Genomic DNA, 56926 nt, shown 5'->3' with positions numbered 1-56926 from the left:
GCATAGGTTTTTTCCACGATGCCGGCGCAGGCACGCTCCGCTTCGTCCGGGGGCAGCTCAATCGACCACGCCGCAATATGGGCCAGCCGTGCGCGGCTGATACCGGGGCGCGAATTCGTGTCGTGTTCAGCCACGTTGAATGCCCACCGGCAACGTGCTCACGCGTTGCACTTCGGGCGTGGAGAGCCAGTCGGCGCGCAGGCTTTGCAGAAACATCTCGGTGGCGTCTTCGCCCCAGAACAGCTCGCCGTTGTGCACGAGCGTCGGCACCCCGAACACGCCCAGCTCGATAGCCGCATCGGTGTGCGCACGCAGCGCGTCTTTTACGGCGGATTGTTCGACAGCGGTTGCGCCCTGCGCAAAGCCCACCGCTTCGCACAGCGCGGCGAAACCCTCCGGCGATGCGACATCGTTGCCGTCGCGCCAGATATGGCGGAACACTGCACGCACGGCATCGAGCGAGCCGCCCATCGCAATCGTCAGCCGCAGCGCCTTGATCGGGTTGAACGGGTGTGCGGGCGGCATGCGAAACGGAATGCCGAGCTGCTGCGCGCGAAACAGCGCATGCCGGTACGTGAACACGCGTTTGCTGCTGATCTCGGCCGGGCCTTTCTGCCCCCAGTGGTGCAGGATCGCGCCGAGCACCAGCGGACGTGGGCGGATGACGATGTCGTTGGCTTCCTGCAGCGCAACGAACTGCTCAAGCTGCAGGTAGGCAAACGGCGAGATGACATCGAAGAACCAATCGACGGTGGCGGGCATGCAGTCTCCTCAGGCAGCGCGCATCTGCAGCAGCGGCGCCAGCGTAAAGGGCGCTGCCGTCATGGCGCGAATGTCGTCGAGTGTCGCATGCGAGAGGATTTCACGCAGCACAAGCCCCGCATCGGTCACATCAAACACGGCGTGTTCGGTGACGATGACTCTCACGCAGCCTTGGCCCGTGAGCGGCAGCGTGCAGCGCGGCAGGATCTTGGAGTTGCCTTGCTTGTCGGTGTGCGCCAGCGCGGCAATCACCTTGCGCGTGCCGTAGCAGAGGTCCATCGCCCCGCCAATGCCAGGCCACCATTTGCCGTTGCGATCGCACGCCCAGTTGGCGAGGTTGCCCTGCGCGTCCACCTGCAACGCGCCGAGGATGGTCACGTCGATGTAGCCGTTGCGCATTGCGCCCAGCGACGTGGCGAGGTCCATTAGCGCCGCGCCGGGCAGCAGGGTGATGGGCTCGCACCCGGCGTTGGTGAAGTCGCTGTCGATGGCGTCCAGCGCGGGGCGTCCGCCAAAGCCGAAGGCCCCGTTTTCGGTATGGAAGATGACGCCCGCATCGGCGTCCAGGTAGTTGGCCGTGAGCGTGGGGATACCCAGGCCAAGGTTGACGACTTCGCCCGCGCGTAGTTCTTGCGCGCAGCGGGCGGCGATGCGTTGCTTGGGCGTTTCGGGCAGAGCTTGCATGGCGGTCTCCTGGTTGTGTCGATCGACGATCAGGCTTCGGCGGCAGCGGGCAGGCGGCCGAGCTTGGTCCAGTGGCGCTTGTAAAGCGCGTGCTGCTCGTCCAATGACAGCCCTTGCACCACCGCGTTGACGAACACGCCGGGGCAGCCCACGCGCTCGGGCGGAATCGTGCCGACTTCCACGATCTCGTTCACCTCGACGATGGTGTAGTCGCCCGCCATGGCGATATCGCGCTGGTTCTGCAGCGCCGTGCCGCGAAACTCCACGTTGCCGAACGTATCGGCGCGCCAGCCTTTGATGATCGACACGTCGGCGCGCAGGGGCGGCTCCACGAAGCAGGTCATGCCGTCGACGGTGATCGTCGGCTTGGGCGCCCCCCGCTTGGGAAACATCCCGGGCTGGTCCAGGATGCCCACGCCCACCGGCACGAGCGCGCCGCCCAGGCCCAGCGCACCCGCACGCACTTTCTCGGCCCAGGTGCCCATCGGAAAGAACTCGGCCACGTGCACGGAGTCGGTCAGGTAAGCCTGCGTCGATTCATCCGTCGTACCGACGTGCGTGCCGATGAACTCGGCGAGCTGCCCCGAGCTGAACAGCCGGGCTTTGAGAAAACCGCCGCGCAGCCCCGGCGTGTTGGTGATGAGCGTGAGTTGCCCGATGCCGCTGGCGAGCAGCGCCTCGATGCAGCAGGCCGGCTCACCGGCGCCCACGAATTCGCCCAGCATCAGGCGGCTGCCGCTGCGGACGTGGGCGATGGCCTCGTCCACGGAAAGGACTTTGTTGGCGTAGCGCATGTGTCGTCTCCTTGGGGCCGCCCTGAGCGAGCGGTCTGCGGCGCAGTGTAGGAGCGGTGTTTTCGGCACGATGTCTTCTGCATGACATTTGCTTCGTAAGGTTTCGCAAAGGGCAATCCTTATAGTTGTGACGCAACCTGAACAAATCCGCGCCACGGTTGTCGCACAAGGGCCCCCCGGCCCCGCCTAGCTTTTCCGCCCCTCTCGTCTTTGAACCCGCCCCATTCCAATTCCAGGACCGCATGCACGTAGACACCCCGCTTATCTCCACCATCATCGGCGGCATCGTGCTGGCCTTCATCTTCGGCACCATCGCGCAGCGCCTGCGGCTGCCGCCGCTGGTCGGTTATCTGGTGGCGGGCGTGGTGGCCGGGCCGTTTACGCCCGGTTTCGTGGCGGATCAAAGCCTCGCACCGCAACTGGCCGAGCTGGGCGTGATCCTTCTGATGTTTGGCGTGGGGCTGCACTTCTCGATGAAGGAGTTGTTGGCGGTCAAGGCCATCGCCATTCCGGGTGCCATCGGGCAGATTGCGCTGGCCACGCTGATGGGCATGGGCTTGGCCTGGCTGCTCGGGTGGGATTGGGGCCCCGGGCTGGTGTTCGGGCTGGCGCTGTCGGTGGCGAGCACGGTGGTGCTGCTCAAGGCGCTGGAAGATCGCGGCATCGACAACTCGCACGAAGGCCATATCGCCGTCGGCTGGCTGATCGTGGAAGACCTTGTGATGGTGGTGACGCTCGTGCTGCTGCCGGCCTTGGCCGGGGCGCTGGGCGGCGCGGGCAGCACGGCGGTCAGCACGTGGGACATCGTCAAGGTGCTGGCCGTCACGCTCTCGAAGGTGGTGGCGTTTGCCGCGCTGATGCTGGTGGTGGGCCGCCGCGTGATCCCGTGGATGCTCGAACGCATTGTCATGACGGGCAGCCGCGAGCTGTTTCGCCTGGGCGTGCTGGCCACGGCGCTGGGCGTTGCTTATGGCGCGACGGTGCTGTTTGGCGTGTCGTTCGCGCTCGGCGCGTTCTTTGCGGGCATGGTGCTGGCCGAGTCCGAATTCAGCCAGCGCGCGGCGGAAGAATCGCTGCCGCTGCGCGATGCATTTGCGGTGCTGTTTTTTGTGTCGGTGGGCATGTTGTTCAACCCAAGCGTGCTGATTGAAGACCCCTGGGCGGTGCTCGGCACGGTGCTGATCGTGGTGGTGGGCAAGTCGTTGGCAGCGTTTGCGGTGGTGCGCGCGTTTGGTCACGGCAACCGCACGGCGCTCACGATTTCTGCCAGCCTCGCACAGATCGGCGAGTTTTCGTTCATCCTGATCGGGTTGGGGATCAGCCTGGAAATCCTGCCCGACCGCGCGCGTGGGCTGCTGTTGTCGGCAGCGATTCTGTCGATTCTGCTGAACCCGCTGATGTTTGCCCTGATCAACCGCCTCAAGCGCGAGGTGGCCCCAGAGCCGGCCACGGCTGATTGAGTATCAGGGCCGGTCTGAAGTGTTTTGCACGCAAGGAGCGTTTATGAGCAATCTGACTATCGGAGTGATCGTCGGCAGCCTGCGCAAGGCGTCGTTCAATCGCCAGCTGGCGCAGGCGCTGGTGGGCTTAATGCCGTCTGGCGCGACGGCGCAGTTCATCGAGATTGGCGAGCTTCCGCTCTACAACCAGGATCTGGATGCCGACTTGCCCGAGCCCGTGCAGCGCTTCAAGGCCGCGGTGGCGGGCGTGGATGCCATTCTGTTCGTCACGCCGGAATACAACCGCGGCATACCGGGCGTGCTGAAGAATGCGATTGACTGGGGTTCGCGGCCGTACGGCCAGAGCGTTTGGGGCGGAAAGCCCGCGGGCATTGCGGGTGCATCGCCGGGCGCCATCGGGACGGCGCTGTCGCAGGCGCAATTGCGCAATGTGCTCGCGGCGGTCGGGGTGAAGGCCTTACCCTTGCCGGAGGTCTTCTTCCACTTTGCGGGGGAGCCCTTTGATGCCCAGGGCGGGGTGACGGATGCGCGTACGCGCCAGTTCTTGCAGGGGTTTGTCGACCGATTCGTTCAGTGGGCAGGCCAAAAGCCAGCCTGACGAATCGATCAACCGGGGTGTTCAGGGCCGGGCGGGGAAGGGGTTCCCGCTCGGCCGTTTTGCCTTTTAGGGCGTTTGGGGCGTTAAGCCAGGAAGGCGGCGGCGCTGATGAGCCAGCCTGCTGCAACGCAGCTCGCAATCCAGGCGGCCATGACGGCGCCAATATCCAACCATTTCATCATTGTTCTCCTTACAACACTTGCATTGCTTGTTCAGGCAATCGATGTCTGAACAACTGTCACGAAGTGTAGGTGTTGCAATGCGGAAGAACAATACAGCGGCGGGTGAACAGACTGTTCCAAGAGTAACAACAGATTTCAGCGCTTGCGTGGCCGGGCCAGCGCTTGAGGGGCGGGGCCACCACGCGGGCTACGTTTGTTGTTGCGCCGCAACAATGAGACAGTCGGACGGCTACTTCGTGCGGAAGGTCGCAGCCACCAAATCGGCAAAACGTGCCTCTTCGGCAAACTCGGCGGGGTTGTCGTGCCCGGCGGTGCCGAAAATGCGAAGCAGGTAGACCGCGCCGTTGCCGAAGAACGCGTACCCGCGCACCACGACCGTCCGCGACGTGGAGGTGCTCCATTCGCCCTCCCAGTAGATCAACCGGTGCCCGGCAAGCACCTGCAGCGTCGGGGCCTTGCCGCGCACGAGGCGGGCGGCCCAGGCCGGGCGATCGCCATGCACGCGCGATTCCATATGATTGAGCAGGATTGCCAGATCGCGTGGGCGCAGGGTTTCCAGATAGTCCGGCGTGCCTTTGTCGAAATCGGATTTACGTACCGTCACCAGCGCGAAGCTCTCTGGCGCTACGGTCTGCTGCGCAAACACCAGCCGCGATGGGCCGAATGGCGAGTTGATCGTCGCCGCAACGGAAGGAATGGGCGTATCGGTGTTCAGCCGCAATGGGCCCCACGTGCGCGGCAGGGCGACGCTCGCGCCCGCGTCAACGCGTTGCGTGACTGGGTAGGCAAACCTAGGCGCCGCACGGGCCGGGCTCCATGGCGCCATGCCGACAAAGGCGATCCACGCGGCCGCGCATGCGTATCGGACGCCGCGGCTCCAGCGGCGGTACCACTCTGTAATGAACGGCGCCACTCGCGGGCTCCTGGCAGAAAAGATGGCGGACGATTCCGTGGGCGCGTGCATACCCCTGCACAGCAATGGCTATGCCCGCGCCTATGTGTGGCGCCGTCTTCCCCCGCTGCCAACATATCGATTTGCGCGCACCCGCGCTATCGGCGTGTGGCGGGGCATCGAACGGTTTAATCCGCGCGTGGGGGTGTTGGTGTGGCTCCATCGCGATGCGTTTCCATGGCTCTTTTCATGGGGCCACGAAGTTCTGTAGGGTGAAGGCTCCTTGTTGTTCTCGACTCAGGTTTCACGCATGCCCACGCTCAACGCTTATCAGCAACCCATAGGTGCATCGCTGCCCGGCTGGACGGCCCGGCCGCTGCCGCCGCACACGGTGCTCGCCGGTCGGTACTGCCGGCTGGAGCCGCTTGACGCTGCGCGCCACGCCGACGAGCTATTCGATGCGTTCAGCCAGGCGCAGGACGACCGCGTCTGGACATACATGGTGGAAGGCCCGTTCGCCGATATGGCGGCACACCGCGCCTATATCGAGCGCATTGCGGCGAAGCGCGATCCGCTGCAATACGCGGTGATCGACGCGCGCACGGATCGCCCGGTCGGCACGCTGGCGTTGATGCGCATCACGCCCGATCACGGCGTGGTGGAAGTTGGGGCGGTGACGTTCTCGCCGTTGCTGCAACGCACGCCGGCATCGACCGAAGCGCAGTTCCTGCTGATGAAGCACGTCTTTGAAGATCTCGGCTATCGGCGCTACGAGTGGAAGTGCGACAGCCTGAACGCGCCATCGCGGCAGACTGCGCAGCGGCTGGGCTTCCAGTTCGAAGGCATCTTCCGCCAGGCGGTGGTCTACAAGGGCCGCAGCCGCGATACCGCGTGGTTCTCCATCATTGATGCGGATTGGCCGCACGTGCGAGCCGCATTCGAGCAATGGCTGTCACCCGACAACTTTGATGAAGAGGGGCGCCAGCGGGCGTCGCTGGCTGCGTTGCGTTCGGTCTGAAGCGTCTTGCTACGAATCGGGCGCGGATGTATCGGCATACATGCCGCGCAGCGCCAGCGCGCGTTCGGCTTCCGGCAGGGCCAGGATCGAGCGGGAGAAACCGATCAGCGCCTGGCAGCGTTCGGCTGGCGGCGCGGAGTGGCGTAGCGCGGGCACGGTCAGCACGCGCTGTTCATTGAGCGGAAGCGCCGCCACGGCCAGTTGCAGCACCGGCAGGGTTTGTGCGCGTGTGACAACCGGGGCGTGGTCTGGGTCGGCGGCCTGCATCAGGTCGGAGAACAAGGCCTGCTCGCGGGTGACCAGCGCGCGCGGCAATCGTGCGGCAGCGGCGCTTGCCCCGGACGTGCCGTCCAGATAAGCCACGCAGGCTTCCGGGCTCACGCGCTGCAGGGCCTGGGCCTGCTCAAGCGTCAGTTGCGCGTTGGCAAAGAGCAGCGCGTTGGGTGCAGTCGGGATCAGCGCGCGGTACAGCTTGCCCGTCTGCTCGCGCAGCAGTGTTACCGCTCGCGCATCGGTAACGTTGCGCTGCAGTTCTGGCCACAGCTTGTCGATCAAGCGGCTGAAGTGCGCGGGGTACTTGCGCTCCAGCGTTGCATACAGCGGGGCGCTGCGCAGTTCTGCCGCCAGGGCTTCGCGGGTATTCAACTGCGTGGCCATGGTTGCGTATTCGCCACCGGGCGATGCGCGCGTGACGACGTGGTCGGCCAGCAGTTCCTGCGCGGTGGGAAACCACATCTGGTCGAATGGTGTGTCCTGCACGCGGCGCACGAAAGCATCGGGCAGGCCCGCGTCTGCATATGCACGCCAGAGTTCGCTGTCGGTGGCGCCGGGGGTCTGGTCATGATCGGCGCCAACCGCGCGCGGGCGGTGGAAGCCGATGCGTGCGCCCGGTGCGGCGGCACGGTCAGCGCCTGCCAGGAAGGCGATCGTGCACGCCGAGGCGCAGGTGCGTTCAACATACGTGCGCAGATGGTGGCGGCGGATGACATCTGCCACCAGCGTCCCTTCGCGCAGCCAACCGCCTTCGGAGCGCAGCACGACGGCCACGGCGTTTGGCGTCTTGCGCAGCGCGGCCTCCAGCGCATCGGCGGCGCCGTCGTTGATGCCGCCATTGAAGAGGATGGCGCGCCCATCACGTTGCGGCATCACCGTAAACGGCGACGCCGCTTGCTCACCCAGCGCGGTACGCAGATGCGCGCCCAGACGCGGCCCATCGTTGATGAGGCGCGAGCTGGTGCCCACGGCGCCCAACACGATCATCACCTTGGCGATCAGCGGCCACAGGTTTGACATGCCGGCAAGCCGGTTGCGCGCTTGCTCGCGATCGGCGGAGCGCCAGGTGCCCACCACCGCCCAGATCCACAGGGCCAATCCCATCACGTAAATCACAAGCAGCGCCGATGATGCCGCGCGCGCTGGCGCATTGTGCGCCAGCGCATGCGTGACACCGGCACTGAGCGCCACCACGCCAAATTGCATCAGCGCGGTGTGCAACCAATACGAGCGGGCCAGGGTGTAATCACCGCGCCAGTGGCGTGCAAAGAAATTGCGCGAGGGCGTGCGCGCCGGATGCGGATCGGCGGGGGCGGTCGGGGGCAGGGCGTCGCTGGCGGCGGAGGTCATGCGTGTTCTCGATGCCGCACACAGGATGGCGGCGCGGCGATTGTCGCTGTCGGCACCGCAGGCTGGCGTCCCCCCGATGGGAGGGGGTGAGGAAGGAGGTGCTCAGGCATCGGCGGGGGCGCCATCAAGGTAAGGCGGCCGCCGCGTTGCCGCCCCGTCAGGCCCTGACCGAAACCAGCGGTGGCTTGGCCGGCGTGATGGCCTCTGCGCTGGCGGGGTGGGCTGACTGCGCGGACTGTGCCTGCGTTGCCTCGCGGGTGTGCAGGCGGGCATCGCTCGCCGTGGACGAGCCGGTCACCTTGTCCGTCGTGCGGGCCTTGGCCGCTGCGTCGGTATTGCCTGTGCCCGAAGCGTTTTTGGATGCGTTGTGCCGGTTTTCCAACCGGGTTTGCGCTTGCTCCAGACCGTTCTGCGCCTGAAGGCGGGCGATCTGCGCCTGCACGATCTGAATCTGCTGGCTGAGCAACTGTGCCTGCTCGCGGGCCTGATCCGGCGGCAGATTCTGCGCGGGCAGATCCTGCATCGACTTCTGCAGGTTCTTGAGCTGGCGCTGCAGACGCTCGATGTCGCCGGCCGAATTGCTCCCGCTGCCCGATGCGCCGGCGGTCGCAGTAGATACGGAAGGGGAAGAAAGTTGCATGGCCATCTCGCTGATCAGTACGCCCTTCATCGGAAGGCCAGCGGAAAACTTTAGCGTTCGTGCGAACAATTCTCGCAAATCTGCAATGCTAGTTGTTCTGTCTGTAAGAACTTAATTTCTTCAGAAAGAACAAATTCAGGCGTTATCTTGGCGTGCAGCTGAGCGATTTCGGGCGGTTGGCTACTGTTTACGGGTTTACGCCCGTTAACTCCAATGTTGGTGGTATATAAAATAGAACTAAATTCCATAGAACAGAACGCATCGAATAAGGCGCGTTCAAGGAGACGCCCATGCTTTCTTCCCTTCCGGCCGCCAGTGGCCGAGTCCACGCCGGGTTGCCGGCGGTTCAGCTCAATCAGGTTTCGGTGCGATTCGGCAGCTTCACGGCGGTGCAAGGCGTCGACCTGTCGATTGGGGAAGGCGAATTCGTGGCGGTGGTGGGGCCGACTGGCTGCGGCAAGAGCACGTTGCTCAATGCCGTGACCGGGTTGCTCAAGCCGGCCGGCGGCACCGTCACCGTGTTTGGTGAGCCGCTGACCGGGCTCAATGGCAATGCCGGTTTCATGATGCAGCAGGACTCGCTGCTGCCCTGGAAGACGGCGCTGGACAACGTCGCTCTCGGCCTGGTGTTCCAGGGCGTGCCGGTGGATGAGGCCCGCGAGCGCGCCCGTCCGTGGATGAAGAAGGTCGGCCTGGCCGGCTTCGAAGCGCGCTATCCGCATCAGCTCTCGGGTGGGCAGAAGAAGCGCATCAGCATGGCGCAGACGCTGATCCTCTCGCCCAAGATTGTGCTGATGGACGAGCCGTTCTCGGCGCTGGACGTGCACACGCGCCACCTCATGCAGAGCGAGCTGCTGCGCCTCTGGCAGGAAGACCGCAAATCGTTGCTGTTCATCACGCACGACCTGGAAGAGGCCATTGCCCTGGCCGACCGCGTGGTCGTCATGTCCGCCGGGCCTGCCAGCCGCCCGGTTGGCGATGTGGAAATCACGCTGCCGCGCCCGCGCAACGTGTCTGAAATCAACATGTCCGACGCGTTCATCCGCCTGTATCGCGAGATCTGGTCGATCCTCGGCGCCGAAGTGGAGAAGAGCCATGCCGTCCAGCACTAATACGATGCCTGCCGTGGGCGCGCCGCGCGCCGGTCTCGCGCACAAGACCAAGATCCGCCTGTTTCAGTTGGCCGTGGTGGTGTTGATGTTCGGCTCGTGGGAGGGCCTCGGACGCGCGGGCGTGGTGGACCCGTTCTATTTTTCGATGCCGTCGTCCATCGTCGCGCGCATCTGGGAATGGTTCACCGGCGGCGATATCTACACGCACCTCGCCATCACGCTGGCCGAGACGATTCTCTCCTTCGGCATCGGCACGCTGCTCGGCATCAGCCTGGGGTTGTGGCTCGGCTTGTCCAGGCTCGCAGCCGAGGTGCTCGACCCGTTCATCAAGGTCTTCAACGCGATCCCGCGCATCCTGCTCGCGCCCATCTTCGTGATGTGGTTCGGGCTGGGGCTGACCTCCAAGGTGGCACTGGGCGCCACGATGGTGCTGTTCATCACCTTCTTCAATACGTATCAGGGCGTGCGCGAGGTCAACCCCGTCATCCTGGCCAACGCGCGCCTGCTCAAGGCCCGCCGCATCAGCCTGCTGCGCCACGTGTATGTGCCGTCCGCCACGAGCTGGATCCTCTCGAGCCTGCGTGCCTCCGTCGGCATGGCGGTCATGGGCGCGATCGTGGCCGAGTACCTCGGTTCGTCCGCCGGCCTGGGCCACCTGATTGCACAGGCCGAAGGCGTGTTCGATGCCACCGGCGTGTTCTCGGGGATCGTCGTGCTGTCGGCGTTTGTGATTGCGCTGGACCGCAGCGTCGACGCGCTCGAAGGCAAGTTGCTGGTGTGGCGCCCGAAGGCTGATCCCGAAACCAATGCCTGACCCAATAACAATGATGGAGACAACCATGAAGCGATGGATTTCGGCCCTGCTGTGTGCGGCCGTCTGGACAGCAGCCAACGCCGCCGAGCCGGAAAAGAAGGACGTGAGCCTGTCGGTCGGCTCGATGATCCTGAACTACATGCCGGTGCCGCTCACGCAGTCGCTGGGCAACTTCCAGAAGGAAGGGCTCAACGTGAAGGTGGAGAACTTCCAGGCCGGCGGAAGCAAGGCGCTGCAGGCCCTGATTGCCGGCTCGACCGATGCGGTGGTGGGCTTCTATGACCACACCATCCACATCCAGGCGCAGGGCAAGGACATCGTGTCGGTGGCGCTGCTCAACACCACGCCCGGCATTGTGCTGGCGGTGCGGCCCGACCTGGATATCAAGAGCGGCAAGGATCTGAAGGGCAAGAAGATTGGCATTACCGCACCCGGTTCGTCCACCGACCTGTTTGCGCGTTACTACGCCATCAAGAACGGTCTGCAGGTCAACGACGTGTCGTACATCGCCGTGGGATCGGGCGCGCCGGGCATGGTGGCGCTTGATCGCAAGGAGATCGACGCGCTCGTCAATTTCGACCCCGTGGCGAGCCTGCTGGAGAAGCGCCGCGCCGCCAAGTTCCTGGTGGATACGCGCACCGATGCTGGCTCCAAAACCGTGTTCGGCGGCCGCTACCCGACGGCAACGCTGTACGTCACGCGCGACTTCATGACGAAGAATCCCGAGACCGTCCAGCGCCTGGTGAACGCCTTTATCCGCACGCTCAAATGGATCGATGCCAGCACGCCCGAGGCCATTGCCGACAAGATGCCCAAGGAACAGCAGGTGGGCGGGCGCGACGTGTTTGTCGATGCGCTGCGCCACTCCAAGCCGATCTTTTCCAAGGACGGCCTGATGACGGATGCCGATGCCAAGGTGGCGCTGACGGTGCTCTCCAGCTACGACGAAAAGATCCGCAACGCCAAGATCGATCTGAGTAAAACGTACACTAACCGCTTCGTCGACCAAGCATTGAAGACGGTCAAGTGAACCGTCTCGCCCAACACGCCATGACCGCAGAGCGCCAAACCACACAGAACGAGACCGCCGCCGCCAACGAAGGCGATGCCGCCACGCCGGGGCAGTCGGGTGTGGCCGCGCTGGACCGCGCGTTCTCGATCCTGTTTGCGTTCCGCCCCGGCGATTACGCGCTGACGCTGGCCGAGCTGGCCGCGCGCACCGGGCTCTACAAGAGCACGATCCTGCGGCTTGCCGGCTCGCTCATCCAGCACCGCATGCTGTTTCGCCTGGAAGACGGCCGTTACCAGATCGGCGCCGCGCCGTTGATGCTCGGTGCGCTCTACCAGCGCAGCATGCGTCTGGGCGACGTGGTACTGCCGCACATGCGCGCGCTGGCCGAGGCCACGGGCGAGGCGGTGTCGCTCTACATCCGCGAGCGCGATGTGCGTGTGTGCCTGCACCGCGTGGATTCGAACCATTCGATCCGCGATCACGTGCGCGAGGGCGATGTGCTGCCGCTGGAGCGCGGTTCGGGCGGGCGCGTGCTGTGCGCGTTCTCCGGCATGCAAGGCGCCACGTACGACGCAATCCGGCGCGATCACTATTACGTGTCGATTGGCGAACGCGATCGGGAAACGGTCGGCCTGTCGGTGCCGGTGTTTGGCGCGCAGCAGGCACTGCGAGGTGCGCTGTGCCTTGCCGGCCCGGCTTCGCGCATCGACGGAGCGCTGCTGCAATCGTGGCGCGTGCCGGTGCTGGAGCACGCAGCGCAAATCACTTCCACGCTGGGTGGCGACCCCGCGCCGCTGCGTCTCGCCGCCCAGCTCATCCAGAAAACCTAGGCGCCGCCAAGACACCCAACTTCCTGAACGGGGCGAGGGGCGGAGCCGATTGTGTAGCAGGAGTTGTTTTCATGGCTTTGCCTCTCGCGGGTTTGCGCGTGCTCGACTTGTCGAACGTGCTGGCCGGGCCGTTCTGCGGCTATCAGCTGGGTTTGCTCGGCGCTGAAGTCATCAAGGTGGAGGTGCCCGGCAATGGCGATCTCGCCCGCCGTCTAGGCGCTGATCCGGAGCAGGCGCGCCGCAAGATGGGCGCCTCGTTCGTCGCCGTCAATGCGGGCAAGCAGTCCGTCACCGTCAACCTGAAGCATCCGGAAGGGCGAGCGATCCTGCTCAAGCTGGTAGCGCAGGCCGATGCCCTGATCGAAAACTACCGCCCCGGCGTCATGGACCGCCTCGAACTCGGCTACGACGTGCTGCGCGAGGTCAACCCACGCCTCGTTTACTGCGCCATTTCGGGCTTCGGCAAGGATGGTCCGCTCAGCGGCAGACCCGCATACGACCAGATCATCCAGGGCATTTCCGGCGTGATGAGCGTCACGGGCGATGACGCATCCGCGCCGCTGCGCGTGGGGTACCCGATCAGCGATACGGTCGGCGGCATTACGGCGGCGCTGGCCGTCACCGCATGCCTGCTCGGCGCGCAACGCACGGGGCAGGGCTGCATGGTGGATGTGTCGATGCTGGAATCGACGCTCGCCACCATGGGCTGGGTCGTCTCCAATTACCTGAATGCCGGTGTGACGCCGCACCCGATGGGCAACCAGAACTTCACGGCGGCGCCGTCGGGCACGTTCCGCACGGGCGACGGGCTGATCAATATCGCGGCCAACGAAGACAAGCAGTTTGCCGCGCTGTGTCGCGTGGTTGGTCATCCGGATCTTGCAACCGATGCGCGCTTTGCCGAGCGTCATGCACGCAAGGAACACCGCCAGCAACTCAACGATGCACTGGAAGCTGCGCTGGCCGCGCGCTCGGCTGCCGAATGGGAGCCGCTGCTGATCGATGCCGGCGTGCCAGCTGGGCTGGTGCTCGACGTGCCTGGCGTGCTGGCGCACGAGCAGGTGACAGGCCGCAGCTTCGTCACCTCGTTCCCGGAAGCGGGGCAGCACGTGACGCGCGCGGGCTTCCGCCTCTCGGGCGAAGACCCGTGCCCGAAGACCCCCGCACCGCCGCTCTCCGCCCATACCGACGACTGGCTTGCCAGGCTCGGCTACCGCCACGACCAAATCGAAGCCTTGCGCGCTGAAGGCGCCATCTGATCATGACGACCGCACCTGCCCCCAACGCAATCGATTCTGCCGCCGGCCTCGCTGCCGATTACTGGCGCACCGACATCATCGACATCGAACCCGGCCGCATCCACGTACGCGGCTACCCGATCCAGGAGCTGATCGGCCAGATTGGTTTTGCAGAAATGATCTGGCTGATGCTGCGCGGCGAGTTGCCTGCCAAGCGTCAGGCTGCGCTGCTGGAAGCGGCGCTGGTGGCGTCCGTCGATCATGGCCCGCATGCGCCATCCATTGCGATTGCCAAGATGGCGACGAGCTGCGGCCTGCCGCTCAACGGTGCGATGGCGTCTGCGTTGAATGCGCTGGACGACGTGCACGGCGGGGCGGGGCAGCAGGCCGTCGAGCTGTTCCACGATATCGAGGCGCGCATGTTTGACGGGGCCTCGCTGGAGGCGGCTACGGCGACGGGTGTCGACGCGTTCATCGCGGCGCATGGCAAGTACCTGCCGGGCTTCGGGCATCGCTTCCACCCCGTCGACCCACGCGCGGTGCGCCTGCTTGCGTTGGTGGACGAGGCTGCGCAGGACGGCGTGGTCGGCGGGCGCTATGCCGCCATCGGCCGCGCCATCGAAGCATTGCTTTCCGGCCGCAAGGGCAAGCCGATCCCGATGAACATCGATGGCGCCACGGCTGTCATCTATGCAGAACTGGGTTTTGCGGCGCCGCTGGCGCGCGGCGTGTTCTGTCTCTCGCGGGCTGTTGGCATCCTGGCGCACGCCTGGGAGCAAAGCAGCCGCGGCGAGCGCAACAAGGGCCCGATGCCGCGCCAACTGCCGTATCGCTATACCGGTGAGGCGACGCGCCATCTGGCTGATTCCTACGCGACGGTTGTGCCATGACGTATTTCAACTGGCCCATTGTCGAGACGACCGTCTTTGCGGAGATGCCCGCCGCGCTGCGCCGCCCGGTGCCGACCGAATGGTCCCGCGCCAACAAGGGCGGGGCGCCGGTCGATTGCTTTCTGGAAGGGCCGTGCTGGGATGCGCACGGCAATCTGTGGCTGGTGGATATTCCGCATGGCCGCGTCCTGCGTGTTTCTGCGCAGGGCGATTGGGATGTGGTCGCGCAATACGACGGCGAACCGAACGGCCTGGCGCTCCGCCACGACGGCACGCTGCTGATTGCGGACTACAAGAATGGGTTGCTGTCGCTGGATCCCGCGACGGGCGCGGTCACGCCGTTCCTGACTCGCCGCAACAGCGAGCGCTTCAAAGGCCCTAATGATCTGATCGTCGCCCGCAACGGCGATGTGTATTTCACCGACCAAGGCCAGACGGGCCTGCATGACCCGACCGGCCGTGTGTATCGGCTGCGCACGGATGGGCGACTCGATTGCCTGCTGGCCAATGGCCCGAGCCCGAACGGTCTGGTGCTGACGCCAGACGAATCCGCGCTCTTCGTTGCCATGACGCGCGACAACGCCGTCTGGCGTTTGCCGCTGCTTGCTGACGGCAGCACGAGCAAGGTCGGCCGCTTCGCGCAGTTCTACGGCACCAGCGGCCCAGACGGCATGGCGATGGACGCCGCCGGCCACCTGTTCGTCGCGCATGCCTCGCTGGGCGCGGTGTTTGTCGTCTCGCCGCATGGTGAACCGCTGGCGCGCATCACGTCGTGCCGGGGGCGTACCACCACCAACGTTGCACTCGCGCCAGACGGGCAGTCGCTCGTCATCACCGAATCTGCCACGGGCACCGTATTGCGCGCCCGCTGGACCCCGCCGCACCACGACTGAGCCCAGATGCGGGCAGTCCCAGATGCCCGCGTTGTCCTACAGCTGTCCTACAAGCGAGGCCGGCCTCAGATCATCAAAATTCCCGCGTTTTTACCTTCCGCAGACGACCCTGCGCCACTTTTTGTCGCGCTGCAAAAAAGGAAGTGCGTGGCCCGTCCTTTCCCACCCAGGCAAGTATGTTTCCAGGTCGATTTTTGTATCGATTAGATTGACGTGTCTGTTTTAGAGATACAAACAAGTAGGAGTCGTCCTACAAAATCGCCATTTGACTGTAGGAGCGGTCCTACAAAACCAGCCGAAAGCGGGTCGGAACTGTCCTACAGGGCGTGTAGGAGTGGGTCAGAAGTGTCCTACAAGCGGTTAACCCGGCATCCGATGCTCACAGTCGCAGAAGTGCGACGTCTTCTTTGTCGATTTAAGACAACTTTAGGCAATTTAATTGCTATTTTTCGCCGTTCATTGGGGTAAATACGTGTCAAACGCCCGCTTTAGCGCATCGTCTACCCAGGGCTGTTGCGTCGGCAAAGGCTTCATTTGCAACGTTTATTAACAGATTTGTAGGAAAATCGCCTACAAGAGAACGGACTACCTCACCCCTCCGACGTAGGGGTCCCCCCTTCTTTACTTACCCCGGACGTAAACCCACAATGTGTTCAACAGAAAACAACTTCGCCATGTCTTTAGCGACGTGAGTAAGAAGGAGCAGGAAGTGCCGGCAACGGCGCCGACTGCAGGAACATCCGATCCGTGGGGATTGGTGAACAGCCCGGCGAGGGTAGGCGCAAAAAAATAGCGCCAACCGGACATCACCATGCGAGATCGGATGCAGGTTGTACTTTTACTGCACACGACGGGACGTACATGGACACGCAAGACATTGTTTCCGAGATCAGCGAACTGAATCTCACCTACTTGATGCTTGCCCAGCAGATGCTGGCCAAGGATCGCGATGCCGCACTGTTTCGCCTCGGCATCTCTGAAGAACTGGCTGACATCCTGCTGACGATGTCGCCCGCGCAGATCGTCAAGCTGGCCAGCACGAACATGATGCTGTGCCGCTTCCGCTTCGACGATCACGCCATCCTGGGTCTGGTGACCCAGCCGCACCGTGACAAGGGTCTGCAGCAATCGCAAATGTCGATCCTGCTGGCACGTCAGGCGGTTGAGCAGATCAGCTGAGCCATTTGCGGCGGCCTTTTCGCCGGGTTCAGAGATTGCACTTTGGATGAGTAGCAAGCGTAGCGGGAGCAGTGCCATGCGTCACACCAGCGTCATGAACGAAGTTCAGCAGATCCACCTCGCAGCGGAATTGATTTCGCTTGGTGCGCGCCTGCAACTGCTGGAACAGGAAACTACGCTCAGCCGTGAGCGTCTGGTCAAGCTGTACAAGGAAATCCGTGGGGAATCGCCGCCCAAGGGCATGCTGCCCTTCTCGGCAGACTGGTTCCTGACGTGGTCGCCGAACATCCATTCGTCGATCTTCCTGAACATCTACCGCTTTCTGGGCGAGAACAGCCGCAGCACTGGTGTGCGTCGCCTGATCTCCGCCTACAAGCTGTACCAGGAACATATTCACGTCCACGAACAGGAAGAGGTGCTCTCGATCACCCGTGCGTGGATGATGCTGAAGTTCTTCGAGGGAAAGATGCTGCACACCGTGAAGTGCAAGCGCTGCACCGGCCATTTTGTGGCCCACGCAGACGACCTGCACCATGATTTTGTGTGTGGTGTATGCCAGCCGCCGTCACGCGCAGGAAAGAAAAAGCGCGTCGCTGCTCCGGTTGATGCGATCGCAGAAAAGACGATCGACGCCTGATAACGGCATTGCAGGAACACGGGACTTGCAGAACCGCCGGGGGATGTACAAAAAGGGCGGACGGGAAATGCGGGTAGCAGTACGGGAAATACGGGAATAGCCGGCCAGATCGGCAGATAACAATACAAAGAACAAAAGAGCAAGGAACACAGAGCAGGAAAAGCACAGGGGCTCAGGCAGGACAAAAGGGGAAGGGGGTAGGCCGGTCGCAGGCAACTGCGGACCGGCATTTTTTTTGCCGCCGCGCGTAGAAAGACGGCCGAAAAGCCGGGACGGAGAGCGATTTCCGTCCCTTTTTCTTTGAATCGGCCTAGGGGGAAGCCCTCTTTGGGCCAGGTGGTGCTCAAGCCGCCCGTTTTGTTGCCGTTCTTGGTGAAGAAGGGCGCGGCGGCAGGGTTTTCCAAGCACCGCGCAGCAGCAAAACCCGGCGCTCAAGCCTTCAGTTAACCGGGGGGATGCCGTTATTCCCTCTTGTATTGATCGAAGGATCGCCCATTCAGGAGTTCGCCCCGTGTTAGTTGCCATCGGTTACATCGTGATTCTCGCCTCGGTGTTCGGCGGCTACATGCTGGCCGGAGGACACCTCGGGCCCTTGTTCCAGCCGACCGAACTGCTGATCATCTTCGGCGCCGGCATTGGCTCCTTCGTGGTCGGCAACGACAAAAAGGCCATCAACGCCACCGTCAAGGCGTTGCCGGGCCTGTTCAAGGGCTCGAAGTACACCAAGGCCCTCTATATGGAAGTGATGGCGCTGCTGTATGTGGTGCTGTCCAAGATCCGCCGCGAAGGGATGATGTCGATCGAAGCGGACATCGAGAACCCGCACGAAAGCACGCTGTTCGCCAATTACCCCGCTATCCAGGCAGATCACCACGCGCTGGATTTCATCTGCGATTACCTGCGCCTGATGGTGGGCGGCAACCTGAATCCGTTCCAGATCGAAGCGCTGATGGATCAGGAAATCGACACCCACCACCACGAAGCCGAACAACCCGCTCGCATCATCACCAAAGTTGGCGACGCCATGCCGGCCTTCGGCATCGTGGCCGCCGTGATGGGCGTGGTGCACACCATGGGCTCGGTCGGCCTGCCGCCGGCAGAGCTGGGCAAGCTGATCGCCTCGGCGTTGGTCGGTACGTTCCTCGGCATCTTGCTGGCGTACGGCTTCATCGGCCCCCTGGGTTCGCTGCTGGAGCAGCGCGCCGAAGAATCGACCAAGTTGTTCCAGTGCATCAAGGTGACGCTGCTGGCCAGCATGAACGGCTACGCCCCGGCCATCGCCGTGGAATTCGGCCGCAAGGTGCTGTTCTCGACCGAGCGCCCATCCTTTGCAGAACTGGAAGACCACGTGCGCGGCGCCAAAACGGCCTAGCGCTTGAACCTATGAGACAGAGCGCGGCCAACGAGCCGCGCCGCTAACGACGCAGCACAAACAGACGGGAACGGACCATGAGCAAGTCCAGCACGCCGACCTTCATTGTCATTCGGCGCAACAAGAAAAGCGGACACGGCCACCACGGTGGCGCGTGGAAGATCGCCTACGCCGATTTCGTGACCGCCATGATGGCGTTCTTCCTGCTGATGTGGCTGCTCAGCTCGGTGACCAAGGCCGAGCTGTCGTCGGTTGAAACGTATTTCCGCACGCCGCTAAAGGTGGCGCTGTTTGGCGGTGCCGGTTCGGGCGACCAGTCGAGCATCCTGCAGGGCAGCCCGTCCCTCAAGCAGAACGTGCCGCAGCCGAACCCGAGCCCGAGCCCGACGGTGCAGCGCCAGCGCAACATCCGCGATGAGTCGGACGATGCGGCGCTGAACAAGCTCAAGCAGAAGATTGCCGAGATGGTCGAGACGAACCCGGTGATGAGTCAGTTCAAGCACCAGTTGCTGATCGACATGACCACCGAAGGCCTGCGCATCCAGATCGTCGACCAGCAGAATCGCCCGATGTTTGCCAACGCCAGCGCCGAGGTGCAGCCCTACATGCGCACCATCCTGCGCGAGCTGGGCTCGGCGCTGAACGACGTGCCCAACCCGATCAGCCTGTCAGGCCACACCGACGCCACGCAATACGCCACGCAACAGGGCTACAGCAACTGGGAACTGTCGGCCGACCGCGCCAACGCATCGCGACGCGAGCTGGTGGCGGGCGGCATGAAGCCCGAGAAGGTCAGTCGTGTCGTGGGTCTGGAGGCATCGGTGCCGCTGGACAAGACGAATATCTATAACCCGATCAACCGCCGCATCAGCATCGTTGTGCTCAACGCACGCGCCGCTGAAGCCGTGCGCTCGGGTGGGGTCGAGCCGGTGGCCGACCTGCGCAATGACGGCAAAGACACGCTGACCGACGCCGCTGCACGTGCCACGGGTGTGGCCGATGCGGTAAGTGCGGGCAAGCCATAAAGAGCGCCGAGGGGAGAAACAGTCGATGAGCGAGAAACACATCCTGGTGGTGGACGATTCCACGTCGATCCGCCGCATGATTGCCACGTGCCTGCGCGAGTGCGGCTTTGTCGTGACGGAAGCCGGCGACGGCACCGCTGCGCTGGAAGCCGCACGCACGCTCGCGCAGGGCAGCCACCACCTTGTGATTACCGATCAGGTGATGCCGTCGATGGACGGCCTGACCCTTATCCGCGCGCTGCGCACACTGCCGGCCTACGCCGACACCCCGATCCTCATGCTGACCACCGAGGCTGACAGCACCATTCGCGATCAGGCACGCGCTGCCGGCGCAACGGGCTTTCTGCCCAAGCCGTTCGACCCGGATGGGCTGACAGATTCGGTGATGCAGTTGCTCGAATGGCACGCGCAGACCCACGGGTCTGCTTCGACGCATTAAACGACCGAGACGACAGATATGAACCTCGACCTTAGCCAGTTTTTCGGCGCCTTCTTCGAAGAGGCGGAAGAGCTGCTCGTCGACATGGAGCGGCTGCTGCTCAACCTCGATGTCGCCAACCCTTCTTCTGATGATCTGAACGCCATCTTCCGCTGCGCGCACTCCATCAAGGGTGGTGCTGCGACTTTCGGTTTCACGCATATGACGGAACTCACGCATGTGGCGGAATCGATTCTGGACCGCGCTCGCACCGGTACCCTGCAGCTGCGCGAAAACATGGTGGATGCCTTCCTGGAAACGAAAGACGTGTTGAAAAGCCAACTTGATGCCTATCGGCAAGAGCACCCAATCGATACGGCCACGCTCGAATACATGGTGGCCAAGCTCAACAGCCTGACCGCCGAGGAAGGCGCTCCTGTAGCCGCCGCGCCGGTGGCTGCGGCGCCCGTGGTGGCGACGCCCGAACCGGTGGCTGTACCGGAACCCGAGCCCGTGGTGGTTGAAGCGCCTGCGGCCGAAGCCGTGGGCGACATTGACGGCGGCCTGGACATCAAGCTCATCAATGTCTCGAACGAAGACTGTGAGCTGATCGTCACCGAACTCAAGCATCTGGGCACCGTGCTGCGCCACGCGCGCACCGGCCGCAACAGCGACATCGTGCTGCAGACCACCTGCACCGCCGACGACATCATCGCGGTGAGCTGCTTCATCATCGATGCGGACCAGATCGTCATCACGCCGCACGTGGGTGGCGCGGCGCCGGCCGCGGCTGAAGCCGCTGCGCCGGCTCAGGCCCTTTCCGCCGCACCGACGCCCGCAGCCGCGCAGACGGAAGTGCACGCCCCCGCTGCCAACGAAGCTGCGCCGGCTCAGGCGGTTGCCGCTGCGGCCGCCCCGGCGCTGGCACGCCCGGCCGCTGCTGACCACAAGCCGGCCGTGGCCGCCGAAACGTCGATCCGCGTGGGCGTGGAAAAGGTCGACCAGCTTATTAACCTGGTAGGCGAACTTGTCATCACGCAGGCCATGCTGGCGCAGACCGCGCAGGCCTTCGACCCGGTGCTTAACGAACGCCTGTTTGCCGGCCTGTCGCAGCTCACGCGCAATGCGCGCGACCTGCAAGAGGCCGCCATGTCCATCCGCATGATGCCGATGGATTACGTGTTCAACCGCTTCCCGCGCCTGGTGCGCGACCTGGCGCACAAGCTGGGCAAGCAGGTCGAGCTGTCGACGTTCGGCAAGTCGACCGAACTGGACAAGGGCCTGATCGAACGGATCATCGATCCGCTCACGCACTTGGTGCGCAACAGCCTGGACCACGGTATCGAACTGCCCGAAGCTCGCGTGGCCGCCGGCAAGGATGCCACCGGCCAGCTGCTGCTGTCTGCTGCCCATCAGGGCGGCAACATCGTTATCGAAGTGAGCGACGACGGCCAGGGCCTGAACCGCGACAAGATCCTCAAGAAGGCGCGCGAGCGCGGCCTGCCCGTGTCGGACAACATGACCGACGACGAGATCAACCAGCTCATCTTCGCGCCGGGCTTCTCTACGGCTGACCAGGTGACGGACGTGTCGGGCCGCGGCGTTGGCATGGATGTGGTCAAGCAGAACATCCAGTCGATGGGCGGCTACGTCGAGATCCAGTCGCAGAAGGGCAAGGGCACGACCATCCGTATCGTGCTGCCGCTCACGCTGGCGATCCTGGACGGCATGTCGGTCAAGACCGGTGAAGAAGTGTTCATCCTCCCGCTGTCGTGCGTGGCCGAATCGCTGCAACCGCGTCCGGAAGATATCAAGGCTGTGCCGGGCGGCGGTCGCCTGCTCAAGGTGCGCAACGAATACCTGACGCTGGTGCCGATGTACGAACGCTTCCGCATCACGCCAACGCTGCCCGATCCTTCGGAAGGCATCGTCGTGATCCTGGATTCGGAGGGCAAGAAGATCGCGCTGCAGGTCGACGAGCTGGTTGGCCAGCAACAGGTGGTGGTCAAGAACCTCGAGACGAACTACCGCCGCGTGCCGGGCATCTCGGGCGCGACCATCCTGGGCGATGGCAGCGTTGCGCTGATCGTCGACGTGTCGGCCCTGATGCGCGAGACGCGCTCGGGCCATTCAGAAAACGCGGTGCGTGCCGTTACTGCCGAAAAGCACGAGACGGGCGAAACACAGGGCGGTCGTTTCTCGACCGAGGCGATGGCCGCGGCATAAGCGTTCACGCCTGGCAGGGTGGGATCCACCACCACAACGAATTCAATCTAGTGGCCCGACGGGGCCGAGGGGAGCCGCAATGGAAGTCAAGAAACACGTGATCGGCGAAGACACCGGCGGGGAGGAGTACCTGGCCTTCACGCTGGGCCGCGAGGAATACGGCATCGACATCCTGAAGGTGCAGGAGATCCGCGGCTACGAGACCGTCACGCGCATTGCCAATGCGCCCGATTTCATCAAGGGTGTGATCAACCTGCGCGGCATCATCGTGCCGATCGTTGATCTGCGCATCAAATTCCAGCTCGAGCGCGTCGAATACAACCAGTACACCGTCGTCATCATCCTGAACCTGATGGACCGCGTGGTCGGCATCGTCGTGGATGGTGTGTCGGACGTGCTGACGCTGCAAAGCCAGCAGATCAAGCCGGCGCCGGAATTCTCGGGCGCGCTGGACACGGAATACATCCGTGGCCTGGGTTCGATCGACGAGCGCATGCTGATCCTGGTGGACATCGAGCGCCTGCTGATGTCGGCCGACATGGCACTGTGCGACGAAGCGGAAGCCGCCTGATCGCGACATGAATCCGGCCGGGGCACGGCGTAAGTGCTCATGGCAAATGAAGGCCGGGCCGAAGGGGCCCGGTGGGCGACAAGACACCGTAACAATTGGTGCGGCGCCGTTAGGGGAGGGAAGCATGTTCAGCAAGATGACCATCCGGCTCCGTTTGGGGCTGATGATGGCGGGCATTGGTGTGCTCGCCGTTATCGTGGGCGTGACGGGCCTGATCGGCATGCGACACGCCAACACCCGCGTGCAGGACGGCTATGCCGTGCAATTGGCGGGCACCGTGGCATTGGCTGAATCCGATTCCAACCTCCTGAGCTTCCGCATCGTGCTCGATCGCGCAGCCATGGCGCCCAACGCGCCCGGCACGGAAAAGACGATCGAGCGCGCAAAGATGTTCCTCGACAAGTCCGACGCCGCCTGGAAGCGCTACCGCGCGCTGCCCACCACGGCAGATGAACGCAAGCTGGCCGACGAGGCCCAGGGCCTGCGCGACGTCTTCCTGCGTGATGGCGCACAGGTGCTGATGCAAGCGCTGCAGGCGCACGATGAAGCGCGCATCAACAAGACGGTCATGGACGTCATGCCCGCGTTGTACCGCCCCCTTGGCGACAAGGTGACGGCGCTCAACCGCCTGCAGATGGACGCGGCCAAAGCCAGCTACGAAGCCAGCCAGGCCGAGCACCACGCGCTGAGCACCCTCACGACGGGTCTGCTGTTGGGCGGAATTCTGGTGGGCGGGCTGCTGACGTGGGCGCTGCGCCGTTCGATCACGCTGCCGCTGATGCGCGCCATTGAACAGGCCGAGCACATCACGCAGGGCGACCTCACGCACACCATTCAGGTGGACCGCGCCGATGAAACCGGCCGCCTGCTGCAGGCACTGCAACGCATGCAGGAAAGCCTGCAGAAGATGGTGGGGCAGGTGCGCTCGGGTTCCGACTCGATTGCCAGTGCCACGCAACAGATTGCCGCTGGCAATGCCGATCTGTCGCAGCGCACCGAGCAGCAGGCTTCGGCGCTGGAAGAAACCGCGTCGAGCATGGAAGAGCTGACGAGCATCGTGCGCCAGAACGCCGACAACGCGCGCCAGGCCAGCACGCTGGCGGGCAACGCCTCGGACATTGCCGTCAAGGGCGGCGAAGTGGTGGGCCGTGTGGTGGATACCATGGCCGGCATCAACGACAGCAGCAAGAAGATTGCCGACATCATCGGCGTGATTGAAGGCATTGCCTTCCAGACCAACATCCTGGCGCTGAATGCGGCGGTGGAAGCTGCACGCGCCGGTGAGCAGGGCCGCGGCTTTGTGGTGGTGGCGGGCGAGGTGCGCAGCCTGGCGCAGCGCTCGGCCACGGCAGCCAAGGAAATCAAGGAGCTGATCAGCGATTCGGTTGGCCGCGTTGAAAACGGCACCACGCTGGTGGCCGAAGCGGGCAGCGTGATCGACGAGGTGGTCGTTGCCGTGAAGCGCGTGACCGACATCATGGGCGAGATCAGCTCCGCATCGGACGAACAGAGCGCCGGCATCGAGCAGATCAACCAGGCCGTTACGCAGATGGACGAAGGCACGCAGCAGAACGCTGCGCTGGTGGAGCAAGCCGCTGCAGCCGCCATGTCGCTGCAGGAACAGGCCAGCGGGCTGCGCCAAGCTGTGGCGGCGTTCCGGACGCCGGCCGGTGCACAGGCAAACGCAGTGTCCACCGTGCCGATGGCCGCGCGTGCGGCTGCCAAGCCGGCGCCCCAAGCCAAGGCCGCGCCGCGCCGCGCCGCCAAGCCGAAGGCTGCGGCACGCAATACCGCTGAACCCATCGCGCAGGCCGCGGCTGCAACTGCAGCGCCGGCCAGCGCCAAAGAACAACAACGCGAGCGCACCGCCGCCGCTGCCGTGAGCAAAGCGGCTGCGTCAGCGCCCAAGTTGCCCGTACCCAAGCTCGTTGCCGCAGGCGGCGACGATAGCGACTGGGAGACCTTTTGACCATGTATGCACGGGATCTTCGCTGCTCGCGAAAGCTCTCTCGTGTGTGTTTGTGGTGTGCAGCCTGCCCTCCGGGGCAGGTTTTTTTTTGCCTGGGCTAGTGCCTGCTGAAGCCGGGGTGACCCCCCACTGAAGTGGCATGACCCCACGGCGGTTCTAAAGAGCCGTCCCCCGCAGGCCGATAGCGGTTAGGGGGCATATAAAAAACAGGAAGAGGTAGACAACATGGGTTGGATCAAGCGGTTGCCGGTGTCCACGGTACTTACCGGTGGTTTCCTGATCGTGGCGGCCATGGGTGCGGCCATTGGCGGGTTGGGCATCTACACGATCACGCAGTTGACCAAAGCGAGCGAAGAACTGGCGCAAAAGCAGATGCGCGCCATCACGCAGATGGGCAGCGCGGCCAACAGCCTGGCGCATGCCAGCCGTGCGCAGACGGCGCTGCTGATCGCCACCACGCTCACCGAGCGCAAGACGCTCAGCACGCAGATTGCCGACAGCATGCAGCACCTGAAAGACGGTGTGGAGAACGTGCGCCCGCTGTTCACGTCGGACGAAGGCAAGAAGATGATCCGCGAAGTCGATGCGATCTACCCCGTCTGGGGCAAGCGCATGACCGATTTCGTGGCGCTGATGGACAAGCAGGGCCTGGACCCGACCCAGTTCGACAGCCGCGTCACGGCCGAAAACGTCGGCCTGCTGGACGACACCGCTGCGTTTGAAAAGACGCTCGACAAGATGGTCAAGCGTGTGGAGGAGGTCTCTGCCGCGTCCACCGTCAAGGCCCGCGACGACGCTCAGCGCTCGCGCCTGGTGATGATCGTGATGGCCTGCGCGGGTGCGCTGCTCGGCATCGTGCTGGGTCTGGTCATTGCGCGTCGGCTGTCGCGCCAATTGGGCGGCGAGCCCTCGTACGCGGCCGAGATTGCCCGCCGCATTGCCGCCGGCGACTTGGCCGTGCACGTGCAGACTCGCCCCGGCGACCATGACAGCATGCTCTTCGCCATGGCGCAGATGCAGCAACAATTGACCGGCACGATCACCAACATCAAGAGTTCGGCCGACTCCATCGCTAGCGCCACCAAGCAGATCGCAGCCGGCAATGCCGACCTGTCGCAGCGCACGGAAGAGCAGGCCTCGTCGCTGGAGGAAACTGCCTCCAGCATGGAAGAACTCACCAGCATCGTGAAGCAGAACGCCGACAACGCGCGCCAGGCCAGCCAACTGGCGGGCAGCGCCTCGAACATCGCCGTCAAGGGCGGTGAAGTGGTGGGCCGCGTGGTCGAAACCATGGCCGGCATCAACGCCAGCAGCAAGAAAATCGCCGACATCATCGGCGTGATCGAGGGCATTGCCTTCCAGACCAACATCCTCGCCCTGAATGCCGCGGTGGAAGCCGCGCGCGCGGGCGAGCAGGGCCGCGGCTTTGCGGTGGTGGCGGGCGAGGTGCGCAGCCTGGCGCAACGCTCGGCCACGGCGGCCAAGGAAATCAAGGAGCTGATTGGCGATTCGGTGGGCCGTGTGCGCAACGGGTCGGCCCTGGTGGCCGAAGCCGGCACGGTGATCGAAGAAGTGGTGGTTGCCGTGCGCCGGGTGACCGACATCATGGGCGAGATTTCCGCCGCGTCGGATGAGCAAAGCTCCGGTATCGAACAGGTCAACCAGGCCGTGAACCAGATGGACGAGGTCACGCAGCAGAACGCCGCGCTGGTGGAGCAAGCCGCCGCTGCCGCTTTGTCGCTGGAAGAACAGGCGCAACTGCTGCGCAATGCCGTGGCGACGTTCCGCACCGATGCCTCGGCCGAGCTGGCCGTGGCGGCGCCGACTGCCGTTTCGGCGCCGGCCGTCCGCAGCGCGGCCCGCCCGGAAAAGACCGAAGTGGTGCCCTCGGTGGCGCGCGCTCTGGCTTCGCGCAAGGTGGCCAAGCCGCCAGTGACGCCGGAGGCAGCACCGGAACAGGCTCCCGCCGCACAAACGGAAAAAGCGCCCCAGGAAGCACATGCCCCGGTTGCACCGGTGGCTGCGGTTGTGGTTTCGGCCGCCGTTTCCGAGGCTGTCGTCGCCCCGACCCTCAAGCTGGCCTCGGGTTCTGCCGATGAAGATGATTGGAGCACCTTCTGACGCCAGCCTCGCCAACAGCAAACTTGGCGCGGCCTGCGGTAACGGTGCCAGCCAACGACTGAAAGCGGGCATCAAGACTCGCCAAACACGGGGTTAGTTATCCATGGCAGCACAAAACTTGGCGCCAGTTTCGCCGACGCTCGCGTCGCGCGAGTTTTCATTCACGGCCGAAGATTTCGGCCGCATCCGCGACCTGATCTACCGCCGCGTTGGTATTTCGCTGTCGGACCGCAAGAGTGAAATGGTCTACAGCCGCTTGGCCCGCCGCCTGCGCGTGGTCAACCTCGGCTCGTTCCGCGATTATCTGGATGCCCTGGAAAAGGGCCAACTGCCCGACGAGTGGGAAGCCTTTACCAACGCACTGACCACCAACCTAACCGCGTTCTTCCGCGAGCAGCATCACTTCCCGATCCTGCACGAGCACGCCAAGGCCAAGCGCACGCCGTTCACCGTGTGGTGCTCGGCATCGTCGACCGGCGAAGAGCCGTACTCGATCGCCATCACGCTGGCCGAAGCCTTTGGTTCGATGTCGCCCAGCCAGGTGAGCGTGGTTGCCTCGGATGTGGATACCAACGCGCTGGCCCGTGCACGTGCCGGCATCTATCCGATGGAGCGAGTCGCGGCCCTGTCGCCCGAGCGCCTGAAAAAGTATTTCCTGCGCGGCACCGGCAAGCAGGAGGGCTACGCACGCGTGCGGCCCGAGCTGCAGGCCATGATCGACTTCCGCCAGATCAACCTGCTCGACCGCGATTGGCCGCTGCAGCAGAAGTTCGACGTGATCTTCTGCCGCAACGTGATGATCTATTTCGACAAGCCCACGCAGGCCAAGATTCTTGAGCATTTCATCGACGTGATGAAACCCGATGGCCTGCTGTTTGCCGGCCATTCGGAGAGCTTCCTGCAGGTCACCAAGGCGTGGTCGCTGCGCGGCAAGACCGTGTACGAAATCGCGCCCGAGCTGCGCGCCAAGATGGGGGCACGATGATCGAATTCGGCAAACGCGCGACCCTGCAATCGGCGGCCGACGCCGTGCGCAGCGATAGCGGCATGAGCAGCGGCATGAGCGCTGGCGCCATGGCCACGCTCGCGCAATCGGCCGCCAGCACCCACGCGTACTACGACACCACCTTCGGCCGGCGCGCCATGAAAGTGCTGCCCGGCGAGTATTCCGTCACCACCGAAGACCTGATGCTGGTCACGGTGCTCGGCTCGTGCGTCTCCGCTTGCGTGCGCGACAAGACCCTCGGCATTGGCGGCATGAACCACTTCATGCTGCCCTCGCGCAACGAGGGGGAATCGATCCTGTCGCCATCCATGCGCTATGGCACGCACGCCATGGAAGTGCTGCTCAACCAGCTCTACAAGGCAGGCGCCAAGCGTGAGCGCCTCGAGATCAAGGTATTTGGCGGCGCCGCCGTGCTGGCCGGCATGAGCACGCTTGACGTGGGCGAGCGCAACGGCAAGTTCGTGCTCGAATTCCTGCGCAATGAAGGCCTGACGGTGGCCGCCAAAGATCTCTTTGACGTACACCCGCGCAAGGTGTATTTCGTACCGTCCACCGGCCAGATCATGGTGCGCAAGCTGCGCTCGCAAAACACGGCGGCCGAGCTGGACAGCGAGGCGCAATACGCCAGCAAGCTGTCGAAGTCCATCACGACGAAGCCTGCCTCGCGCCTGCAACTCTTCACTTAATCCCTGAAACTTGCTCCCGAACATGAACGACAAACGCAAGATTCAGGTGCTGTGCATCGACGATTCCGCACTGATCCGCAGCATCCTGAAGGAGATCATCAACAGCCAACCGGACATGGAAGTGGTGGGTGTGGCGCCCGATCCGATCATCGCGCGCGACCTCATCAAGCAGACCAATCCGGACGTGCTCACGCTGGACGTCGAAATGCCGAAGATGGACGGCCTCGACTTCCTGGAAAAGCTCATGCGCCTGCGCCCGACGCCGGTGGTCATGATCTCTTCGCTGACCGAGCGCGGCTCTGAAGCCACGCTGCGCGCGCTGGAGCTGGGCGCGGTGGATTTTGTCGCCAAGCCCAAGCTGGGCATGCGCGACGGCATGAACGAATACGCCGACCAGATCGCCGACAAGATCCGCACGGCGGCCCGGGCAAAGCTGCGTCCGCGCACTGCCGCCCCGGTTGCGGTGGCGGGCTCGGCAACCGCACCCGCACCCAGCGCACACGTTCGCGCGGAGCACGCACCGGCAACCGCAGCGCCTGCGCGTACCCATTTCTCGTCGACGGAAAAGCTCATCATCGTGGGCGCTTCCACCGGCGGCACCGAGGCCATCAAGGATTTCTTGCTGGAAATGCCACCCGATTGCCCCGGCATCCTGATCGTGCAGCACATGCCGGCGGGTTTCACCACGTCGTTCGCCAAGCGGCTGGACGGCCTGTGCCGCATCCGCGTGAAAGAAGCCGTGCACGGCGAGCGTGTGCTGCCCGGCCACGCCTACATTGCCCCGGGCGACATGCACCTATCGCTCGGCCGCAGCGGCGCCAACTACGTCACCGAGCTGGATCAGGGGCCGCCAGTCAACCGCCATCGCCCGGCGGTGGATGTGCTGTTCCGCTCCGCTGCGCGCAATGCCGGGGCCAACGCCCTGGGCGTCATCCTCACCGGCATGGGCAAGGACGGCGCGGTCGGCATGCTGGAAATGCGCAACGCGGGTGCCTATAACGTTGCCCAGGACGAGGCGTCCTGCGTGGTCTACGGCATGCCCAAAGAGGCGGTGGCCCACGGCGGCGTGCACGAAGTCCTGCCGCTGTCGCAGATCGGCCCGCATGTGCTGGCCAAGCTGTCAGCCCATGGCCGTGTGACGCGGGTATAACGCATTATTTTTGCGGGTACATTGGTCGCGGGGCGCAGCAGTCAGGCGCCCCGCACCATTCCAGCGCTCAAGAATCGGCCCCAGACGCCGATAAGATTGCCAAGGAAGCCCGAAACCCCCCAATTCAGTAAGTTTGCGGAGATTGTGTCCATGGACAAGAGCCAGTACCGATTCCTCGTCGTCGACGATTTCCCGACGATGCGCCGGATCGTGCGTAACCTGCTCAAGGAACTCGGTTTTGCCAACGTCGACGAGGCCGAAGACGGCGCCGCCGGCCTGGCCAAGGTCAAGGAAGGCCGGTTCGATTTCGTGATCTCGGACTGGAACATGCCCAACATGGATGGCCTGCAGATGCTGCAGAGCATCCGTGCTGACGCCAACACCGCCATCAGCAAGCTGCCGGTGCTGATGGTGACGGCCGAGGCCAAGAAGGAAAACATCATCGCCGCTGCCCAGGCAGGTGCTAACGGCTACGTGGTCAAGCCCTTCACGGCTGCCACGCTGGACGAAAAGCTGGGCAAGATTTTCGAGAAGCTCGAAAAGGGGGCGTGATGAGCGAGATGCACGATGGCGCCCAGGCACCTGCCGCAGAAGGCGCAGACCACGGTGACATGCCGGAAATGCTCCAGCGCATCGGCCACCTCACTCGCATGCTGCGCGAAAGCATGCGCGAGCTGGGCCTGGACAAGGGCGTGGAGAAGGCCGCATCGGCCATTCCCGACGCGCGCGACCGCCTGAACTACATCGCCAACATGACCGAGCAGGCGGCCACCCGCGTGCTCAACGCCATCGACGCGGCGCGGCCCGTGCAAGACGCGCTGGAGTCCGACGCCGAGGCGCTGGTCAACCGCTGGCAGTCGTGGATGGACCGCCAACTGGGCGACGAAGAGATTCGTGCGCTCGTCGGCCAGACCAACGGCTTCCTGCGCAGCGTTCCGGAAAAGACCCGCGACACGAACCAGCAGCTCATGGAGATCCTGATGGCTCAGGACTTCCAGGACTTGACCGGCCAAGTGATCAAGAAGGTGCTGGACGTGGTTCAGCTGATCGAAAGCCAGCTCGTGGGCATCCTGCTCGACAACGCGCCGGAACACCTGCGCGTGGAAGCCGCGCAAGTTGCGACGACGCTGCTCAACGGCCCGCAGATCAATCCGGACCATCCGGACGTGGTCGCCAACCAGGAACAGGTCGACGACCTGCTGGAAAGCCTCGGGTTCTGACCCTGCCTTGCCAGCCCCTCGCAGGATGCGGGGGGCGGCGTCTCTCCGTACGGTCAGCCTCAGGTTGACAACTGCGACGGAGCGAATCACCTCATTGGTTCTTCAGTGCCGCGCGCGCCAGCATGGCGTCGATCTGCGCGTCCTTCTCTTCCCAAAGTTGTGCAAGCCAGCGATGAAGTTCGCTGCGCAATGCCGCATCGGCGGTGTAGTCGCGCACGCCCGACGGCTCGCGATACGCCGACGACGACGTGCGCGGCGCCGTGACTGACTGTGGCGATGGCATGCCCAGACCGGATCCAGTGCGCGTCAGGAAGGTGCCAGCTGCAGCAATATCCCACCGGTATTTCCATGACCGCCGTAGGGGAGTTGACACGTTACAACGCCCCGCAAAGCCTTGCGCTGACTGGCGTCAAGGCCTGAGTCGGCATTCATTCTTATCATGGTCATGGCCTATTTGGGCCACTGTTCTCACTCCTTTTGATTCGAGGTATCGACGTGCTCATTCGACCTATAACCATTGCTGCCCTGGTGGGGTTCACCTTGCTGACGGCATGCAGCAAGAATGAGGAGGCTGCTTCCGCTGCCTCCTCCACTGCGGCTCCCGCAACTGTGGCTGCAGCGCCCGCTGCGCCGCAGGCAACCCAGGCCAGCGCCGGCGATGTCGAGAAAGGGGAGAAGGTCTACAAGTCCACTTGCGCCATGTGTCACGGCACCGGTGCCGGCGGCGCGCCGATGTTCAAATCGAAGGACGATTGGGCCCCTCGTATCGCGCAGGGCAAGGACACTCTTTACGACCATGCGCTGCACGGCTTCTCGGGCAGCAAGGGTACGATGCCCGCAAAAGGCGGCAACGCATCGCTTGGCGATGAAGACGTGAAGGCTGGGGTGGATTACATGACGTCGAAGGCGACGTAAGGACTTGCAATCGGGCAGGCATGGCGGCGCTCCTGGTGAGCGCCGTTTGTTTATGCCTGTAACAGCGGGTCGACCAGCACGGCATCAATCACGGCGCGTACGTTGGCCCAGGGTTCCGCGTTCGGGTTGGTCAAGGGGTCTTCGCGCAGCGCGTCCGAAGCATCGTGCAGATGGTTAGGGAAGGTGGCAAGCGTGCGATGCAACGGTGCGGTGTCGATGCGTAATTGCGCATCGCCCCACCGCCACGCGATCGCATATTCCGACCGAGCGGGGTAACGTAGTTCGAGCAGAACGCCGTTGTCGAGCGAGACCATCAAGGCGTCCTGGCACAGCGTAGGAGGTTCCGACAACACCGCACCGTAGTGCGCCTCCAGTGCCTCTTTGAGATCGAGGTGCTGCATGATCAGCCTCCCATGCGCGCCAGTAGCGCCTTCAGTTCAGCGGTGACTTCTTGCTTGGCGGTTGCAAGCGCGAGTGACCCGAGGTAGTGCTCATAGGCCGGGTGTTCCGGCAAGTCTGCCGCCGCGATACGCGCCAGCAGATCGCCCTCGTCGTTCACCCCATAGGGTTCGAGCAGCTTGCGCCGGCTTTCCCGCAACTCGTAGGACAAGCGACTGAGCTGCTCCATCTGAACGGCATCATCGGGCGGAAGATTGGCAAAGTAATTGATCATTTCGTGTTCTCTGGGGCGGTTACATCTGGTGATCTTTCAATACGCCACCATCGAGCTGTGCCATTTGGGGCGTAATTTCGTTGAACTTGTAAACCTTGCCACCTTGATGTGTGGCGAAGGCGTCGGCATCGGCCTGCGAGGCGAAGGACGCAAACGTGGCGCCCATCGATCCGCGCGCCTTCGATCCCACGACGTAGAACGCGGTGCGGGCGTCGATCCAGTGGCCCTGCGGGGTGTTCCAGTCTGTCCTGGCCATGTCTTGCACGTACATGGCGAGCATGTGCCGCTGTTGTTCGGGGCGCAGCACGATCGAGAAAAGCTCGATGGTGTCGCAGAAGACGTCGGGGGTGCCTTTGTCATACAGAATCTGCGCTTTCGGGCCGGGGAAGTCAGTCACCGTCATGCCATCGAGGCTGCAAGGCGTATCGCGTGTGAGTTCGATCGGACCGGGCGTGGACGCGGCGCCTTGGCAGCCGGCCAGGACGATTGCGCTGGCGAACAGAGCCGAGCGCGCGCGGCGGCGCAGGGCGGATAGGGAAGGTTGCAGTGTGCGTTTCATTTGCGAAATTTCCATGCGGCCACAGCGAGCGGAGCGACGATCCAGGCGGCCATCAGCGAGCCGAGCACGAGCGGGTCGGCCATGTGCTCGGGGAACACGGTCGCCAGACCGTAGAGTGTGCGGACTTCGTCAAAGCTGAAGATATTGAGGATGCGGAAGATGTCTGCCGGATTCAGCAGCATCAGGTAGGGCAGGGCGTCCGATCCCAGCTTTCCGCCCGTGGCGATCAGTGCCCCGAGAAGCAGCAGATCGAATACCAGCACGAAGAAGAACCACAGCGCGATGGCGACACCGCTTGCGCGCGTGCGGTCGGCGGCGATGACGGACACCAACAGGGCCAGGCTCAGGAAGGCCATGCCCAGCAGCACCGAACTGAGCATGAAGCCGGCGTAGTGATACATGGCCGCGAGCGGCAGCTTGACGGCCAACAGTATCCCGACCACCCCGAAGCCGACGACCGTGGAGCACGCAAGCGCGGCCGCCAAGCCGAGGTATTTGCCGAGCAGCAGCTCGACTCGGGTGATCGGCATGGAAAGCAGTAGATCCAGCGAGCCGCGTTCGCGTTCGCCCACGATCGCATCAAAGCCGAGAATCAACGCAATCAGCGGTACGAGATAGATCACCAGGCTTACCAGGCTGGCGATCGTGACTTCCATGCCGCGCAGCCCGACTTCGCCTTGCTGTGCCGCGCCGAAGTAGGCGATCACCAGCGCAAAGGCTGTCAATACGGTGGTTACCGCCAGCACCCACCGGTTGCGGATGCGGTCGTGGAATTCCTTGGCGATGATGATCCCGATCTGCCGGGGTTCGAGTGTCAATTGCATCTCTGACCTCAAGCCGGTTGGCCAAGGAGCACGTCTTCGAGCGAAGGTTCGCGCAGTTGCAGGTCGGCAAGTGTTGCGCCGAGCGTGGATAGTGATTGCAGCAATGGCATCTTCGCCGGCCGTGGGCACAGCACAGTGGCGCGCGATCCATCCATGTGCAGTTCGCATCCTGGCGCGGCCGCGAGCGCGCGCCGCAGTGCGGGCTCGGCATGCTCTGGGCCGCCCGTCAGGCGTAGGTCGAACCACAGCGGCAAGGCCATCGATTCGCGTAACGATTGCACCGTCCCCTGCGCGTGCACGCGTCCATTCTTCATGATCGCCAGGCGACCCACCCGCTCCTGGATTTCCGAGAGGATGTGCGAGGTCAGCACAATGGTCACGCCTTGCGCCTGCAGTTCGCCCAGGGTGCGATAGAAGTCGCGAATCCCCTGCGGGTCCAGGCCGTTTGTGGGCTCGTCGAGAAACAGGAGTGTGGGCTGGCCGAGCAGGGCCTGGGCAAAACCGAGCCGCTGGCGCATGCCCTTGGAGTATCCGCGCACGCGGCGGTCTGCGGCATGGGACAACCCCACCCGTTCCAGCACGCGCGCGCAATCCGTTCGTGGCGCGCGCTTGAGCGCAGCGAAGAATTCCAGTGTTTCCTGGCCAGTCAGGTTGTCATAGAACACCACGTTTTCCGGCAGATAGCCAAGGTTGCGCCGAACCGACCGGAAGGCCCCACTGCTCATGGGCTGGCCTCCAATGCGCACTTCACCTGCGGTGGGCGCCTCCAGGCCAAGGAGCATCTTGAACAGCGTGCTCTTGCCCGCGCCGTTGTGGCCGATCAGGCCGAATAGCTCGCCGGGATGCACCGTCAGGCTCACGTCCGCCACGGCTTCGATCTCGCCGTAGCGCTTCACCAGTTGCCTCGCTTCAATCATGCTTGTTCACCCACGCGCGCCAATCATTGCCCCGTGGACGCATGCGGGGGCTGGCATCGACCACACTGGGTGAGCGCAGCAGCGGGAATTGCTCCGAGATCAGCCTCAACGTTTGTACCGCGGGGCTATTGAGCAGCAGCTTGGCGCTCGGAAAGCGCCACAACAGCCGGTCCATCAGATCGCTCGCGCGATAGGGCACGTCGCCATGGCCGTCGCCGTTGCGGTCCCACCCGGCATAGTTGCTCCAATAGTTGCCGCTACGCCCGCCCCAGGGCTCGTCGTGTGTGGCAACGTAGCGCACCTGTTCCTGGTTATCGATGAAATCGTTACCGTCCACTTTGTTGTGAATGGACCCGGCCCATACGTGCATGCCAACCGTGTTGCCGATGACGAGGTTGTTGCTCAGCACGTTGTATTCGGCGTCGTAGACGAAGAAACCGCGCAGGTTTCCGGACACGACGTTGTCTTCAATGACTGAATCCTGGATGGTGCGCAGCATGATGCCGTGGTCCGTGTTGCCCCAGGCGCGGTTGCCACGCACGATCTGGCGGCGCGTCATCATGAGCGCCAGTCCGCCGCGGTTGTGGTAGGCCTCGTTGCCCTCCCACACGTTGTCGTTGGAGTTCATGTAGTGCGTGCCATAGCGCACGTTGTGGATGCGATTGGCACGAAACAGCGCGTGGTGCGAGACATCGACATAGATGCCGTCACGCGAAAAGCTGATCTCATTGCCGTCGAGCTGCGCACCCGTCGTGTTGTAGAGCTGGATGCCGTTGCCGCGCTGGGCGGAAGGGTAATCGCGCTTGCCGGCAATCACGTTGCCCACGATGCGTACATCCTTCACGCCTTCAATCCACAGGCCGAACAGGTTGTAAGTGAGCTCGCAGTGTCTAACCGTGGCGCGATCGGCGCCGGGCTGGATATAGATGCCGGCGTTCTGCGCACCGAGGTCGTCGCCGCTGTCGCTGACAATCAGCCCATCGATCGTGACGTCCGGCGACGTGACGCGGATCACATCTCCGACAAGGCCGCCGCTGATGGTGGGGCGGTCGATGCCCACAAGGGTCAGGGGTTTGTCGATCCGGACCGGGCCTAGATACCGACCGCGCTCGATGATGAGGGTGTCCCCTGCATGCGCGAGTGTGACCGCCTGCGAAATCGAACTGCCGGCGTGCACGCGAATCTCCGCACCGCAGGCCGCAGTGCAGACCAGCAGTGCCGAGATCGCGCAGAGGAGCCGGTTCAGTACAGCCATTTCAGTTGGGGTAAGGATTGCAGTGCCGGAAGCACGCCCACGCCCTTCATGGCAAGGAAGAGTCCTGCGCCAATCAGCAGGTTCTTCATGCCCACATAGGCGGCCATGTCGGCCCAGGAGGCGGTACGCAGCTTGTAACCCCACCAGGCGCCTTCCTTCACATAGGGCTTGCACGCCATGCGCATGACCCATTCGTAGGCGGACCACGCCAACCACCAGCCGAGCACGATGCCGGCGCCAAGCCTGCCGCCCGCACCGAGCAGCCACGCCCAGGTGACCAGCACGGCCAGGCCAATGCCGGCGGCACGGAAGAACAACGGGTGGGCGAGAAATTGCCGGTTCCAGGGGAAGAGGTGGTCAGTCAGCTCGCGACGCAACCGGGCGACGATGCCCACCGGCGGCAGCGGCAGCGAAGCAGGCGCCGGTGCAGCGGGTTTGTGCGGCGCGCTTGGCACTGGCTGGATCGGGATGTAGTAGCCGTCGGCGCCGATCGGTGTCAGTTTCAAGCCGGCGCTCGTGCGGTGCTTGCGCTCCTTGACCAGCGGAGGGCACGCATGATCGTCGTAATACATGACCATGCAATCCAGGCACAGCAGGCATTCGCGCTGGTCGATCTTGCCATCGCGTCCGATCGCCTGTGATCCGCAGCCCGCCTCGCAGGCGCGGCATGGGCCGCATTCCTGCTTGCGTTTCAGACCCCACCACCGGAATGTGGACGGGATTGCGAGCGATGCACCCAGCGGGCACAGGTATTTGCAGAATGGCCGCTCGATGAACAGGGCGGCGACAGCCAGCACGCTCCAGAACGTGACGAAGGGCCACGTCCGGTTCCACACGCCGACCAGGAACGTCGTCTTGAAAGGCTCGATCTCCGCCAGCTTCTCGGCGGTGCCCATTGAGTAGAACGACATCCCGAGCAGACCGGCAAACACGCCGTACTTGATCCACTTGAGCTTGTCGTGCAGCGCCTTGGGCAACTGGAACTGGAAGCGCGCAAGGCCAAGTTTGCCCCCCACCTTGTAGAGGATCTCACTCATCGAGCCGTAGGGACACAGCCAACCGCAGAACATGCCGCGGCCCCAGAAGAACACGCTGATGATGATGAACCACCAGAACAGGAAGATGAAGGGATCGGACAGGAACAGATCCCACCGCCACTTGAAGAGAATGGCGTGGAACCATGTCAGCACCTGCGTGATGGACGGCTGCGCCATGAGATGGAACCCAGCGAAGCCGATGCTCGTGGTCCACAGTGCGTACTTGGGCCAGGAGACCCAGCGCTTATCCTTGCGCCTGGACCGGCGGACCAGCGTGTCTCGCGACGCATACACCACGCCTGCGCTGATCAACAGGAGGACGAATAGTCCGATCTCGACGGCACGCGCCTTCCAGATCTGCAGCCAGGGCGCAGCGGGGCGATCGTACTGCGGCCGCCCGCCAACGAGCTCATTCGCCGGGAGCCAGTATTCCTGGTCGAAGCTCGTGAACGTCTTTGCGCCGGTCTCCGCGTCCAACTTGTTGGCCAGGAACACCAGCTTCCACGGATACGCCGACGAAAATCCGGGGCTGCGGATGATGAAGATGCCGGATTCGCGATATTCCGGCGCACCGGTTGCGCGGATGCCGTAGAGGTTCTGGTAATCGAGGTCCCGGAAGGTGAAGGTGTCGGTGTCCTGGGCGACCTGGATGCGGTCGAAGATGCCCCCGCGCACGAAGCCCGAGCCTTTGAAACTCTCGGTGCCGTTCGACGCGATGAAGATCGCGTGTTCGCCGGGTTTCAGGCTCGACATGAGCGATGCGTAATTCGCATCGCCCAAGATGCTGCGTCCTACGACAGGCGCACTGACGTCACCGAACACCATATCCACATAAGGCTGGCCGCTGGCTTGGAGTCCAACGTCTTCTGGGTGCACGGTCAGACGCTGCACGGCGCCCTGGTCGAGCAGTGCCTTCCAGCTCAGCGGCTGATTTGCCGGCGTGAATTTCGCCTGGGCGCGCCGTTTGGGCGCGATGATTCCGGCCTGCTCGGCCACGGCCTTGCCGCTGCGCAGGATGACCTGATTCTCGGACATCACCGTCACGGTCGCACCGCTGATCGCGTCGAGTTCGACGGTGCCCTCGCTCACTGCGTGGGATTTGCCGATCTCGATGCTCCCGCCGACGAACTTGCCGATGTATTGCGAGGTGAAGTGCGTCAGTTGTGTTTCTGGAATGCCCAGCAGAAGGATCGGCTCGGAATGTCGCAGGACCTTGACGCCCGTGATCACGCCGTGCGCATCCATGCCCATCAGGGTAATGATGGGTTTGCCTGAATAGCCGGGCATGTCCACGATGTCGGTCGACAGGAACGTATAGCCCACCAGCTGGCGCTTGCCGGCAACGTCGCGATAGCCCTCCACGTAAGGAGGGTGCCCCTTGCGCGGGGAAAAGCTGCTGGCGCCAGGCAGCACGTCCGTGCAGGGCACCATTGCGCAGAGGTTCGGGTCGGTCGATAAACCGGCGGGCAGCGGCGCCTCATAAGCCATGCCGCCGATGCCCGCCAGTGCGGACGTGTCCATCGCACAAGTGGCGGCAATCACCGCCAATCGTGAGAACAGTTGTTTCATACGTCCGCCTTCTCCCTTATGCCTCAACAAGCATGCGCGAGCGCATTTCCAGGTGCAGCGCGTGGCAGAAGTTGGTGCAGTAGCACCAGTAGACCCCGGGCTTGTCGGCCTTGAAGGTGACCGACTTGGTTTCCTGCGGGTTCACGATGAAGTTGATGTTGTATTTCGGGATGGCAAAGCCGTGGGTCAAATCCTCCACCTTGTCCAGGTTGGTGAGGATGATGGTCACTTCGTCGCCCTTCTTCACGGTGAACTCGCGCAAGCCAAAAGCAGGTGCCTGCGAGGTCAGGTAGACCGTCACCTGCTTGCCCTTGCGCTCGACGCGGCACTCCTTCGGGTCTTTCACCGCGTTAGGGAATTCATCGATGTTGTAGACCTGACGCGTCTTGATGATGTCGCGGCGGATGACGATCGAGTCGTGCGGCTCGGAATAGACCGCATGGTCTGCCACGAGCTTCATCTTGTCGCCCGAGATGTCGATGAGCTGAGCCGTTTCCGGGTGGAGCGGGCCCACCGGCAGGAACCGGTCTTTCGAGAACTTGTTGTCCGAGATGAAGAACTTGCCATCCGGTTCCTTGGTTTCGCCCATCGAGGTGAAACCGTGGCCCGGCTGGTAATTGACGTCGATGCGGTCGACCACCGGCACGGCGGTCTTGTCGCCCTTGAACGCCTTGATCGCCGCTTCGAGGTTCCATTTGACGATCTGGCTGTCGAGGAACAGCGTGGTATAGGCGTTGCCGCGATTGTCAAAACCGGTGTGCAGCGGCCCGAGCCCGATCTCGGGTTCGGCGACGACGCAGTCGCGCGGTTCCTTGAGCTCGCCGTTGAACCACTTCAAGACCAGGTCGTGCTCGATGAGCGTCGCCGTCGGTGACAGCTTGCCGGAACAGGCGTAGTACTTGCCGTCCGGGCTGGCATTCACGCCGTGCGGGTTCTTGGGCACTGGCACATAGCATGTGAGCGCAGTCTTCGGGTCGGTGTTGGCGGCTTTGGTGCCGTCGACGACAGGGACTTTCGAGGTGCCGATGGTGAAGGACTTGCCGGCTTTGACGGCGGCTTCGATCCGGGCAATGTTGAAGAAGACGCACGCGTCGCGCTCGGCGGACATCATCTCTTCGTAATGCACGCCGCCTTCAGTGTTGTACTGGTTGGAAGCGGCGAGCTTGCCGTCATACGACGTTGCCACCAAGTCCATGTTGCCGTCGACCTTGACCTGCCAGCGGGGCTCGAGGGTCTCCGCGTCCACGCAGGTGAACAGGCAGAAATACTTCTTCGGGTCGTTCAGGTCGCGGCCGTCATTGGGCTGCGGAATATGGAACTCGTTGCCGCAGAACACGCGGGTGGTGTGGTTGATCTTGTCATCCACCGGGTCCCGCTTGTCCGGGAAGACGCCGTGGAAGCCCTGCACGTTCGGCAATTCGACGATCTTGTCGCATTCCATCGTGTCCATGCGCACACGGGCGAGCCGGCTGTGGATCTTGTCGTTGACGAAGATGTACTTCCCATCGTAGGTGCCGTCGGTATAGGACGGATGCACGTGGTGGGTATCGCCGGTCCAGTACTTGAGCGTGCCGTCCGGATTGGTGCCCATGATCTTCTTCGATTCGTTGGTGATGCCCCAGCCCACCAGACAATCGATGTTGAAGACGGGGATGCGCTTGAAGCAGCGTCCCGAAGGCAGACCGTAGATGCGAACTTCACCCGAGTGGCCGCCGCTGGAGAACGAGTAGTACGTGTCCAACTGGCCGGGCGGAACTTCGTACTTGCTGTAGTCGACGCTGCCGGCTGCGCCCGGTTTGCCATCGGCCGGAGCCGCCGCCGCAGGTGCGTCCTTGTCTGAGCCTTTGTTGCAGGCTGCCAGGCCGGCGGACAGGCCCACGCCGACCAGACCCGCTGCCGTCCGGTTCAGAAAGCTGCGTCGTGTCGGACTCACAGGAATCGGATTCTCAAAATCATTGTTGGATTGGCTCATCTCTTACGCTCCCTCAGAATTGGAAACCACATTAACAAACCGCAAGAATTTGCTATTGATAGCCATCAAAGTCATGGGAAACCCATCAATTCGATTTGAATTGCAATGAGCCCTATTCGATTGACCATTGGAAATTTGAATAACCTATTATTGATAAGGCTATTCGGATATGAATGAATGTGACGATGCCGTTGCGCTTTGTGCGGGTTGCGGTGTGGATTAGGTGGATGTGGCAGGGCGACCGCCCAGCGCAGCAAACGCGGTTGTCATCCGATCTAGATGGCGGCCTTCGGCATCGCGCAGGACGAAATAGGCGGCCAGCCCGAGTTGCTCGGCAACCTCGACGCCGCGCTCGGGGCCCAACACAATCAGCGCCGTAGCGTATGCGTCGGCAATCGCACACTGCGACGCGGCCACGGTGACGGAAGTCAGGCCATTGGCGATTGGGCGGCCTGTACGTGGATCGATCTCGTGGGAGTAATGCTGCCCGTCATGCTCAAAGCAGATGCGGTAATCGCCCGACGTTGCCATTGCCATATCGCGCAATGGCACGACGAATCGGGCACGGCGCGGTAGCCTCCGCTGGGGCTCTTCAATACCGATTTGCCACGCGCGCCCGTCATGGCGCCGGCCCTTGGCGCGCACCTCTCCACCCACCTCGACCATGTAATCGGCGATGCCCAGCGCGTCGAGCGCGATGGCCGCCTGGTCGACACCAAAACCCTTTGCGATGGCCGATAGATCGGTATAAACGCGAGGGTCGGCTTTCGTGGCGGTACGCGTGCGCGGATCGATTTCCAGTGCGCCGGTGCCGACTGCGCTCTTGAGCATCGCCAGCTCGCGCGGCGTTACCACACGTTGCGCCTTTTCCGGCCCGAAGCCCCACAGGTTGACGAAGCTCCCGGCAGTGACATCGAACGCGCCATCCGTTGCGAGGCTCACAGATCGCGCAATCTGCAATACGCTGATCGTGTCGGCGGACAACGCGAACGGGCGCTCGCCCGCATACCGGTTCAGTTGCGACAGTTCCGAGTCCGCCCGATACGTCGACATGCGTTGGTCGACTGCCTGTACGGCCGCATCCACAGCTGCGCGCGCCGCGTCGAGCAGCGCCGTGTCATCAAGCGAGGCAAGCGCGAGCCGGACGTGATATGTCGTGCCCATCGTGTCGCCCTCGAAGGCATATCCGTGCCGGGCCGGCAGCGTGCTCGCGGCCGGACTGGCAGTCCAGCGCAGCGTGTGCGCCAGTCCGGCGAGCCCGATACTCGGCAGGGTTCCACGGTTGAGCAGAGTGCAACGGTTCAAGATTTCACCGCATGTGTCAGAAGCGGCCGATGGTAGCGCTACGCCTGCAACACAGATTGATTCGCATCAATTGACCGAAATGCCCGTGGCTAGAATTGATGGAAATCAAGTATTGGAGATGCATTTTTTACCCGCAATGCAATGTCGGGTATTTTTTTGGATAATTTTTTGCTATGCAGAAATGGGAAATTCCAATACCGGAAGAGGGGTCTATTTAAAACGGAGAAGAGTCATTCATGTCCTCGATCAATTTAGAAGGTGGGCAGCGCCGGTATGCTCGTCATCCTGGCGTTGGCCGGCGATGCGACTGTCGACGGGATTCGGCAATGCCTCTCCCGCAGTGCCGTCGATCCGCTTTTGTGAGTGTGGAAACAGCGCCCGCTTGCCTTCGGAGGAGCTTTCAGTTGTGATTCGCCGCAGTCCTCTTCTGTCCAGAGCCGTCATTGCCTGTGGCACCAGCGTGAGCGGATGGAGCGGGTCATGACAACGCGCCGTCCGCTGTTGGCACTGGCTGTATTGCTTGGGGCGCTCGGGTCTCTCTGGTGGTTTGTGGGGCGTGCAGCCCTGCGGGCCGAACCGAAGTTGCCTGACGAGATCTGCTTTGTCGCGTCGGCCGTGCCGTACGATCCGCGGTCCGGATTGCAGCCACATGCCCCCCGCCCGGTTCCGGTCAATGCGCGTTGCCCCGTCTGTGGGGCGTTTCCATCTCGCGTTCCCGAGTGGGCGGCGCAGCTCATTTTTGCCAACGGCGATGCTTACTTCTTTGATTCACCGCTGACCCTGTTCATCTACCTGCGAAACCTGCAGCGCTACGCACCTGGGCGACAGGCCGCGGAAGTTGCCGCCAGCTACGTGCATGCCACGGGAGACGGTGGATGGCTTCCGGCACTGCAGGCCGTTTATGTGTCGGGGTCGACCGCTCTGGGACCGATGCGGCGCGGCAATCTTCCGGCATTCCGGAATCTGGCGGATGCGCAACGGTTCATCGCGCGAAATGGTGGCGTGGTGGTGCATCCGGCGGATATCACGGCGGACCGGTTGCAGGATGTCGAGCCGCACCGCATGGCTCGCGCGGCAGACCCCATATAAGGGGGGCGGTGTATTTGCGCGGCTAGGGGGCACGACCGCAAACCGGGCAGCTCGCTCATGCGAGCGGATCGGGTTCGGGAGGGGCCATCGCCACCGCGCGGCTCGCAGGCAACTGTCGGGCGACGTGCACATGCGTCAGGGGGCATCGGGAGAGCCGTCCCGCGCAATGTCGGCCCGCCGACACTGCGCGGGACGGCTTTTTGCCGATAAGCGTGCTTTCAAGGCGTCTTCTTTGCGCTTCGATGGCCAGACCGGGGCGGGATAATGCGAGCGTCCATTCACCCCTCGCACGCCCGGCATGTCCGAAGAAAGCGATCTCGAAAAAACTGAAGCCGCCTCTCCGCGGCGCCTCGAGCAGGCGCGCGAGGAAGGCGACGTTCCCAGATCACGGGAACTGGCTTCGTTCGCCCTCACGGCGGTATCGGCGGGCGGTTTGTGGGTGATGGGCGACTCGATCGTGCGGGCTGCGTCGTCTTTCCTGGCGCGCTGCCTGGAGTTCCACCGTTACAACTACACCAGCGGGCAGGACCAGTGGAACTACGTGACCGGCCAGTTCATGCCGCTGGCCATGGCGCTGGGCGGGCTGATGCTGATGCTGGTGATTGCCGCGCTGTCGCCGCTGGCGCTCACGCGCGGGGCCATCTCGTTCAAGCCGCTGGCCCCCGATATTTCGCGCCTGTTCAAGCTGCAGGGCCTGACGCGCATGTTCTCGCTGGAGGGGCTGATGGAGCTGCCCCGCCTGCTGATCAAGCTGTTTTTGATTGCCGGTGTGGGCTGGTTGCTGGTCCGGTATTACCGGGGTGACCTGATCGAACTTCCGCAGCAGGACCTGGGCGTGGCCATGCGCGACACCCTGCACGTGGCCGGCGTGGCCTTCCTCTGCATGGCGGCGGTGATGATGCTGGTGGCGGCCGTGGATGTGCCGCTGTCGTTGTGGCAATACGCGCGCAAGCACCGCATGACCAAGGAAGAAGTGCGCAAGGAGCACCGCGAGTCCGAGGGCGATCCGCACGTCAAGGGCCGCATCCGCAACCTGCAGCGCCAGGCGGCCCAGCGCCGCATGATGGCCGATGTGCCCAAGGCCGACGTGATCGTCACCAACCCGACGCACTACGCCGTGGCGCTGCGCTATTCCGAGAAGGAAGGCGGCGCGCCGCGCGTACTGGCCAAGGGCGCCGACATGGTGGCCGCCAAGATTCGCGAGTTGGGCACGGAGCACAAGATCCCCATTCTGGAAGCGCCCCCACTGGCCCGTGCGCTGTACCGCCATACCGAGATCGGCCACCAGATTCCCGAAGCGCTCTACGCCGCCGTGGCCGAAGTGCTCGCCTATGTCTACCAGCTGCGCCGCCTGCATCAGGTTGGCGGCCGTGTGCCGGTGCGCCCGACCGACCTGCCGGTGCCTGCCGATATGGACCCGGGGCCACAGCCCGGCCCGGACGACGAGCCCGAAGACGCCTAAAACGTCGCCTGTCGAGCAAAAAGCCTCACGCGTGGGGTTCCGAACTCTATTCGCCGAGCAAAAAGCCTCACGCGTCGAGCTCCGAGCTCCACCCGCCGAGCAAAAAGCCTCACACGTCGAGCTCAGAGCTCGGATCGCCGAGCAAAAAGCTCCACGCGCCGAGCTCCGAGCTCGGACCGCCGAGCAAAAAGCCTCACGCGTCGAGCTCCAAGCTCCATTCGCCGAGCAAAAAGCCTCACGCATGGAGCTCCGAACTCCACTGATCGAGCAAAAAGCGTCGGGCTCGACACTTTTTGCCCGGCGAGTAGCGGTTTGATGCCCGTGCATGGGGCGCTTGGCGTGCAACGGCGGCCAAACGGCGCCAATGGCCGCTTCCGCACCCCCCGGTGGGAGGGTATTTCAAAGAAAAGCCGCCTTTTGGGCGGCTTTCTCACGTCTTCGATTTGGCGGTTCCCCCGGCAAGATGGCATCCATCGAAAAGCCCCCCGCTGCACGCCCCGCCAATGAACGCCGCACTGCTCCGAGTCACCGACATCCTGCGCAAGGGCGACTACCGCTCCGCCGCGGGCCCGGTGCTCATCATCCTGATCCTGGCGATGATGGTGCTGCCATTGCCGCCGTTCATCCTCGATCTGCTGTTCACGTTCAACATCGCGCTGTCGATCATCGTGCTGCTGATCAGCATGCACACGCTCAAGCCGCTGGATTTCTCGTCGTTCCCGAGCATCCTGCTGATCACCACGCTGATGCGGCTGTCGCTCAACGTGGCGTCCACGCGTGTGGTGCTGATGGAAGGTCACACCGGCCCCGACGCCGCCGGCAAGGTGATCGAGGCGTTCGGCCACTTCCTGGTGGGCGGCAATTACACCGTCGGCATCGTGCTGTTCGTCATCCTGGTGATCATCAACTTCATGGTGATCAGCAAGGGCGCAGGCCGCATTGCCGAGGTCAGCGCGCGCTTCACCCTGGATGCGATGCCCGGCAAGCAGATGGCGATCGACGCCGACCTGAACGCCGGCCTGATCCGTGAAGACGAAGCCCGCAGGCGCCGCACGGAGATCGCCCAGGAAGCTGAATTCTTCGGCTCCATGGACGGTGCCAGCAAGTTCGTGCGTGGGGATTCGGTGGCGGGTATCGCCATTCTGCTGATCAACATCGTCGGCGGCCTGGCCGTGGGCGTGCTCCAGCACGGCATGGACGTCGGCCACGCGGCCACCAACTACACGCTGCTGACCATCGGCGACGGCCTGGTCGCGCAGATTCCCGCGCTGGTGATCTCCACCGCGGCGGGCATCATGGTCAGCCGCGTTTCCACCGACAAGGACGTCGGCCAGCAACTGTCGAGCGAGCTGTTTGCCATGCCGCCGGTGCTGATGACCACCGCCGGCGTGCTGGGCCTGCTGGGCCTGGTGCCGGGCATGCCGCACTTCCCGTTCATCCTGTTTGGCGGCGGCCTGGGCTATCTGGGTTGGTATCTCAAGAAGAAGCGCGAAGTGCCCGAGGTCGAACCCGTGCTGCAGGCCATTGCCCCGGTGGATACGCCCGAGGCGAGCTGGGACGATGTGTCGTGGGTCGACGTGCTGGGCCTGGAAATCGGCTACCGCCTGATCCCGTTGGTGGACAAGAGCCAGGACGGCGAGCTGCTGCGCCGGATCAAGGGCATTCGCAAGAAGTTCACGCAGGACATGGGTTTCCTGGCGCCGGTGGTGCATATCCGCGACAACCTGGAGCTGGGTCCGTCGTCGTACCGCATCACGCTCAAGGGCGTGGAAATCGGCCACGGCGAGGTGCAGCAGGGCAAGTTCCTCGCCATCAACCCGGGTGGCCAGGATGGCCTCGGCGGCCATGGCGGTCGCCTGGGCACGCAACTGCCCGGCACGCCCACCGTGGACCCGACCTTTGGCCTGCCGGCCATGTGGATCAACGCCGATGTGCGCGATCGTGCGCAGGCCGAGGGCTATACCGTGGTCGATTGCAGCACGGTCATCGCCACGCACGTCAATCAGTTGATTTACACCCATAGCACCGAGCTTCTCGGCCGTTTGGAAGTTCAGCAATTGCTCGATCATTTGGGCAAGGAAGCACCGAAGCTGGTCGAAGACGTTGTGCCGAAGCTGTTGCCCGTCGCGACCGTGCAGAAGGTGCTGCAGAACCTGCTGGACGAAGGCCTGCATATCCGCGACATCCGCACCATCGTCGAGACGCTGGCGGAGCACGGAGGCAGGACGCAAGACCCCGCCGAACTCACCGCCGCCGTGCGTGTGGCGCTGGGCCGGGCGATTGCCCAGCAGCTCTTCCCGAACAAGACCGAAATGCAGGTCGTCACGCTTGACCCGAATCTGGAGAACATCTTGCTGCAAAGCGTCGTTGGCTCTAACGCCGGCCCGATCGAACCGCAACTGGCCGACTCGCTCATGCAAGCGGCTGCGGACTCGTCGCGGCAACACGAACAGATGGGTCAGACGGGCGTCCTGCTCGTACCGCCCGCACTGCGCCCGATGCTTGCCCGCCTGTTCAAGCGTGCCGCACCGAGCCTGCGCGTGCTCTCGCACGCAGAAATTCCAGATCACCGAACGATTAAGGTTGTCGCCATGCTTGGAGGCCGCGCATGAAAATGCATCGATTTACCGGACTGACGTCGCGTGACGTTTTGCGCAAGGTCCGCGACCAACTGGGCGATGGCGCTCTGATCCTGTCGAACCGCGCCATTCCGGGCGGCATCGAGATCATCGCGGCATCCGATTCGCACGTGGATGCGCTGGTCGACGCGCAGTCGTCAGCGCCCAAGACCGCACAGCGCCGTCCGATGGCCCCGGCGCCGATCCCCGAGCCCGCACCGATTGCCGCTGCAACCGCAGCCGTCGTTGCCGCCCAGGCACCTGCCGAAGAGGCCCCGCAGGTCGAGGCTCCGGCGCCCAACGCGCTGGCGCGTCTGCGTAACCGCTTCATTGCTTCGCGCCGCGCCCCCGCACAGGAAGACGCACCGGCAGCGCCGGTTGCTCCGGTGGCCAAGCCGGCCGGACGCACGCTGCAAACGCGCGTGGATGACGATGTGGCGTTTGGCGAAGAAGATGCACTGGCAGCCTCCACCCGCATGCTGGCCGGCTTGTCGCTGGACCGCGCCAATGCCGAGGTTGCCCAATCTGCGGCGCAGGCCCTGGCCAGCACCGCCCAGTTCATCGCCCGCCGCACCGCGGTGGAAGACGACGAGCCGGAGATGGAATCGACCGCCCGCTTTGCCGCCCGTCGCGAACAAGCGCGTGAGCAGGCACGCGAGCAGGATGACCGCCCGGTTTCGCTGCGCAACTTTGCCGAGCGCGTGGAAGCCCAGGCCCGTAACCTTCGCGCCGAACAACAGAAGGCCGAAGCGCCCGTGAAGGCGCGCATCGAGGCGCAAGCCGACGCAGGCAAGGCGTCCGACATTTTCGTCCGCGTGGAGGACACGATGGCCAAGCCCGAAGCCCCGCGTGACGACGTGAGCCTGCAGCGTTCGGCCATCCAGGCCGACGTGAAGGAAAGCATCCGTGCCGAGACCGACGTGATGACCCGCCGCATGGTCGGCGAGATCGAAACGCTCAAGAGCACGCTGAACGACGCCATGTCGAGCCTGGCCTCGCTGGGCGTGAAGCTGGGCGACCCGGTGCGGACGCGCCTGTTCCAGACCATGCTCAACGCAGGGTTCTCGGCACAGCTCACGCGCTACGTGCTCGAGAACATGCCGCAGCACGACTCGTATGAAGGCGCGCTGGATTTCGTGCAGCGCGCGATTGAAAAGAACCTGACCACCGTGTCGGATGAAAACAGCCTGCTCGACCAGGGCGGCGTGTTTGCCCTGATGGGCCCGACCGGCGTGGGCAAGACCACCACGACCGCCAAGCTGGCCGCGCGCTTCGTGCTGCGCCATGGCGCATCGCGTGTGGCACTGCTCTCCACCGACAGCTACCGGATCGGTGGCCATGAACAACTGCGCATCTACGGCAAGATCCTGGGCGTCTCGGTGCATGCCGTGAAAGACGCGCAAGACCTGAGCCTGGCCCTGAACGATCTGCGCGAGAAGCACGTTGTGCTGATCGACACCATCGGCATGAGCCAGCGCGACCGCGCCGTGTCCGAGCAGATGGCGATGCTGCATGCCGTGGGCCCGTCGATCAAGCGCCTGCTGCTGCTCAACGCTGCAAGCAACGGCAAGACGCTCGATGAAGTTGTGGGTGCCTACCGCGACGCCAACCTGGCTGGCTGCATCCTGACCAAGATCGACGAGGCTGCCTCGGTGGGCCACGCGATGGACGTGATGATCCGCCGCCGCCTGCCGCTGCATTACGTGTCGTACGGCCAGCGTGTGCCGGAGGACATTGCGGTGCCGAACAAGAAGCTGCTGATCCATCGCTCGTTCCGGGCTGGTGCGGAGCAGTCGTCGTTCACGCTGGATTCGGATGAATCGTTGCTCGTGGCGCAAGGCGCTGCGCGTAACCGCGAACCTGGCCTGGCCGCTTTCGATTTCGCCTGACAAGGGGGCGACCATGACGACGCCATTCGCCAAGGATCAAGCCGCAGGGCTGCGGCGCATGCTCGGTCATGCCGCTGCCCGCCGTGTGCTGGTGATCGGTGGGCAAGAGCAGGTCGACGACTTTGTCGACAACCTGCGCATCGCGCTGTCCGCCATGGGCCGCGACACGGCCGTGGTGAACGCCCAGACCATGCTCGCCATGCCCGGCGTGCTCGAGCAGTACGACGAGACGGCGGATGTGACGCTCGTGGCCGCGCATTTCGGCACCCGGGCGCTGAGCACCGTGGCTGAAGTCTGCGACGACGTGCTGCTGACCTTCACCGATGGTCCGGAAGGCATCAAGAGCGCGTACACGCTGCTCAAGAAAACCGCCGTGCTGCAAGGCAGCGCTGGCATCCGCACCGTGGTGTGCGGCGCGCATTCGGTGGATTCCGCAGTGCGCGTGTTCAGCAACCTGGCCAACACCGTGGGCCAGTACCTGAACACCCGTATCGATTTCGCCGGCTACCTCCCAGAGGACCGGCACGTAGAACTTGCGCTCTCGCTCGGCAAGCCCGTGGCGAGCGCGTTTCCCGCATCGCCTTCGGCCATGGCCTTCCGCCAGCTTGCCGAAGAAATGTTGAGCTGGGCCAGCGCCGAGGCCCAAGCCGGTGATGGCAGTGCGCCGTCGCGGGTGGTCATGTCGGCGCGGGCACCGGCACAGCCGGCGGATGAATCGGCGCAAGACACGTCAATGTCGACTTCGACTGCGACGCCCCGCGCCACCGCACGCGCGGCCGAATTGGTTTATTGAGGCGCAGCATGAACGAAGCGTCAAAGGCAGGCATGAATATGTACACCGCAACCGGTCGCAAGACCAAGTCCGACGAGATGGCCATGTACGCACCGCTGGTGCGTCGCATTGCCAACCAGATGATGGTCAAGCTGCCCGCCAGCGTTGAGCTGGACGACCTGATCCAGGCCGGCATGATGGGCTTGCTCGACGCGCTGTCGCGCTATGAGGAAACGCAGGGTGTGCAGTTCGAGTTCTACGCAGCCCAGCGTATCCGCGGCGCGATCCTGGACGAACTGCGCGGCTCGGACTGGCTGCCGCGCGGCCTGCGCCGCAACGCGCGCACGATCGAGCAGGCGATCCAGAAGCTGCAGCAGCAGAAGGGTCGCGCGCCCACCGAAACCGAGATTGCGGCAGCGCTGGGCATGTCGCTGGCCGAATACCAGAAGCAACTGGTCGACCTGCAAGGCAGCCAGCTGCTGTATTACGAAGATTTCGACCGCGAAGACGCCGACGCCTTCATCGAGAACCGCGCACCCGAGAACGACGCCACGCCGCTGGACCAACTGCTGGACCACGACCTGCGCGAATCGGTTGTCGCCGCCATCGAGGCGCTGCCCGAGCGCGAAAAGCTCATGATGAGCCTTTACTACGAGCAGGATCTGAACCTGCGTGAAATCGGCGCCGTGATGGGCGTGTCGGAATCGCGCGTGTGCCAGATCCACAGCCAGGCCATCGCCCGCATCCGCTCGCGCCTGCGTGATCGCGCATGGCTGCCGACGCCGACCTGATCTGAGGTCAACCGGGCGCCGCTGCCTTTGGCCTGCGACGCTTGGTCTGTGCTTGACCTGCCAGTTTCTTACTGCGCGGCCAGCGAGTCATTTCGCGGCTGCGCTTTTTCTTTGGGGCCTCGGTCTCGCGGGCACGCTTGCATGCGTGAAGAGGTGGATGACAGCGCACACACGTTTCAGAACGCAAAATATGTACACAAAAAACAGTGGCAATTGTTGACAGAAAAACGGCGCACCTCCAAGATTCCGGCAAATACGCGGCATCACGCCGCATGAATGCCGGCGGATGGACTCCGCCACATCCGCCTAAAGCACGCTCCCGGCATTGACACGGGGGCGGCCCCAGGAGACAAACAATGCGCCAATCCCCCGGCCAACCCTCGCCTTCTTCGTCGACAATCGCTCACGCCGCTGTCGATCCCGTCAACGAGCGTCTGCCGCTGCCCCGCCTGTTTGCTCTTGGTCTGCAGCACCTGTTGGTGATGTACGCCGGTGCGATTGCCGTGCCGCTGATTGTCGGCAATGCGCTTGGTCTGTCGAAGAGCGATCTGTCGTATCTGGTCAATTGCGACCTGTTTGCGGCTGGCATCGGCACGCTTATCCAATCGCTCGGTTTCCTGATCTTCGGGATCCGTCTGCCGGTGATGATGGGCGTCACGTTTGCCGCGGTTGCACCCATGATCGCCATTGGCGTGGAGCCCAGCATGGGGCTGCCCGGCATCTTCGGGGCGTCCATCGTTTCAGGTGTGTTCGGCATTGCCATTGCGCCGCTGATGGGGCGGCTGCTTGGCCTGTTCCCGCGCGTGGTAACGGGCACGGTCATCATGCTGATCGGCTTTTCGCTGTTGAGCGTAGGCATCAACTGGGCCGCAGGCGGTCAGCAGATGATTCCGCAGGTGGTCGACGGCGTGCGCCACATGGTGCCGAACCCGGCGTTTGGCGATCCGTTCGGCCTGGCCATTGCGGCGCTGGTGCTGGTGACGATTCTGCTGCTGACCAAGTTCGGTAATGCACTGCTGTGCAATATCGCGGTGCTGCTTGGCATCGTGACGGGCACGCTAGTGGCAGCGGCGTTTGGCAAGGTGTCGCTGGCGGATGCGAGCGCGGCGCCGCTGATGACGCTGGTGACACCGTTCCACTTCGGCATGCCGAAGTTCGAGCTGTCGGCCATCATCTCGATGTGCATCGTGATCGTGATCACGCTGGTGGAATCAACTGGCATGTTCCTCGCGCTGTCGCACGTGGTGGGCAAGCCGATCTCGCGCAACGAACTCACCAACGGCCTGCGTGCCGACGGTCTGGCGACGGTTGTGGCGGGCGTGTTCAACACGTTTCCGCATACGTCGTTCTCGCAGAACATCGGGCTGGTGTCGATCACGGGCGTACGTTCGCGCTATGTGGCGGCCGCTGGCGGGTTGCTGCTGATCGTGCTGGGGCTGTTTCCGAAGCTGTCTTACGTGGTGGCGTCTGTGCCGCAATACGTGCTGGGCGGCGCGGGCATCGTGATGTTCGGCATGGTGGCTGCAGCCGGCATCCGCATGCTGGGCATGGTCGATTTCCAGCAGCAGCGCCACAACCTGCTGATCATCGCGGTGTCGGTCGGCTTTGGCATGATGCCGACGCTGGCGCCGGCGTTCTTCCACCACTTTCCGGACTGGATGCACCCCATCACCCACAGCGGCATCGTGATGGGCACGCTGGTGGCCGTGGTGCTCAACGCGTGGTTCAACGGCATCCGTGGCTCGCACGAAGTCATGCACGGCGCGGCCGCTGCTGCGCATTGAACATCCAAGCCGCGCGCCTGAAAAGCGGCTCAGGTCTGGCGGCTCAGGTCTCTTCAGCAACCGACACGCGGTATGCGGTGTGCTGGCGGTAGACCTGGCCGGGGCGGAACATGACCGCTTGCGCATCGGGCATGTTGACCTGGTTCGGGAACGCGCTCGCTTCCAGGCATAAGCCGCTGCGCAGCGCGTGCGTGCCCCCCAGCTTGTGCCCCGAGTAAAACTGCAGCCCGCGCTGATCGGTGAGCACCGTCAATTCGCGCCCGCTGCCGGGGTCATACAGCCGCGCGACCGCGCGTACATGCGGGTGACCCTCCGGCGCCGTATTGCGCAGCACGAAGCAGTGATCGAACCCGCCGGCCTGCGCGAGTTGCGCGTTAGGCCAGTCCAGCCGTACCCCAATGGGCGCCCCCTGACGAAAATCGAATGCCGTGCCCGCGACGCTGGCTGTTCGCGTCGGGATCAGCTTGGCGTCGACTTCCAGAAAGGCGTCGGCATCGATCGACAGGATGTGGCCCTTGATGTCGGTGCCGGGCTTGCCGCTCAGGTTGAAATACCCGTGGCTTGTCAGGTTGATCGGCGTGGGCGCATCGGTCCGCGCTTCATAGTCGATCGACAGCGTGCCATCGTCGTCAAGCGCATAGCGAACCTGGACGGCGACATTGCCGGGGAATCCCGCATCGCCTTCTGGGGACGTGAGCCGCAGGACCAATGCGCCGTCCTCATCCTCAGCCTCCCATAGCGCCCGATGAAACCCGCTCGCCCCGCCGTGGAGCAGATTGCCGCCCTCATTGCGGTCGAGCGCGTAGTCGATGCCGTCGAGCGTGAAGCGTGCGCCGGCAATCCGGTTGGCCCAGCGCCCGATCAAGCCGCCCAGATAACCCGGCGATTCCAGGTAGGCGGCAGGCGTCGCGTGGTTCAGAAGAATCTCGCCCAGGCGCCCGCCGCGGTCAGGTGCTTGCCAGGAGACGAGCGTTGCCCCCAGATCGCTGATCGAAACGCGCATGCCCGAGGCATTGCGCAGCGTGAACAGCCGAACCGGTTCACCGTCCGGCAAGTGCCCCCATGTTGCAGACGAGATGGCGCCGTCGAGCGGCGCGTGTGCGGACAGCGCTGGCGCGATGCTCATGATTGGCCCTCTGCGATCGTGCGTTCCTGGTATTCGCGCGGCGTGCAATCCAGCTCACGGCGGAATACGGCGTGCATGTATTGCGGTGAGGTAAAGCCGCAGCGCACCGCCACCTCGGCGGTTGCGACATCACGGCTGGCCAGCATGTGCTTGGCGGCGTCGAGCTTATGGCGAAGGATTTCCTGGTGCACGGTGCAATTCAATTCACGACGAAAGTGTTCTTCGAGCGATGACCGCGAGATACCGACGTAGTCCGCGACCTGCTCGGTCTTGATTCCCTGGCAGGCGTACTGCCGGATGAAGTGGCGCGCGCGCATGACATACGGGCTGGAAAGCGGCTGGTGCCTGGACGACGCCAGCACATTGATGCCAACCGGCGGCACGAGAATCTGCCGGCCTGCCAAGCGGGCACCGCCCAGCATCTGATGCAGCAGATGTGCGGCGGTGCGCCCCATCTCCATCGTGCCCTGAATGACCGATGACAACGGGATGCGGCTCAAGGTGCGTGTGAGCGGATCGTTGTCGATGCCAATGATGGCGACTTCCTCTGGCACGGCCAACCCTGCCGTCATGCATGCTTGCAGCAGGTGCCGGGCCCGCGCGTCGGTGACGGCAATGATGCCGATGGGCTTGGGCAAGGCACGCAGCCACTCAATCAACTGGCCGATCGCCTGATGCCAGGTCGGCGCGCTGGTCGAGAGGCCCCGGTAAATCTCTTGCTCAATCGGGGCGCTGGGATTGTCGAGCCGGCGCAAGCGGGTAAAGGCGAGCTCGCGCTGCTGTGCCCAGCGGTTCTCTGGTGCCTGGGGCAGGCTGTACAGCGCAAAGTGCTGCAGGCCTGCTTCGATCAGGTGCCGGTAGGCCAGCGAGACCAGCTTGCCGTTGTCCGTTGCGACATAGGGCTCCTTTGCCGGGTATTGCGCTGCATCTTCATATGATGAGCCGACGGCCACGACCGGCAGCGGGCAACCGCACAGCGCTTCAGCGACTGCAGGGTCGTCGAAATCCGCAATGATGCCGTCTCCATCAAACCGCTCGATGCCGGGCAGCCGGCAGCGGAAATCCTCTTCCAGAAACAAGTCCCACGTCACGCGCGTGGAGCGCATGTAGTCGCCAATGCCCGCGATGATCTCGCGGTCATACACCTTGTTGGCATTGAACAGCAGCGCAATGCGATGAATGCGCGCGTGCTGCGATGGATCGGAAGGTTGACGGTGCATGGTGGCTCGGGCCGCTCGCGGTGGCAGGGGTTGCCAAACGGCTGCAGCGCTGGGGCGTGCTGCGCGCTTGCACATTCTATTGGCTACGTGGGGCGCTGTCAGACGATCGCGGCGGGGTGGCAAGAAATGTTAGGGCGGTTGGGCAATTTCGTAATTGCCCGTGCTGAGCGGCCGCATCACCATGCGATGGCCGTCGAGCCGGGCGAGATCACTATTGCGGCGCACCACGCGCACCGTCGGCCTAGGGGTATCCACCAACAATAGAAGATGGAGTGAGACATGAAATCGAACCAACGCCGTAGTGTTCTGAGGGCCGCCTTTTGCGGTGCAGTGCTCGCCAGCCTGTCGATTGCGGCGCCTCTGGCGCATGCCAGCAAGGCGCATCCGGAGATTGGCTTTTGTATTGATGACCTGCGCGTGGAGCGCTGGTCGCGCGACCGCGACTACTTTGTCGCTGCCGCAGAAAAGCTGGGCGCGAAAGTGTCGGTGCAATCGGCGGATGCCAGCGAGCAACGTCAGATCTCCCAGATCGAGAACCTGATCTCGCGCGGTGTCGACGTGATCGTCATCGTGCCGTTCAACTCCAAGGCGCTGACCAACGTGGTGGCGGAAGCCAAGAAGGCCGGCATCAAGGTGGTGTCGTATGACCGCCTGATTCTCGATGCCGACGTCGATGCCTATATCTCCTTCGACAACGAGAAGGTGGGCGAGCTGCAAGCGCAGGGCGTCTACAACGTCCGCCCCAAGGGCAACTACTTCCTGCTTGGTGGCGCCCCCACCGACAACAACGCGAAGATGCTGCGGCAAGGCCAGATGAAGGTGCTGCAGCCGGCCATCGACCGCGGCGACATCAAGGTCGTGGGCTCGCAATGGGTGCCCGAGTGGAGCGCGTCTGCTGCGCTGGGTATTGTCGAAAACGCGCTGACAGCGAACAACAACAAGATCGATGCGGTGGTGGCATCCAACGACGGCACGGCAGGTGGCGCGATCCAGGCACTGGCTGCACAGAAGCTCGCCGGCAAAGTGCCGGTGTCGGGGCAGGATGCAGACCTTGCCGCCGTCAAGCGCGTGATTGCCGGCACGCAGACGATGACGGTCTACAAGCCGCTCAAGCTGATTGCCACTGAGGCGGCGCAGCTTTCGGTGGCACTCGCCAAGGGTGACAAGCCCAAGTACAACGCGCAGTACGACAACGGCAAGAAGAAGGTCGACACGGTGTTGCTGCAACCCACCCAACTCACGAAGGACAACGTCAACCTGGTGGTGAAAGACGGCTTCTACACGCAGGCTCAGATCGGCGGCGGCCAATAAGGTCGCGCAGCCAGGGCCACTTCGTGCCGGCGACGAGCCAACGCTTTGTCGCCGGCCGCGTTCGTACCTCAAGGACGAGGCATGTCTGAACCTCTGTTGCAGATGCGCGGCATCGTCAAGACGTTTGACGGTGTGAAGGCGCTCGACGGTATCAACCTGGTCGTAAGGCCCGGCGAGTGTGTCGGCCTGTGCGGCGAGAACGGCGCCGGAAAATCAACGCTCATGAAGGTGCTCTCCGGCGTCTACCCGAGCGGAACCTGGGATGGCGAAATCCTCTGGGAGGGGCAGCCGCTCCACGCGAGCGGTATTCGCGACACCGAGCGGGCGGGCATCGTCATCATCCACCAGGAACTGATGCTGGTGCCGGAATTGTCGGTGGCTGAGAACATCTATCTCGGCAACGAGATCACGCTGCCCGGCGGCCGCATGAACTACGCGGCCATGTACCAGGGCGCAGACAAGCTGCTGCGTGACCTGAACATCCGGGGCATCAATGTCGCGTTGCCCGTGATGCACTACGGCGGCGGCCATCAGCAATTGATTGAGATCGCCAAGGCGCTCAACAAGCGCGCGAAGCTGCTGATTCTGGACGAGCCATCGTCGTCGCTTACGGCGGCTGAAACGCGCATCCTGCTCGATATCGTGCGCGATCTGAAGGCGCGCGGCATTGCGTGTGTCTACATCTCGCATAAGCTCGACGAGGTGGAAGCGGTGTGTGACACGGTCACCGTCATCCGTGACGGCCGCCATGTGTCGACCGCACCGATGCACGACCTGACCACCGACCGCATCATCGCGCAGATGGTCGGGCGCGAG

53 protein-coding genes (2 of these 53 running past the window's edge) are annotated in these 56926 nt (G+C 63.6%); 34 read left to right on the top strand and 19 right to left on the bottom strand.

The features are described from left to right. The 4 genes in view from NKG59_RS02970 to NKG59_RS02955 are tightly spaced (at most 29 nt apart) and all read right to left on the bottom strand, a layout consistent with a single transcriptional unit that may run on beyond the window. Positions 1–134, bottom strand: the 5' end (the start) of a protein-coding gene (locus NKG59_RS02970; RefSeq protein WP_253535112.1) for a Crp/Fnr family transcriptional regulator. Its footprint begins 571 nt before the window's first position; the window shows 134 of its 705 coding nt (coding positions 1–134); the start codon lies at positions 132–134; its stop codon lies beyond the left edge, outside the window. Then, positions 127–762 carry a 2-hydroxychromene-2-carboxylate isomerase gene (locus NKG59_RS02965; protein WP_253535109.1) on the bottom strand — a complete coding sequence of 212 codons (636 nt, stop codon included), beginning with the start codon at positions 760–762 and terminating at the stop codon, positions 127–129. The genes NKG59_RS02970 and NKG59_RS02965 overlap by 8 nt, the downstream gene beginning before the upstream one ends. 9 nt (positions 763–771) lie before the next feature. Continuing rightward, positions 772–1446: a 3-oxoacid CoA-transferase subunit B gene (locus tag NKG59_RS02960; protein ID WP_253535106.1), complete on the bottom strand. Its 675-nt coding sequence runs from the start codon at positions 1444–1446 to the stop codon at positions 772–774. A 29-nt stretch (positions 1447–1475) separates the two neighbouring features. Next, complete coding sequence (locus tag NKG59_RS02955) at positions 1476–2240, bottom strand: CoA transferase subunit A (RefSeq protein WP_253535103.1); 765 nt, start codon at positions 2238–2240, stop codon at positions 1476–1478. Positions 2241–2482: 242 nt separating this feature from the next. Here NKG59_RS02955 and NKG59_RS02950 point away from each other — a divergent pair, with 242 nt between their 5' ends. Both NKG59_RS02950 and NKG59_RS02945 read left to right on the top strand, forming a co-directional pair. Beyond that, positions 2483–3700, top strand: a complete 1218-nt coding sequence (locus NKG59_RS02950; RefSeq protein WP_253535100.1) for a cation:proton antiporter domain-containing protein — start codon at positions 2483–2485, stop codon at positions 3698–3700. Positions 3701–3743: 43 nt separating this feature from the next. After that, positions 3744–4298, top strand: coding sequence for an NADPH-dependent FMN reductase (locus NKG59_RS02945; protein WP_253535096.1), 555 nt, complete (start codon positions 3744–3746; stop codon positions 4296–4298). A 411-nt stretch (positions 4299–4709) separates the two neighbouring features. Here the strand turns inward: NKG59_RS02945 and NKG59_RS02940 are convergent, their stop codons facing one another. After that, complete coding sequence (locus NKG59_RS02940; protein WP_253535092.1) at positions 4710–5393, bottom strand: hypothetical protein; 684 nt, start codon at positions 5391–5393, stop codon at positions 4710–4712. Positions 5394–5682: 289 nt separating this feature from the next. On the opposite strand from NKG59_RS02940, the gene NKG59_RS02935 reads away from it, so the two are divergent. After that, positions 5683–6390, top strand: coding sequence for a GNAT family N-acetyltransferase (locus NKG59_RS02935; RefSeq protein WP_253535088.1), 708 nt, complete (start codon positions 5683–5685; stop codon positions 6388–6390). A gap of 9 nt (positions 6391–6399) precedes the next feature. Here NKG59_RS02935 and NKG59_RS02930 read toward each other — a convergent pair whose 3' ends face one another. Both NKG59_RS02930 and NKG59_RS02925 read right to left on the bottom strand, forming a co-directional pair. After that, complete coding sequence (locus NKG59_RS02930) at positions 6400–8013, bottom strand: COG3904 family protein (RefSeq protein ID WP_253535085.1); 1614 nt, start codon at positions 8011–8013, stop codon at positions 6400–6402. A 157-nt stretch (positions 8014–8170) separates the two neighbouring features. After that, positions 8171–8683, bottom strand: coding sequence for a FlxA-like family protein (locus tag NKG59_RS02925; protein ID WP_315862589.1), 513 nt, complete (start codon positions 8681–8683; stop codon positions 8171–8173). A 260-nt stretch (positions 8684–8943) separates the two neighbouring features. Between NKG59_RS02925 and NKG59_RS02920 the strand changes: the two genes are divergently transcribed. The 21 genes from NKG59_RS02920 (at position 8944) to cheZ (ending at position 31022) form a co-directional block, all read left to right on the top strand. Then, complete coding sequence (locus NKG59_RS02920) at positions 8944–9765, top strand: ABC transporter ATP-binding protein (protein WP_253535079.1); 822 nt, start codon at positions 8944–8946, stop codon at positions 9763–9765. Then, on the top strand, positions 9749–10579 hold the full coding sequence (locus NKG59_RS02915) for an ABC transporter permease (protein ID WP_253535076.1): 831 nt from the start codon (positions 9749–9751) through the stop codon (positions 10577–10579). Before NKG59_RS02920 ends, NKG59_RS02915 begins: the two co-directional genes overlap by 17 nt. Positions 10580–10604: 25 nt before the next feature. Beyond that, on the top strand, positions 10605–11609 hold the full coding sequence (locus NKG59_RS02910; RefSeq protein WP_253535073.1) for an ABC transporter substrate-binding protein: 1005 nt from the start codon (positions 10605–10607) through the stop codon (positions 11607–11609). Between the two features lie 20 nt (positions 11610–11629). Continuing rightward, positions 11630–12421: an IclR family transcriptional regulator gene (locus tag NKG59_RS02905; protein WP_045201969.1), complete on the top strand. Its 792-nt coding sequence runs from the start codon at positions 11630–11632 to the stop codon at positions 12419–12421. Positions 12422–12492: 71 nt separating this feature from the next. Continuing rightward, positions 12493–13680: a CaiB/BaiF CoA transferase family protein gene (locus NKG59_RS02900; protein ID WP_253535067.1), complete on the top strand. Its 1188-nt coding sequence runs from the start codon at positions 12493–12495 to the stop codon at positions 13678–13680. A 2-nt stretch (positions 13681–13682) separates the two neighbouring features. Further along, positions 13683–14549, top strand: a complete 867-nt coding sequence (locus NKG59_RS02895; RefSeq protein ID WP_253535064.1) for a citryl-CoA lyase — start codon at positions 13683–13685, stop codon at positions 14547–14549. Then, on the top strand, positions 14546–15442 hold the full coding sequence (locus NKG59_RS02890; RefSeq protein WP_253535062.1) for an SMP-30/gluconolactonase/LRE family protein: 897 nt from the start codon (positions 14546–14548) through the stop codon (positions 15440–15442). Before NKG59_RS02895 ends, NKG59_RS02890 begins: the two co-directional genes overlap by 4 nt. Before the next feature lie 861 nt (positions 15443–16303). After that, positions 16304–16621 (top strand): flagellar transcriptional regulator FlhD, encoded by a 318-nt coding sequence (flhD, locus tag NKG59_RS02885; protein ID WP_004627783.1) that lies wholly within the window; start codon positions 16304–16306, stop codon positions 16619–16621. A 76-nt stretch (positions 16622–16697) separates the two neighbouring features. Continuing rightward, entirely contained in the window at positions 16698–17258 is a 561-nt protein-coding gene (gene flhC, locus NKG59_RS02880; RefSeq protein ID WP_027679319.1) for a flagellar transcriptional regulator FlhC, read from the top strand. 511 nt (positions 17259–17769) lie between these two features. After that, on the top strand, positions 17770–18630 hold the full coding sequence (gene motA / locus NKG59_RS02875; protein ID WP_045201956.1) for a flagellar motor stator protein MotA: 861 nt from the start codon (positions 17770–17772) through the stop codon (positions 18628–18630). Between the two features lie 77 nt (positions 18631–18707). After that, the gene (gene motB / locus NKG59_RS02870) at positions 18708–19655 is read left to right on the top strand and encodes a flagellar motor protein MotB (protein WP_045201954.1); all 948 of its coding nucleotides are present in this window, start codon (positions 18708–18710) and stop codon (positions 19653–19655) included. A gap of 25 nt (positions 19656–19680) precedes the next feature. Next, the gene (locus NKG59_RS02865; RefSeq protein ID WP_024978410.1) at positions 19681–20094 is read left to right on the top strand and encodes a response regulator; all 414 of its coding nucleotides are present in this window, start codon (positions 19681–19683) and stop codon (positions 20092–20094) included. A gap of 18 nt (positions 20095–20112) precedes the next feature. Next, a complete protein-coding gene (gene cheA, locus NKG59_RS02860; protein ID WP_253535059.1) occupies positions 20113–22299 on the top strand; it encodes a chemotaxis protein CheA in 2187 nt (728 codons plus the stop codon). Positions 22300–22378: 79 nt separating this feature from the next. After that, positions 22379–22870, top strand: a complete 492-nt coding sequence (locus NKG59_RS02855; RefSeq protein WP_045201950.1) for a chemotaxis protein CheW — start codon at positions 22379–22381, stop codon at positions 22868–22870. A 124-nt stretch (positions 22871–22994) separates the two neighbouring features. Next, positions 22995–24839 carry a methyl-accepting chemotaxis protein gene (locus NKG59_RS02850; protein WP_253535057.1) on the top strand — a complete coding sequence of 615 codons (1845 nt, stop codon included), beginning with the start codon at positions 22995–22997 and terminating at the stop codon, positions 24837–24839. 225 nt (positions 24840–25064) lie between these two features. Further along, a complete protein-coding gene (locus NKG59_RS02845; protein WP_253535054.1) occupies positions 25065–26960 on the top strand; it encodes a methyl-accepting chemotaxis protein in 1896 nt (631 codons plus the stop codon). A 103-nt stretch (positions 26961–27063) separates the two neighbouring features. Then, on the top strand, positions 27064–27945 hold the full coding sequence (locus NKG59_RS02840) for a CheR family methyltransferase (RefSeq protein ID WP_253535052.1): 882 nt from the start codon (positions 27064–27066) through the stop codon (positions 27943–27945). 89 nt (positions 27946–28034) lie between these two features. Beyond that, the gene (gene cheD, locus NKG59_RS02835) at positions 28035–28652 is read left to right on the top strand and encodes a chemoreceptor glutamine deamidase CheD (RefSeq protein WP_045202244.1); all 618 of its coding nucleotides are present in this window, start codon (positions 28035–28037) and stop codon (positions 28650–28652) included. Between the two features lie 22 nt (positions 28653–28674). Beyond that, a complete protein-coding gene (locus NKG59_RS02830; RefSeq protein ID WP_253535050.1) occupies positions 28675–29802 on the top strand; it encodes a protein-glutamate methylesterase/protein-glutamine glutaminase in 1128 nt (375 codons plus the stop codon). A gap of 150 nt (positions 29803–29952) precedes the next feature. Then, complete coding sequence (cheY, locus tag NKG59_RS02825) at positions 29953–30354, top strand: chemotaxis response regulator CheY (protein ID WP_004627759.1); 402 nt, start codon at positions 29953–29955, stop codon at positions 30352–30354. Further along, the gene (gene cheZ, locus NKG59_RS02820) at positions 30354–31022 is read left to right on the top strand and encodes a protein phosphatase CheZ (protein WP_092972198.1); all 669 of its coding nucleotides are present in this window, start codon (positions 30354–30356) and stop codon (positions 31020–31022) included. The genes cheY and cheZ overlap by 1 nt, the downstream gene beginning before the upstream one ends. Before the next feature lie 91 nt (positions 31023–31113). Here cheZ and NKG59_RS02815 read toward each other — a convergent pair whose 3' ends face one another. Beyond that, on the bottom strand, positions 31114–31305 hold the full coding sequence (locus tag NKG59_RS02815) for a hypothetical protein (protein WP_253535690.1): 192 nt from the start codon (positions 31303–31305) through the stop codon (positions 31114–31116). A 212-nt stretch (positions 31306–31517) separates the two neighbouring features. Here NKG59_RS02815 and NKG59_RS02810 point away from each other — a divergent pair, with 212 nt between their 5' ends. Continuing rightward, positions 31518–31937, top strand: coding sequence for a c-type cytochrome (locus NKG59_RS02810; protein ID WP_052672757.1), 420 nt, complete (start codon positions 31518–31520; stop codon positions 31935–31937). A gap of 50 nt (positions 31938–31987) precedes the next feature. Here the strand turns inward: NKG59_RS02810 and NKG59_RS02805 are convergent, their stop codons facing one another. From NKG59_RS02805 to NKG59_RS02765, 9 genes are all read right to left on the bottom strand, one after another. Further along, the gene (locus NKG59_RS02805) at positions 31988–32338 is read right to left on the bottom strand and encodes a toxin-antitoxin system TumE family protein (RefSeq protein WP_253535049.1); all 351 of its coding nucleotides are present in this window, start codon (positions 32336–32338) and stop codon (positions 31988–31990) included. A gap of 2 nt (positions 32339–32340) precedes the next feature. Then, entirely contained in the window at positions 32341–32610 is a 270-nt protein-coding gene (locus NKG59_RS02800) for a hypothetical protein (RefSeq protein ID WP_253535047.1), read from the bottom strand. 19 nt (positions 32611–32629) lie between these two features. Further along, complete coding sequence (locus NKG59_RS02795; RefSeq protein WP_253535046.1) at positions 32630–33169, bottom strand: nitrous oxide reductase accessory protein NosL; 540 nt, start codon at positions 33167–33169, stop codon at positions 32630–32632. Next, on the bottom strand, positions 33166–33993 hold the full coding sequence (locus NKG59_RS02790) for an ABC transporter permease (RefSeq protein ID WP_045201932.1): 828 nt from the start codon (positions 33991–33993) through the stop codon (positions 33166–33168). The genes NKG59_RS02795 and NKG59_RS02790 overlap by 4 nt, the downstream gene beginning before the upstream one ends. 8 nt (positions 33994–34001) lie before the next feature. Beyond that, a complete protein-coding gene (locus NKG59_RS02785; protein WP_045201930.1) occupies positions 34002–34910 on the bottom strand; it encodes an ABC transporter ATP-binding protein in 909 nt (302 codons plus the stop codon). Next, positions 34903–36165, bottom strand: coding sequence for a nitrous oxide reductase family maturation protein NosD (locus NKG59_RS02780; RefSeq protein WP_253535044.1), 1263 nt, complete (start codon positions 36163–36165; stop codon positions 34903–34905). The genes NKG59_RS02785 and NKG59_RS02780 overlap by 8 nt, the downstream gene beginning before the upstream one ends. Beyond that, complete coding sequence (locus tag NKG59_RS02775; protein WP_253535042.1) at positions 36153–38771, bottom strand: 4Fe-4S binding protein; 2619 nt, start codon at positions 38769–38771, stop codon at positions 36153–36155. The genes NKG59_RS02780 and NKG59_RS02775 overlap by 13 nt, the downstream gene beginning before the upstream one ends. A 16-nt stretch (positions 38772–38787) precedes the next feature. After that, entirely contained in the window at positions 38788–40743 is a 1956-nt protein-coding gene (nosZ, locus tag NKG59_RS02770; protein ID WP_045201927.1) for a TAT-dependent nitrous-oxide reductase, read from the bottom strand. A 219-nt stretch (positions 40744–40962) separates the two neighbouring features. Then, positions 40963–42048, bottom strand: coding sequence for an FAD:protein FMN transferase (locus tag NKG59_RS02765; protein ID WP_253535040.1), 1086 nt, complete (start codon positions 42046–42048; stop codon positions 40963–40965). 480 nt (positions 42049–42528) lie between these two features. On the opposite strand from NKG59_RS02765, the gene NKG59_RS02760 reads away from it, so the two are divergent. The 7 genes from NKG59_RS02760 (at position 42529) to NKG59_RS02730 (ending at position 52453) form a co-directional block, all read left to right on the top strand. Next, positions 42529–43137, top strand: a complete 609-nt coding sequence (locus NKG59_RS02760) for a nitrous oxide reductase accessory protein NosL (protein WP_253535036.1) — start codon at positions 42529–42531, stop codon at positions 43135–43137. A 298-nt stretch (positions 43138–43435) separates the two neighbouring features. Beyond that, the gene (gene flhB / locus NKG59_RS02755) at positions 43436–44599 is read left to right on the top strand and encodes a flagellar biosynthesis protein FlhB (protein WP_253535033.1); all 1164 of its coding nucleotides are present in this window, start codon (positions 43436–43438) and stop codon (positions 44597–44599) included. Positions 44600–45102: 503 nt separating this feature from the next. Then, a complete protein-coding gene (flhA, locus tag NKG59_RS02750; protein WP_253535030.1) occupies positions 45103–47211 on the top strand; it encodes a flagellar biosynthesis protein FlhA in 2109 nt (702 codons plus the stop codon). Beyond that, entirely contained in the window at positions 47208–49106 is a 1899-nt protein-coding gene (gene flhF / locus NKG59_RS02745) for a flagellar biosynthesis GTPase FlhF (protein ID WP_253535028.1), read from the top strand. Before flhA ends, flhF begins: the two co-directional genes overlap by 4 nt. Before the next feature lie 13 nt (positions 49107–49119). Further along, positions 49120–49899, top strand: a complete 780-nt coding sequence (locus tag NKG59_RS02740; RefSeq protein WP_253535025.1) for a MinD/ParA family ATP-binding protein — start codon at positions 49120–49122, stop codon at positions 49897–49899. 8 nt (positions 49900–49907) lie between these two features. Next, the gene (locus NKG59_RS02735) at positions 49908–50669 is read left to right on the top strand and encodes an RNA polymerase sigma factor FliA (protein WP_045201919.1); all 762 of its coding nucleotides are present in this window, start codon (positions 49908–49910) and stop codon (positions 50667–50669) included. Between the two features lie 356 nt (positions 50670–51025). After that, entirely contained in the window at positions 51026–52453 is a 1428-nt protein-coding gene (locus NKG59_RS02730) for a nucleobase:cation symporter-2 family protein (protein WP_253535022.1), read from the top strand. Between the two features lie 43 nt (positions 52454–52496). On the opposite strand, the gene NKG59_RS02725 is transcribed toward NKG59_RS02730, so the two are convergent. Further along, positions 52497–53579: an aldose epimerase family protein gene (locus NKG59_RS02725; RefSeq protein ID WP_253535019.1), complete on the bottom strand. Its 1083-nt coding sequence runs from the start codon at positions 53577–53579 to the stop codon at positions 52497–52499. Beyond that, positions 53576–54799: a XylR family transcriptional regulator gene (locus NKG59_RS02720; protein ID WP_253535015.1), complete on the bottom strand. Its 1224-nt coding sequence runs from the start codon at positions 54797–54799 to the stop codon at positions 53576–53578. Before NKG59_RS02720 ends, NKG59_RS02725 begins: the two co-directional genes overlap by 4 nt. Before the next feature lie 279 nt (positions 54800–55078). Between NKG59_RS02720 and xylF the strand changes: the two genes are divergently transcribed. Beyond that, a complete protein-coding gene (gene xylF / locus NKG59_RS02715) occupies positions 55079–56110 on the top strand; it encodes a D-xylose ABC transporter substrate-binding protein (protein WP_253535013.1) in 1032 nt (343 codons plus the stop codon). An 81-nt stretch (positions 56111–56191) separates the two neighbouring features. After that, a protein-coding gene (xylG, locus tag NKG59_RS02710; protein WP_253534996.1) for a D-xylose ABC transporter ATP-binding protein crosses the window boundary here: on the top strand, positions 56192–56926 show its 5' end (the start). 825 nt of this gene lie beyond the right edge of the window; the window shows 735 of its 1560 coding nt (coding positions 1–735); it begins with the start codon at positions 56192–56194; the stop codon falls past the right edge of the window.

Origin of the sequence: Ralstonia chuxiongensis, assembly GCF_024158925.1 — a bacterium.
Lineage (GTDB): Bacteria > Pseudomonadota > Gammaproteobacteria > Burkholderiales > Burkholderiaceae > Ralstonia > Ralstonia chuxiongensis.
Note: the sequence above shows the minus strand (reverse complement) of the source record. Positions and strands in the feature narration are given on the sequence as shown.

What these genes read in the sequence shown, in the direction of transcription:
- NKG59_RS02965 (WP_253535109.1), bottom strand. Translation starts at nt 762, where the DNA reads ATGCCCGCCACCGTCGATTGGTTCTTCGATGTCATCTCGCCGTTTGCC.
- NKG59_RS02960 (WP_253535106.1), bottom strand. Translation starts at nt 1,446, where the DNA reads ATGCAAGCTCTGCCCGAAACGCCCAAGCAACGCATCGCCGCCCGCTGC.
- NKG59_RS02955 (WP_253535103.1), bottom strand. Translation starts at nt 2,240, where the DNA reads ATGCGCTACGCCAACAAAGTCCTTTCCGTGGACGAGGCCATCGCCCAC.
- NKG59_RS02950 (WP_253535100.1), top strand. Translation starts at nt 2,483, where the DNA reads ATGCACGTAGACACCCCGCTTATCTCCACCATCATCGGCGGCATCGTG.
- NKG59_RS02945 (WP_253535096.1), top strand. Translation starts at nt 3,744, where the DNA reads ATGAGCAATCTGACTATCGGAGTGATCGTCGGCAGCCTGCGCAAGGCG.
- NKG59_RS02935 (WP_253535088.1), top strand. Translation starts at nt 5,683, where the DNA reads ATGCCCACGCTCAACGCTTATCAGCAACCCATAGGTGCATCGCTGCCC.
- NKG59_RS02930 (WP_253535085.1), bottom strand. Translation starts at nt 8,013, where the DNA reads ATGACCTCCGCCGCCAGCGACGCCCTGCCCCCGACCGCCCCCGCCGAT.
- NKG59_RS02925 (WP_315862589.1), bottom strand. Translation starts at nt 8,683, where the DNA reads ATGAAGGGCGTACTGATCAGCGAGATGGCCATGCAACTTTCTTCCCCT.
- NKG59_RS02920 (WP_253535079.1), top strand. Translation starts at nt 8,944, where the DNA reads ATGCTTTCTTCCCTTCCGGCCGCCAGTGGCCGAGTCCACGCCGGGTTG.
- NKG59_RS02915 (WP_253535076.1), top strand. Translation starts at nt 9,749, where the DNA reads ATGCCGTCCAGCACTAATACGATGCCTGCCGTGGGCGCGCCGCGCGCC.
- NKG59_RS02910 (WP_253535073.1), top strand. Translation starts at nt 10,605, where the DNA reads ATGAAGCGATGGATTTCGGCCCTGCTGTGTGCGGCCGTCTGGACAGCA.
- NKG59_RS02905 (WP_045201969.1), top strand. Translation starts at nt 11,630, where the DNA reads ATGACCGCAGAGCGCCAAACCACACAGAACGAGACCGCCGCCGCCAAC.
- NKG59_RS02900 (WP_253535067.1), top strand. Translation starts at nt 12,493, where the DNA reads ATGGCTTTGCCTCTCGCGGGTTTGCGCGTGCTCGACTTGTCGAACGTG.
- NKG59_RS02895 (WP_253535064.1), top strand. Translation starts at nt 13,683, where the DNA reads ATGACGACCGCACCTGCCCCCAACGCAATCGATTCTGCCGCCGGCCTC.
- NKG59_RS02890 (WP_253535062.1), top strand. Translation starts at nt 14,546, where the DNA reads ATGACGTATTTCAACTGGCCCATTGTCGAGACGACCGTCTTTGCGGAG.
- flhD (WP_004627783.1), top strand. Translation starts at nt 16,304, where the DNA reads ATGGACACGCAAGACATTGTTTCCGAGATCAGCGAACTGAATCTCACC.
- flhC (WP_027679319.1), top strand. Translation starts at nt 16,698, where the DNA reads ATGCGTCACACCAGCGTCATGAACGAAGTTCAGCAGATCCACCTCGCA.
- motB (WP_045201954.1), top strand. Translation starts at nt 18,708, where the DNA reads ATGAGCAAGTCCAGCACGCCGACCTTCATTGTCATTCGGCGCAACAAG.
- NKG59_RS02865 (WP_024978410.1), top strand. Translation starts at nt 19,681, where the DNA reads ATGAGCGAGAAACACATCCTGGTGGTGGACGATTCCACGTCGATCCGC.
- cheA (WP_253535059.1), top strand. Translation starts at nt 20,113, where the DNA reads ATGAACCTCGACCTTAGCCAGTTTTTCGGCGCCTTCTTCGAAGAGGCG.
- NKG59_RS02855 (WP_045201950.1), top strand. Translation starts at nt 22,379, where the DNA reads ATGGAAGTCAAGAAACACGTGATCGGCGAAGACACCGGCGGGGAGGAG.
- NKG59_RS02850 (WP_253535057.1), top strand. Translation starts at nt 22,995, where the DNA reads ATGTTCAGCAAGATGACCATCCGGCTCCGTTTGGGGCTGATGATGGCG.
- NKG59_RS02845 (WP_253535054.1), top strand. Translation starts at nt 25,065, where the DNA reads ATGGGTTGGATCAAGCGGTTGCCGGTGTCCACGGTACTTACCGGTGGT.
- NKG59_RS02840 (WP_253535052.1), top strand. Translation starts at nt 27,064, where the DNA reads ATGGCAGCACAAAACTTGGCGCCAGTTTCGCCGACGCTCGCGTCGCGC.
- cheD (WP_045202244.1), top strand. Translation starts at nt 28,035, where the DNA reads ATGGCCACGCTCGCGCAATCGGCCGCCAGCACCCACGCGTACTACGAC.
- NKG59_RS02830 (WP_253535050.1), top strand. Translation starts at nt 28,675, where the DNA reads ATGAACGACAAACGCAAGATTCAGGTGCTGTGCATCGACGATTCCGCA.
- cheY (WP_004627759.1), top strand. Translation starts at nt 29,953, where the DNA reads ATGGACAAGAGCCAGTACCGATTCCTCGTCGTCGACGATTTCCCGACG.
- cheZ (WP_092972198.1), top strand. Translation starts at nt 30,354, where the DNA reads ATGAGCGAGATGCACGATGGCGCCCAGGCACCTGCCGCAGAAGGCGCA.
- NKG59_RS02815 (WP_253535690.1), bottom strand. Translation starts at nt 31,305, where the DNA reads ATGCCATCGCCACAGTCAGTCACGGCGCCGCGCACGTCGTCGTCGGCG.
- NKG59_RS02805 (WP_253535049.1), bottom strand. Translation starts at nt 32,338, where the DNA reads ATGCAGCACCTCGATCTCAAAGAGGCACTGGAGGCGCACTACGGTGCG.
- NKG59_RS02800 (WP_253535047.1), bottom strand. Translation starts at nt 32,610, where the DNA reads ATGATCAATTACTTTGCCAATCTTCCGCCCGATGATGCCGTTCAGATG.
- NKG59_RS02795 (WP_253535046.1), bottom strand. Translation starts at nt 33,169, where the DNA reads ATGAAACGCACACTGCAACCTTCCCTATCCGCCCTGCGCCGCCGCGCG.
- NKG59_RS02790 (WP_045201932.1), bottom strand. Translation starts at nt 33,993, where the DNA reads ATGCAATTGACACTCGAACCCCGGCAGATCGGGATCATCATCGCCAAG.
- NKG59_RS02785 (WP_045201930.1), bottom strand. Translation starts at nt 34,910, where the DNA reads ATGATTGAAGCGAGGCAACTGGTGAAGCGCTACGGCGAGATCGAAGCC.
- NKG59_RS02780 (WP_253535044.1), bottom strand. Translation starts at nt 36,165, where the DNA reads ATGGCTGTACTGAACCGGCTCCTCTGCGCGATCTCGGCACTGCTGGTC.
- NKG59_RS02775 (WP_253535042.1), bottom strand. Translation starts at nt 38,771, where the DNA reads ATGAAACAACTGTTCTCACGATTGGCGGTGATTGCCGCCACTTGTGCG.
- nosZ (WP_045201927.1), bottom strand. Translation starts at nt 40,743, where the DNA reads ATGAGCCAATCCAACAATGATTTTGAGAATCCGATTCCTGTGAGTCCG.
- NKG59_RS02760 (WP_253535036.1), top strand. Translation starts at nt 42,529, where the DNA reads ATGACAACGCGCCGTCCGCTGTTGGCACTGGCTGTATTGCTTGGGGCG.
- flhB (WP_253535033.1), top strand. Translation starts at nt 43,436, where the DNA reads ATGTCCGAAGAAAGCGATCTCGAAAAAACTGAAGCCGCCTCTCCGCGG.
- flhA (WP_253535030.1), top strand. Translation starts at nt 45,103, where the DNA reads ATGAACGCCGCACTGCTCCGAGTCACCGACATCCTGCGCAAGGGCGAC.
- flhF (WP_253535028.1), top strand. Translation starts at nt 47,208, where the DNA reads ATGAAAATGCATCGATTTACCGGACTGACGTCGCGTGACGTTTTGCGC.
- NKG59_RS02740 (WP_253535025.1), top strand. Translation starts at nt 49,120, where the DNA reads ATGACGACGCCATTCGCCAAGGATCAAGCCGCAGGGCTGCGGCGCATG.
- NKG59_RS02735 (WP_045201919.1), top strand. Translation starts at nt 49,908, where the DNA reads ATGAACGAAGCGTCAAAGGCAGGCATGAATATGTACACCGCAACCGGT.
- NKG59_RS02730 (WP_253535022.1), top strand. Translation starts at nt 51,026, where the DNA reads ATGCGCCAATCCCCCGGCCAACCCTCGCCTTCTTCGTCGACAATCGCT.
- NKG59_RS02725 (WP_253535019.1), bottom strand. Translation starts at nt 53,579, where the DNA reads ATGAGCATCGCGCCAGCGCTGTCCGCACACGCGCCGCTCGACGGCGCC.
- NKG59_RS02720 (WP_253535015.1), bottom strand. Translation starts at nt 54,799, where the DNA reads ATGCACCGTCAACCTTCCGATCCATCGCAGCACGCGCGCATTCATCGC.
- xylF (WP_253535013.1), top strand. Translation starts at nt 55,079, where the DNA reads ATGAAATCGAACCAACGCCGTAGTGTTCTGAGGGCCGCCTTTTGCGGT.